The sequence below is a fragment of the Pseudoalteromonas fuliginea genome (genome assembly GCF_000690055.1).
Taxonomy (GTDB): domain Bacteria; phylum Pseudomonadota; class Gammaproteobacteria; order Enterobacterales; family Alteromonadaceae; genus Pseudoalteromonas; species Pseudoalteromonas fuliginea.
The window spans coordinates 1-57,671 of the sequence record NZ_JJNZ01000001.1 but is presented as its reverse complement, the minus strand read 5'-3'; the positions used below and the strand labels follow the sequence as shown (position 1 = coordinate 57,671).

At 38.6% G+C, this 57,671-nt stretch carries 48 protein-coding genes and 1 pseudogene (1 of these 49 running past the window's edge); 15 read left to right on the top strand and 34 right to left on the bottom strand.

Going from position 1 to position 57,671, the window contains the following annotated elements; genetic code table 11:
- The 11 genes from DC53_RS20005 to DC53_RS20045 all read right to left on the bottom strand — a co-directional run.
- On the bottom strand, nt 1–358 hold the 5' portion of the coding sequence (locus DC53_RS20005; RefSeq protein ID WP_033028257.1) for an AbgT family transporter. Its footprint begins 1,196 nt before the window's first position; 358 of the gene's 1,554 nt are visible here — the first part of the coding sequence; its start codon is at nt 356–358; its stop codon lies beyond the left edge, outside the window.
- A 141-nt stretch (nt 359–499) separates the two neighbouring features.
- Nucleotides 500–775 (bottom strand): YfcL family protein, encoded by a 276-nt coding sequence (locus DC53_RS20010; protein WP_008138544.1) that lies wholly within the window; start codon nt 773–775, stop codon nt 500–502.
- An 11-nt stretch (nt 776–786) separates the two neighbouring features.
- Entirely contained in the window at nt 787–1,935 is a 1,149-nt protein-coding gene (locus DC53_RS0120245; RefSeq protein ID WP_033028256.1) for an ATP-NAD kinase family protein, read from the bottom strand.
- Nucleotides 1,925–2,479 (bottom strand): elongation factor P hydroxylase, encoded by a 555-nt coding sequence (locus DC53_RS20015; protein WP_033028255.1) that lies wholly within the window; start codon nt 2,477–2,479, stop codon nt 1,925–1,927. The genes DC53_RS0120245 and DC53_RS20015 overlap by 11 nt, the downstream gene beginning before the upstream one ends.
- Nucleotides 2,480–2,597: 118 nt before the next feature.
- Nucleotides 2,598–3,059: a zinc-ribbon domain containing protein gene (locus DC53_RS0120240; protein ID WP_033028254.1), complete on the bottom strand. Its 462-nt coding sequence runs from the start codon at nt 3,057–3,059 to the stop codon at nt 2,598–2,600.
- A 62-nt stretch (nt 3,060–3,121) separates the two neighbouring features.
- Nucleotides 3,122–3,769, bottom strand: coding sequence for a glutathione S-transferase family protein (locus DC53_RS20020; RefSeq protein WP_033028253.1), 648 nt, complete (start codon nt 3,767–3,769; stop codon nt 3,122–3,124).
- Between the two features lie 500 nt (nt 3,770–4,269).
- Nucleotides 4,270–5,400 (bottom strand): ABC transporter permease, encoded by a 1,131-nt coding sequence (locus DC53_RS20025; protein WP_033028252.1) that lies wholly within the window; start codon nt 5,398–5,400, stop codon nt 4,270–4,272.
- Entirely contained in the window at nt 5,390–6,340 is a 951-nt protein-coding gene (locus DC53_RS20030) for an ABC transporter ATP-binding protein (RefSeq protein WP_045984431.1), read from the bottom strand. Before DC53_RS20030 ends, DC53_RS20025 begins: the two co-directional genes overlap by 11 nt.
- Nucleotides 6,337–7,281 (bottom strand): HlyD family secretion protein, encoded by a 945-nt coding sequence (locus DC53_RS20035; protein WP_045984430.1) that lies wholly within the window; start codon nt 7,279–7,281, stop codon nt 6,337–6,339. Before DC53_RS20035 ends, DC53_RS20030 begins: the two co-directional genes overlap by 4 nt.
- Nucleotides 7,278–7,955: a TetR/AcrR family transcriptional regulator gene (locus tag DC53_RS20040; RefSeq protein ID WP_033028251.1), complete on the bottom strand. Its 678-nt coding sequence runs from the start codon at nt 7,953–7,955 to the stop codon at nt 7,278–7,280. Before DC53_RS20040 ends, DC53_RS20035 begins: the two co-directional genes overlap by 4 nt.
- A gap of 365 nt (nt 7,956–8,320) precedes the next feature.
- Complete coding sequence (locus tag DC53_RS20045) at nt 8,321–8,692, bottom strand: DUF4112 domain-containing protein (RefSeq protein WP_033028250.1); 372 nt, start codon at nt 8,690–8,692, stop codon at nt 8,321–8,323.
- A gap of 328 nt (nt 8,693–9,020) precedes the next feature.
- Here DC53_RS20045 and DC53_RS20050 point away from each other — a divergent pair, with 328 nt between their 5' ends.
- Both DC53_RS20050 and DC53_RS20055 read left to right on the top strand, forming a co-directional pair.
- Entirely contained in the window at nt 9,021–9,665 is a 645-nt protein-coding gene (locus DC53_RS20050; protein ID WP_033028249.1) for a DUF6795 domain-containing protein, read from the top strand.
- The gene (locus tag DC53_RS20055) at nt 9,662–10,807 is read left to right on the top strand and encodes a lipase family protein (protein ID WP_033028248.1); all 1,146 of its coding nucleotides are present in this window, start codon (nt 9,662–9,664) and stop codon (nt 10,805–10,807) included. Before DC53_RS20050 ends, DC53_RS20055 begins: the two co-directional genes overlap by 4 nt.
- 53 nt (nt 10,808–10,860) lie before the next feature.
- On the opposite strand, the gene aroC is transcribed toward DC53_RS20055, so the two are convergent.
- Together aroC and prmB are read right to left on the bottom strand one after the other, a co-directional pair.
- Nucleotides 10,861–11,958, bottom strand: a complete 1,098-nt coding sequence (gene aroC, locus DC53_RS20060) for a chorismate synthase (protein ID WP_008138551.1) — start codon at nt 11,956–11,958, stop codon at nt 10,861–10,863.
- A 65-nt stretch (nt 11,959–12,023) separates the two neighbouring features.
- A complete protein-coding gene (gene prmB, locus DC53_RS20065) occupies nt 12,024–12,959 on the bottom strand; it encodes a 50S ribosomal protein L3 N(5)-glutamine methyltransferase (RefSeq protein ID WP_033028247.1) in 936 nt (311 codons plus the stop codon).
- Between the two features lie 153 nt (nt 12,960–13,112).
- Between prmB and smrB the strand changes: the two genes are divergently transcribed.
- Together smrB and DC53_RS20075 are read left to right on the top strand one after the other, a co-directional pair.
- The gene (gene smrB, locus DC53_RS20070) at nt 13,113–13,670 is read left to right on the top strand and encodes an endonuclease SmrB (RefSeq protein ID WP_024598396.1); all 558 of its coding nucleotides are present in this window, start codon (nt 13,113–13,115) and stop codon (nt 13,668–13,670) included.
- A gap of 27 nt (nt 13,671–13,697) precedes the next feature.
- Nucleotides 13,698–14,627 carry an AEC family transporter gene (locus DC53_RS20075; protein WP_033028246.1) on the top strand — a complete coding sequence of 310 codons (930 nt, stop codon included), beginning with the start codon at nt 13,698–13,700 and terminating at the stop codon, nt 14,625–14,627.
- A 1-nt stretch (nt 14,628) separates the two neighbouring features.
- Here the strand turns inward: DC53_RS20075 and DC53_RS20080 are convergent, their stop codons facing one another.
- From DC53_RS20080 to sixA, 3 genes are read right to left on the bottom strand one after another with little or no spacing between them, the layout of a single operon-like run.
- Nucleotides 14,629–15,366: an SDR family oxidoreductase gene (locus DC53_RS20080; RefSeq protein ID WP_033028245.1), complete on the bottom strand. Its 738-nt coding sequence runs from the start codon at nt 15,364–15,366 to the stop codon at nt 14,629–14,631.
- Nucleotides 15,367–15,374: 8 nt separating this feature from the next.
- On the bottom strand, nt 15,375–15,728 hold the full coding sequence (locus tag DC53_RS20085) for a RidA family protein (RefSeq protein ID WP_024591642.1): 354 nt from the start codon (nt 15,726–15,728) through the stop codon (nt 15,375–15,377).
- Between the two features lie 26 nt (nt 15,729–15,754).
- On the bottom strand, nt 15,755–16,225 hold the full coding sequence (gene sixA / locus DC53_RS20090) for a phosphohistidine phosphatase SixA (RefSeq protein WP_007377738.1): 471 nt from the start codon (nt 16,223–16,225) through the stop codon (nt 15,755–15,757).
- A 192-nt stretch (nt 16,226–16,417) separates the two neighbouring features.
- Between sixA and DC53_RS20095 the strand changes: the two genes are divergently transcribed.
- Both DC53_RS20095 and DC53_RS20100 read left to right on the top strand, forming a co-directional pair.
- Nucleotides 16,418–19,141 (top strand): insulinase family protein, encoded by a 2,724-nt coding sequence (locus DC53_RS20095; RefSeq protein WP_033028244.1) that lies wholly within the window; start codon nt 16,418–16,420, stop codon nt 19,139–19,141.
- Between the two features lie 54 nt (nt 19,142–19,195).
- Nucleotides 19,196–21,457, top strand: coding sequence for a sensor domain-containing protein (locus tag DC53_RS20100; RefSeq protein ID WP_007377736.1), 2,262 nt, complete (start codon nt 19,196–19,198; stop codon nt 21,455–21,457).
- A gap of 87 nt (nt 21,458–21,544) precedes the next feature.
- Here DC53_RS20100 and DC53_RS22500 read toward each other — a convergent pair whose 3' ends face one another.
- The 12 genes from DC53_RS22500 to DC53_RS20160 all read right to left on the bottom strand — a co-directional run bounded on the left by DC53_RS22500 (nt 21,545) and on the right by DC53_RS20160 (nt 41,274).
- On the bottom strand, nt 21,545–21,739 hold the full coding sequence (locus DC53_RS22500; protein WP_033016303.1) for a hypothetical protein: 195 nt from the start codon (nt 21,737–21,739) through the stop codon (nt 21,545–21,547).
- 321 nt (nt 21,740–22,060) lie between these two features.
- A complete protein-coding gene (gene efpL, locus DC53_RS20110) occupies nt 22,061–22,633 on the bottom strand; it encodes an elongation factor P-like protein EfpL (protein WP_007377734.1) in 573 nt (190 codons plus the stop codon).
- A 147-nt stretch (nt 22,634–22,780) separates the two neighbouring features.
- The gene (locus DC53_RS20115; protein WP_033028243.1) at nt 22,781–33,988 is read right to left on the bottom strand and encodes a tandem-95 repeat protein; all 11,208 of its coding nucleotides are present in this window, start codon (nt 33,986–33,988) and stop codon (nt 22,781–22,783) included.
- 5 nt (nt 33,989–33,993) lie between these two features.
- The gene (locus DC53_RS20120; protein ID WP_081824529.1) at nt 33,994–35,142 is read right to left on the bottom strand and encodes a TIGR03032 family protein; all 1,149 of its coding nucleotides are present in this window, start codon (nt 35,140–35,142) and stop codon (nt 33,994–33,996) included.
- A 44-nt stretch (nt 35,143–35,186) separates the two neighbouring features.
- A complete protein-coding gene (locus DC53_RS20125) occupies nt 35,187–36,329 on the bottom strand; it encodes a S8 family peptidase (RefSeq protein WP_240474578.1) in 1,143 nt (380 codons plus the stop codon).
- 173 nt (nt 36,330–36,502) lie between these two features.
- Nucleotides 36,503–37,039 (bottom strand): phage tail protein, encoded by a 537-nt coding sequence (locus DC53_RS20130; RefSeq protein WP_007377730.1) that lies wholly within the window; start codon nt 37,037–37,039, stop codon nt 36,503–36,505.
- A gap of 13 nt (nt 37,040–37,052) precedes the next feature.
- Complete coding sequence (locus DC53_RS20135) at nt 37,053–37,583, bottom strand: phage tail protein (protein ID WP_008136337.1); 531 nt, start codon at nt 37,581–37,583, stop codon at nt 37,053–37,055.
- Between the two features lie 12 nt (nt 37,584–37,595).
- Nucleotides 37,596–38,144 (bottom strand): phage tail protein, encoded by a 549-nt coding sequence (locus tag DC53_RS20140; protein WP_007377728.1) that lies wholly within the window; start codon nt 38,142–38,144, stop codon nt 37,596–37,598.
- A 64-nt stretch (nt 38,145–38,208) separates the two neighbouring features.
- Nucleotides 38,209–38,490: a DUF6916 family protein gene (locus tag DC53_RS20145; RefSeq protein WP_007377727.1), complete on the bottom strand. Its 282-nt coding sequence runs from the start codon at nt 38,488–38,490 to the stop codon at nt 38,209–38,211.
- A 29-nt stretch (nt 38,491–38,519) separates the two neighbouring features.
- The gene (locus tag DC53_RS20150; RefSeq protein ID WP_007377726.1) at nt 38,520–39,032 is read right to left on the bottom strand and encodes a GNAT family N-acetyltransferase; all 513 of its coding nucleotides are present in this window, start codon (nt 39,030–39,032) and stop codon (nt 38,520–38,522) included.
- A complete protein-coding gene (locus tag DC53_RS20155) occupies nt 39,029–39,709 on the bottom strand; it encodes an aspartyl/asparaginyl beta-hydroxylase domain-containing protein (RefSeq protein ID WP_007377725.1) in 681 nt (226 codons plus the stop codon). Before DC53_RS20155 ends, DC53_RS20150 begins: the two co-directional genes overlap by 4 nt.
- Nucleotides 39,710–40,206: 497 nt before the next feature.
- Nucleotides 40,207–41,274, bottom strand: coding sequence for a phytanoyl-CoA dioxygenase family protein (locus tag DC53_RS20160; RefSeq protein WP_007377724.1), 1,068 nt, complete (start codon nt 41,272–41,274; stop codon nt 40,207–40,209).
- A 137-nt stretch (nt 41,275–41,411) separates the two neighbouring features.
- Between DC53_RS20160 and DC53_RS20165 the strand changes: the two genes are divergently transcribed.
- From DC53_RS20165 to DC53_RS20180, 4 genes are all read left to right on the top strand, one after another.
- A complete protein-coding gene (locus tag DC53_RS20165) occupies nt 41,412–42,683 on the top strand; it encodes an SAM-dependent methyltransferase (protein WP_007377723.1) in 1,272 nt (423 codons plus the stop codon).
- The gene (locus DC53_RS20170) at nt 42,680–43,216 is read left to right on the top strand and encodes a hypothetical protein (protein ID WP_007377722.1); all 537 of its coding nucleotides are present in this window, start codon (nt 42,680–42,682) and stop codon (nt 43,214–43,216) included. Before DC53_RS20165 ends, DC53_RS20170 begins: the two co-directional genes overlap by 4 nt.
- A gap of 27 nt (nt 43,217–43,243) precedes the next feature.
- The gene (locus DC53_RS20175) at nt 43,244–44,041 is read left to right on the top strand and encodes a hypothetical protein (RefSeq protein WP_081824528.1); all 798 of its coding nucleotides are present in this window, start codon (nt 43,244–43,246) and stop codon (nt 44,039–44,041) included.
- 326 nt (nt 44,042–44,367) lie between these two features.
- Nucleotides 44,368–44,754: an MmcQ/YjbR family DNA-binding protein gene (locus tag DC53_RS20180; RefSeq protein ID WP_033028242.1), complete on the top strand. Its 387-nt coding sequence runs from the start codon at nt 44,368–44,370 to the stop codon at nt 44,752–44,754.
- 188 nt (nt 44,755–44,942) lie between these two features.
- Here DC53_RS20180 and DC53_RS20185 read toward each other — a convergent pair whose 3' ends face one another.
- Both DC53_RS20185 and fabB read right to left on the bottom strand, forming a co-directional pair.
- Nucleotides 44,943–45,452, bottom strand: a complete 510-nt coding sequence (locus DC53_RS20185) for a GNAT family N-acetyltransferase (RefSeq protein WP_033028241.1) — start codon at nt 45,450–45,452, stop codon at nt 44,943–44,945.
- Nucleotides 45,453–45,582: 130 nt separating this feature from the next.
- Complete coding sequence (gene fabB, locus DC53_RS20190) at nt 45,583–46,794, bottom strand: beta-ketoacyl-ACP synthase I (protein WP_033028240.1); 1,212 nt, start codon at nt 46,792–46,794, stop codon at nt 45,583–45,585.
- A gap of 179 nt (nt 46,795–46,973) precedes the next feature.
- On the opposite strand from fabB, the gene mnmC reads away from it, so the two are divergent.
- Both mnmC and DC53_RS20200 read left to right on the top strand, forming a co-directional pair.
- On the top strand, nt 46,974–48,983 hold the full coding sequence (gene mnmC / locus DC53_RS20195; protein WP_033028239.1) for a bifunctional tRNA (5-methylaminomethyl-2-thiouridine)(34)-methyltransferase MnmC2/FAD-dependent 5-carboxymethylaminomethyl-2-thiouridine(34) oxidoreductase MnmC1: 2,010 nt from the start codon (nt 46,974–46,976) through the stop codon (nt 48,981–48,983).
- Nucleotides 48,984–49,517: 534 nt separating this feature from the next.
- Nucleotides 49,518–50,153: an SDR family oxidoreductase gene (locus DC53_RS20200; protein ID WP_033028238.1), complete on the top strand. Its 636-nt coding sequence runs from the start codon at nt 49,518–49,520 to the stop codon at nt 50,151–50,153.
- Between the two features lie 205 nt (nt 50,154–50,358).
- Here the strand turns inward: DC53_RS20200 and DC53_RS20205 are convergent, their stop codons facing one another.
- Nucleotides 50,359–51,120 carry a sulfite exporter TauE/SafE family protein gene (locus tag DC53_RS20205; RefSeq protein ID WP_033028237.1) on the bottom strand — a complete coding sequence of 254 codons (762 nt, stop codon included), beginning with the start codon at nt 51,118–51,120 and terminating at the stop codon, nt 50,359–50,361.
- A gap of 218 nt (nt 51,121–51,338) precedes the next feature.
- On the opposite strand from DC53_RS20205, the gene DC53_RS20210 reads away from it, so the two are divergent.
- Together DC53_RS20210 and DC53_RS20215 are read left to right on the top strand one after the other, a co-directional pair.
- Nucleotides 51,339–52,304, top strand: coding sequence for a YHYH protein (locus DC53_RS20210; protein ID WP_033028289.1), 966 nt, complete (start codon nt 51,339–51,341; stop codon nt 52,302–52,304).
- Nucleotides 52,305–52,317: 13 nt separating this feature from the next.
- The gene (locus DC53_RS20215; protein WP_033028236.1) at nt 52,318–52,632 is read left to right on the top strand and encodes a hypothetical protein; all 315 of its coding nucleotides are present in this window, start codon (nt 52,318–52,320) and stop codon (nt 52,630–52,632) included.
- A gap of 11 nt (nt 52,633–52,643) precedes the next feature.
- On the opposite strand, the gene DC53_RS20220 is transcribed toward DC53_RS20215, so the two are convergent.
- The 3 genes and pseudogenes from DC53_RS20220 to DC53_RS21550 all read right to left on the bottom strand — a co-directional run.
- Nucleotides 52,644–54,182, bottom strand: a complete 1,539-nt coding sequence (locus tag DC53_RS20220) for a T6SS phospholipase effector Tle1-like catalytic domain-containing protein (protein ID WP_033028235.1) — start codon at nt 54,180–54,182, stop codon at nt 52,644–52,646.
- A gap of 688 nt (nt 54,183–54,870) precedes the next feature.
- Nucleotides 54,871–55,911: a hypothetical protein gene (locus DC53_RS20225; RefSeq protein WP_033028234.1), complete on the bottom strand. Its 1,041-nt coding sequence runs from the start codon at nt 55,909–55,911 to the stop codon at nt 54,871–54,873.
- Between the two features lie 228 nt (nt 55,912–56,139).
- A pseudogene (locus DC53_RS21550) lies at nt 56,140–56,343 on the bottom strand (tyrosine-type recombinase/integrase); the annotation flags it as partial.
- A gap of 356 nt (nt 56,344–56,699) precedes the next feature.
- On the opposite strand from DC53_RS21550, the gene DC53_RS20235 reads away from it, so the two are divergent.
- Nucleotides 56,700–57,671, top strand: a 972-nt coding sequence (locus DC53_RS20235; protein WP_033028232.1) for a nucleoid-associated protein, incomplete at its 3' end; no start/stop codon positions are given.

Below are 57,671 nucleotides of genomic sequence, written 5' to 3'. Positions count from 1 at the left end.
TAAGCATTAACTTAAGACCAGTATTAATAAAGCCCGAATGCTCTGCAACACCGACACCTAACATAGCTACTAAAACAACACCTAAGGGAGCGAAGCCAGTAAAGGTTTTTACCATAGAGGATAAAAAGGTAGCAAGCGAATCACTTGCCAGCATATTATTAATAATAATCGCTTCACCGGTACGTGGGTCTATTGCATCAAAACTCACGCTTGAAAACCACCACGACAAAAACCAAATTAATAACATTGCAAATAGAAATATTACTGCTGGATCTGGAAGCTTATTTCCTACTCGCTCAACAAAATTTAAAAAACGCGCTACAACCCCTGAAGGTAAAGCATCTTGATTATTATTCATTCTTATTGTTCCTAAAATTTATTTCAGTAACAATACCCCACAAAAATGAAACAGTAAATTAACATTGAAATTTACTTTAAAAGTTTTGGGCACAAAAAAACACGATAGTGATAAACAAATCGTGTTTTTTGCCACTTAGGGTTAAGCGAGGGCCTTAACTTCTTCCCACAAGCGTGCAACTAATGTTTTGTCTTCTTCGTTAAGCTCGCCGTTGCGATATGCTTTTACTAAGCTTTGCTCTACTGTTTCGTTTAGCTCATCGATACTAATTGTTAGCTTTTCTACTTCGGCATAGCCTACTGCAAGATCATAGTGGCCTCGTAAATAGCCGCCTGCAAATAACTCATCGTCAGTTGCTTTTATTACTAAATCATCGAAGTACTGCTGGGCTGCATCGATATAGTTCACTAAACTCATTTATTAATCTCCTAGTTTTGCAAAGCACCTGTATTTTCAATGTTGTGGTGCCCTACTGCATACATAATATGGTCGTTAAATCCGGTGGTTACTTTAATATAACCCGTTAATTCATCATCTAATTCGCCATCGCCTGTATCACAAATAAGGGGGCGGCCATTAAGCGCTTGTAGTTTTGTTTTTGTTGCTACTACAATAATATTTTCTTTGCCAATTGCGCGTATAAGCACAGGACTCAATTGCTGGTTACCACGGCCAAATATATGCCCTTGCCCGCCAATGAGCGTAATGACTAACTTAGTACTTTGATCATGTGTAAGCTCAAGCAATTGCTTAGCCGTTAAATCTTGGGCAACTAAGGTTTGATCTTTTATTAAATCAACGCCAAGTAACGTATTTTCAAGACCCATTTCTTCCATTATGGCTTCAACCGTTGAGCCGCTACCCATAATATAAAATGTGTCTTCATCCATTTGCGATACAACATGCGCTGCAATGTCGGCAAGTACGAGTTCGTCGGTTTCTTTACCGCCATTTTTAACCGCTTGCATATAGCGTACTTCGCTAGGTGTTTGCATTTCGCCGTAGCGTTTGGCTTTTACTGTGCCTTGCCTGAAAGCATCTTCATCTATATCCATTACATCTGCATCGGCTAAGGTAACTAACTCACCCTTAACCAACATTTCGACTACGCGCCCTGCAGCCTTTGGCGTAATAGCGTAAACACCAGAATGAATTTTACAACCTGCGGGGATACCAAGTACAGGAATGGTATCCTCTATTGCATGGCAAATGTTACGTGCTGTACCGTCGCCTCCGGCAAATAAGACTAAATCAACACCAGAGTTTTTAAGTATTTTTGCTGCTTGTTCTGTGTCATTTGCGGTTGTTATTGCTGCAGTGTTATATACAACCTCTACATTAAAGCCCAAAGCTTTTGCTGTTTGCTCACCCATGTCACCGTTAACAGTGTAAATAGTTAAGCGTTCTTTATAAGGTAATAGCACCTCAAGCGCTGCTTTTGTACGGCTATTTGCTTTTGGCTCTGCACCTAATTCAATTGCTTTAGCGGCTGTGTGCGCGCCATCACTGCCTTTTAAGGCAACTGTGCCGCCTAAACCTGCTACAGGGTTTACAATTAAGCCTAATTTAAACGCCATTACAAAGCTCCTTTGGATGTTGCCAATTAAATTGCTGCGCTGTTAAGGGCCACGTTGTATTGTAAAAATCACACAGTGCTTTTAAAAGTGACTCTGTACGAGAGTTAAAGCCATTTTCGATTAGCGATAATACCCGTGCATGTACTCGCTGCTGAAAATCAAACCGACATGTTTGCTCGCCGTTTAAGTTATCCACCGACACATTAAAATTAAACCCTGCTGCGGTGCTTAATAACCACTCTATAGCTTGGGGCTTTATTTCTACCTTTTCAAACTCAGCTTGTTTTTGTTTGTCGCGCCCGTCTGGGCAGTACCAGTAGCCGTAATCTTCTAATAACCGACGTGCATCACCGGCCACCAGCCAGTGTGCTATTTCATGTAATGCACTGGCATAAAAACCATGCGCAAATACAACTTGGTGATATGGCACCTGCTCTGTTGCTGGTAAATACACAGGCTCACAATCGCCTTTTATCAGTCGTGTATTGTGACTTTGATAAAAAGTGCGCTCAAAAATTGAAATTAGATCAGCTATTTGATGCATAAAAATTGATTAATTCGTCTCGGTTACAGCGCCATATTAGCGCACTAAAAACGAGACGAATTGTACGGGCTTTTACAACTAAAGTAAAAATAAGGCGTGATAGTAAAATATAAGCGGATTAATCTTTCACTTTATTGATATTTTTAATAATACCAAAACAGTAAAGCGTATTGGCAAGTTCTTTACGCTGTGCTTTTTCGCTTGAGGTTTTATTGGCTAAGCTAGTTAACATATCGTACCGTTTACGTAAAGTTAGTATATATCTGGCATGCTTACGGCATTCAAAACAACGTGTACAGTGTGAATCGACCCAAAAATCAAGTACCTCAAACCAATATTGCTGCTCTTGAGCAAAAAAAATAAATGCCTTAGAGCAACTTTCGCACTTCTCTTCAATATCAACATAAAGTGCCCGAGGGTCAATGGCATAGTTTTGCTTTTTTATATCAGCCAATATTACCGTATTAGGGAAGTATTTAAGCCTCGAGTAACGCCAGTGCGCATTCTCTATCGCCTCTATTGTCACTGAGGTATTGGTAGATATCGGTTTATTGCCATACCTTAGGTGATTTAGATACATGAGCTGCCTAGTTTAAAACTTATGATTTTAAGGCATAGAACATGCCATATGAAAAATAATAATTATACAGGCGTTCCTGCTTCATCACACTCTACAATATCGGTTTCGGTTAATGCCTGAGTGATCCATACTTGCAATACTGGGCAGCGCATAACAAAGTCACAATATTGTTGCGCCTCTGGCGATAACGTAATTTGATAGGTTTTTAAGCGCAGTACAACAGGCACATACATGGCATCAGCAATACTAAAGTCACCAAAAAACCACTCATTTGGAAACACATCTTGTTGCTGTGCAAATATCTCGTCTATACGGGCTATGTCTTTTAGTGCTTCGCTCGATAGGTCTACTTTACGGGTAGCTCTTATATTCATTGGCATTTCGCTGCGCAACGCCATAAAGCCTGAATGCATTTCAGCGCTTAGCGCACGCGCTTTAGCTCTTTGGGTAATATATTTTGGCCATGCAGCGCCAGATAAGTAAGCATCGTTAATATATTCACAAATTGCTAGTGAATCCCAAACCTGTAAATCACCATCGATTAACGCTGGAACTTTTTGCAAAGCAAAGGTCTTTTTTAGTTCATTGTAAAAGTCGGGGGTGTCGAGTACCAGCTGGGTTTCTTCAAACGGTATATTAAATTTACTCATCAAATACCAAGCTCGGAGCGACCAACTAGAGTAATTTTTGTTTCCAATAAATAAATGCATTTAAATTTCTCACTAAGTAATACATATTTGGGAAAATGAATAACCTGAACACTGGAAAGATCTATCTCAAGCAACTATTTTCGACTAACTGCATTGAATTTACTTGCAATGAACTAGCTATTTACGCATAAATCTGACTAGTTACTATTAAAAGTGCATAGCTAGAGAAAAGTAAATTAAAATATCATAATGTACTGGCTATTGATTTAGCAAAGATGTTTTTCAAGTATGTAAAGCACCTTTTCCTGACAACATAATAGTTAACCTGAACTCTGGGTAATAAATCTATCTCGAGCAGCTATTTTCAGCACTAACTACGTTTACTAACAAAACGGTCAGGAGAGCTTACGCACTAATAAAAAATAATTATGACTACAAAACAGCTGGACCAGGGACATAAAAAGCAATTAGAGCTATACATAAGTGCTCATCTAAACTCTATTGTGTAGAACGAATTGATTAATTATGTGAATCCATATAATTGTACTGGAGAAACTTCCCTATTCTAATGTTTTATTAAAGCGCAATGAAGCAATAATTAACCCAACGAAGACAAATACCCCTAACCAAATAGCATCATATTCTAATATTAAAATACTTGCATCTCTCAATACAATAGCACGGATAATTCGCATGAAGTGAGTTGCAGGAAGCGCCTCAGCAATCCATTGTGCAACAATAGGCATCGCCTCATAAGGAAACATAAACCCTGATAGCAGAATAGAGGGTAGTAAAATAAATATAGTCATTTGCATAGCTTGCAATTGCGTTTTTGCTATCGTTGAAATCATTAACCCTAATGTTAAACTTGCTGCAATAAATAAAATAGATCCTACTAGCAAAGAAAGTATCCCTCCATGAATTGGGACAGAAAAAACCCAAAAACCAACGCTTAAAATAATAACAACTTGTATCAACCCAACGAACACATAAGGAGTTATTTTACCAACCATTAACTCAATCGGCCGCACCGGAGTAGTTATTAAAAACTCCATATTTCCCTGTTCTTGTTCACGAACGATTGCCGATGAAGTAAACAAAATCATTGTCATTGTCAAAATAACAGCCACTAAACCTGGAACAATATTAACTACTGTTCTTTGCTCTGGATTAAAATACTGAACCACAGCAAAACTGGGAGCCTTTTGAATAATAGGCCGATTACTTATCTCATCCAACGGCATATTACGTAGCCCTCTAATTGCAGATGAAATAACCGTATCAGAACCATCCACTATCCATTGCCCAATAGGTCTAGTCATTGACGAATTAATTTGTTGATGATTATAAAGAGAATGATCAAATAGCCGCCGAGTCAAATCACTTGGTAAATATAATACCGCTTTAATTTTGCCTTGTATAATTGCTTGCTCAGCTTCTTCGATTGAATTATATCGTGCAACAAAGTTAACCGATTGAGTAGCCGTAATTGCTTGTTCAATGGCTCTGCTTTGTGATGTTTGGCTAAAATCCACGAGCGCAACCGGGATATGCCTTGCATCAGTATTAATTGCATAACCAAATAGCATTAGTTGTACTAATGGGATCATCAAAATCATAGCAAAAGTCATTCGGTCTCTAGATAGTTGTTTTAATTCTTTAATAAAAATCGCATAAATTCTAGTCCACATTTCTACCTCCAGTACAGGCGACAAAAACATCCTCAAGACTTGGGCGAACGATTAGTGCTTTTCGATTGTTGCTAAATTTTGCTATAAACGTTAATGGGTCTTGTACACAATGTTTTACTAATACTCTAAGGTGTGCACCAATTTGAGCCGCTGACAAGACGTTAGAGTTTATAATGAGTGTATGCTTTAACTCTCTTAATTTGTCTCCACTTACTTCGACAACATGCGCTGGCATTGCATCCATTAATGTTTGAGGGGAACCATCAGCGCGCTTTTTACCTTGTTCTAAGATAGCCAGTGCATGACAACGTTCGGCCTCATCCATGTAATGCGTAGATACCAAAATAGTGGTTCCTACATCACACAAATCAAATAACCGCTCCCAGAACTCACGTCGATTTTGAGGATCGACAGCAGAAGTTGGTTCATCAAGAAATAAGAGTTCAGGGGAATGTAAAGTTGCACAAGCAAGTGCTAAACGTTGCTTCTGTCCGCCACTCATAGAGCCTGCAAATTGATTTTTCTGTTGTTCTAAGCCATATAAGTGGAGTAACTCTTGAACCCGAACTTTCTTACGCTGTCTTGAAAAGCTGTAAATTGAACCAACGAAATTTAAGTTTTCTTCTACTGTTAAAGTGTCATATAAGGAAAATTTTTGCGTCATATAACCTATACGCTTTTTAAACAACTCTTCATTACCTAATAATGGCTTTCCTAGAATAGTAACGTCTCCCTCTGTCGGCGTTAATAAACCGGTTAATAGACGAATACTGGTCGACTTACCACACCCATTAGGTCCTAAAAAACCATATATACTTCCTTTTGGAATATTTAAATCGAGCTTATTCACAGCTAGTTTATCACCAAAACGTTTACTTAAACCTTTAGCTTGTATTGCATGCTCAACTGTTTCAGACACAATATTTCCATAGTTACTCATGGTATATGCACCTCAACAGCAAGCCCTGTGGGTAAGCTTTCTGCTTGCAAAAGATCAATATCAGTCAAGTACATTAATCGCGCTCTATCGCGTTCATTTAAAGCATAAAATGGAGTGTAGGCAGGTTGTGAACGAATATTGCGTACTCGTCCTTTAATAGGTGTATTAATTCCATCAGCAAATACATCAATTGGATCACCTACCTTAACCTTCATCAATGCTGATGCAGGTAAGTAAACTCTGGCATAAGGCTTAGCAATAGCTAAAACACTCATTAGTTCCGTCCCTGTAATTACACGGTCACCTTTATACCAAGGTAGGCTGTCAATAATGCCATCGACAGGTGCTTTAATAGTTAGGTCTTCTGCTGTTTTTTGTTGCCATAATAAAGCCGATTTTGCAGCGTCCACTCGAGCCTGAGCTTGTGACAAATCTTGCTGACGCGCGCCATTTTTTAACTCTAACCACTGCGCATGAGCAAGATTTTGTTTAGCTTTGGTACTATTTCTCTTTGCTTTTGCTACATCCATATCAGCAGTACCAACAGCATGGTTTTTATAAAGTTTAATAATACGTTGATACTGATCCAGAGCTTCTTTACTGTCTGAACGTGTAGCATCTAGGGCTGCTTTTGCCGCATTTAATTGCTCAACACGAGTACCAGCATTTAGTAAACTCAATGCCGCACTTACTTGTGCTAGTTCGGCATTTCGTTGAGAAACCAGTGCATTCGCACGCACTGTATCAAGCTGTAATAAAATATCTCCTTGATGAACAACAAGCCCTTCGTGTACCTTTATATCAACAATCTGCTCTGACGCAGGGGATGAAAGCTTAATTCTGTCGCGCTCTACAGTTCCCATTGCATAATCAATATCTTGCGTATCGCAACCAGATAGAAAAAGTTGACCTATAAATAACAATAACAAGCACATTTTCATAATGATCCGCCCTCCTCATTGTCATCACTTTGGTTATTTGGAAAGTTAAACAACCCCTGTTCTAAAAGAGTCTGATTATGTTCCGCCAGTCCCATTAACCAGCGTTCTCTTATCTCAACACCTAGTTGCTTTTGTACATATTCAGGAGCTAGTAACGGAAACACCATTAAACTCATAAAGCTTAAACGTATAAAATCTGTATTAAGGTTTGGATTAAGGTGACCCTGCTGCTCAAATGCTTTTATCCAGCTTTCGGAACACCGTAAAATGTTATCAAAAACACTAGTTAAAATAGCGAAAGTTTGCGGATTATCCTTTTGCCCTAGTACATGTAAAATCAGTTTTGGTAGCATCGGAGTTGCTGCTATCATCCGGTAATAGGTCTGCATTAGTCGTAATGGGTTGAGCTGTGCATCTGGAGTCAAATCTTGCTGAAATTGCGCTATCACGGGCGCTAATGTATCTTGCATTACGGCTTCAAACAAACCTGCTTTTGAACCAAAATAATAGCGAATCATTGCAGCGTCTACATTCGCTTCTTTAGCTATCTTTCGCGTTGAAACGCTATCAAACCCTTTTTCTGAAAAACAAATTTTGGCGGCGTCAATCAGGCTTTGTCTGGCTGATTCTTGGTTAGGGTCATCTTGTTTGGGTCTGCCTGCTTTGGCTGTCATAATGCTCTCTGCTTATTAATTCATCTATTGATGAATATAAACCACTTTAGCATTGCTTGATATGAAGATAATTCCTCAAAATAACCCTTGTTGAAGAGTTTAATAAATCAATTGCGAAAAAATAAACTCATTAATGAGAAAAACTTCTAAACATTGACGATTTATTCTATAAGTTGTGTATATTTTTTTGTAAAAAACTAATCGTTTATGATTACGTCTTAGGAATAGCCGCTACATTTTGCTGCCAATATGTTACAGGCAAGTGAATGGACAATACGTAAGAAAAGTTATCAATTTTATTTAAATTTTTAATATAAACAGCTTCAACGCGAAGCTCATATTCTGAATACTATATTAAGTTAATTTCATATTTTTTTGATATGATTTTTTAACAAGCAGGTGTTACGCGTATTTGCTTTAAAAAACGCATCAAATATATCGCCAAAAAATGGCACTAAGCCGCCCACAAAATCAATGAGCATATTAATGATCATCTTAGTCTTTATACGTTTACTCACACCTAAACGCTGCGCTTCTATAAGCACATAGCTTGATAAAATTAGCCCTGCGGCATCACCTATAACAGGGACTAAGCCAATCACAGCCTCCAAACCTATATTAAATTTAGTAAAAGGAATGCCAATGCTGCTATCTGTAAAATGACTAAACCTTTCCAAACGTTTCAGTGTTGATTCATATTCAGCGGATGTGAGCGTAGGTTGAATATTTTTACTCATAATAGCTACTTTTTATTTAATGTTGTTATATATAAACACTAGGGAGTGTTAATACTAAATGAATTACAAAACTAATAAATTGGTACTTAAAGTTGGCTTTAAGATCAAAATCGTTAGCAAGCCCGCATGATAAGTACATGAAAATCGATCCAACAAATAAAACAACCTCGAGATCAATAATCAATACAAACTATGCATATAAATGGAAACTTTGAGAGAGATTACTTATTTGCAATAGCTATCAAAGCACTTTATAAAAACAAGTCCCCCTCGCTTTACATACATTTTTTTCTTAGTTAAAATCTAGGAAATTATGCAAGGATTGCCTATGAATAAATCTATTTATTTACCTCGATTCGCCATCTTGTTAATTCTTATTTGTGCTATTGTTTTTCCAGCCCTTAGTCAAGGAGAAGATATGTTTAGCTGGTTCAGAAAAAAGAAAGAAGTATTTTTAAGTCCTGATGTCAACGGCATCGTTACAGAAAATGGCATGCCAATTGCTGACTTAGAAATAATACGCTCATTAACATACATTGATGGCGTTGAACGACTTGATTCCGTAATAACAAGTGATGACGGGCGCTTTCATTTACCACGAAAAACTATACTTTCTTCTATCCCTAATAAATTAATTTCCGAAGATCGCGTCCACCAGAAGATTTTTATTAGGAAAGGTAACAACTTAATTATTGGTTTGTGGGGGGCTACACAACCAGGCATTTCAGAGCTACCTGAATTCACCGAAAAGCTTAAGTTTTTAAAGTGTGAAATAACTAATCAATTAGTCAGATTTGAATTTAAAAATAATACCAACAAATTTCTCAATAGAACCGCGACAAGTATTTGCAGATGGGATGAAGATTACAACCCAACGTGGGTTATGGAAAACGGTGAAGAAAAGTACGAAGTCCATAATGGCGATTTGAATGATTTAACAGAACGTTTCACAGGGAAGAAGGTTGAGCTATGAATAAAACAATATCACCAAGTACGGCAGCTTCTGTCGCAAATAGAGTTTATGACATAAGAAAAAGCTATGACTTCAGCGGGGAGTTTCATAATGACTTTGTCAGAAACTTTAAAGTGACTAACAATCAAATTCAGGGCGTTAGTGGTGGGTTAATAAACCAACTTATAAACCGTACGACAGGCTTCGCTCTGACTGCTGAAGGTGCTTCACCACAATTCAAAAATCACCATATTATTGCTATTCGTGGTACTGTTTTCTCATCTTGTGCAGATTGGCTAACCAACTTAAATGTTGCAACAACCCTTGGCCCTAAAAACTTGGAGGTACATTCAGGTTTTGAGAAAGCTTTCATTAGTATGGAGCCTATGTTTAATTCTTATATAAAAAAACATAAACCAGAATTTTTGCATATTGTGGGGCACAGTTTAGGTGGTGCTATTGCTCAGCTTACGGCTATCTGGGCTAGTAAAAAAGGTATACCTACGAATTTGTATACTTTTGGTGCGCCTAGAGTAGTATTAAATAATTCAATACACTCAGCAGCAACTAATATCGGTCAATATCGAGTTACTCATGGCGCCGATCCTGTACCTTGTGTACCAGCCTGGCCATTCAGCCATACCTCTAATGAATATCAAACAGCTATGAATGAAGGATCCTTTTTCAGTCTTGCCGCACACTCTATGGAAAAAAGTCAACCTGGTTACGTTAATACAGTTGCTGCATACAGTGATTATGCAAGTATGGAAAATTCTTTGAAGACCCTACATCATAATCATACTGTTTTAAAGTATTCATCTCGTTACAACGTAACCTTTTCACTCAAATGGCAACGAATAATTACAGACGGCCTAATAACTTTTTTAAAGAAAACAGGACAGTACGCTTTTATTTCAGTCCAAGCAGGATTAGGTCTCGGACTAACTTTCTATGACACCCTTGCCCGATGTTTATTTGATTCTGTAGTCAAATTTGTAGAATTAACTGAAGAATTAAAAGGCTTAATTGGTCATATGCTTGCGTTTGTGGGGAAAAAAACTTACGAAGTTAAGGAGCTAAGTAAGCAATTCATCAGATGGGTGCTCGGTTTGATGATCAAAAAGCTTTACATGGTTGCAAAACAAGCTATTGATCTTATTTAAATTAAAAGGAGCGCGGCCGCCTCATAAGGTTTAACCGCGCTCATAATAAACACTTACACTGAGCCGTTAATTGGCCCGTGTTCGTGGTTTACATGTGGATTTTGTCCGCGTTGACGCAGTAAATGGTCCATTAATGTAATAGCCATCATTGCCTCAGCAATCGGGATTGCACGAATGCCAACACACGGATCGTGACGACCTTTAGTGATCATCTCAACCGCTTCATTGCTTGTATTAATGCTGTTACCTGGGATGGTAATGCTCGAGGTTGGCTTTAGCGCAATAGAAGCAATAATGTCTTGCCCTGTCGAAATACCCGCAAGTACGCCACCTGCATGATTTGATGTAAAACCTTCAGGGGTTAGTTCATCACGATGCTCAGAGCCTTTTTGCTCAACTACGTCAAAGCCATCACCAATCTCAACGCCTTTAACAGCGTTAATACTCATTAATGAATGTGCAAGTTCGGCGTCAAGACGGTCAAATACTGGCTCTCCAAGACCAACAGGTACATTGCTTGCCACTACTTTTACTTTAGCGCCAACTGAGTCACCTTGCTTTTTAAGGTCACGCATATATTCGTCAAGCGCTTCAAGCTTACTTGCATCAGGGAAGAAGAATAAGTTATTTTCCACTTCATCCCAGTCAAACGTTTCCGCCTTAATAGGGCCAAGCTGACTTAAACATGCTTTAACTTCAATACCATGAAATTGCTTTAAGTATTTTTTAGCAATAGCACCTGCCGCTACACGTATCGCGGTTTCGCGTGCAGATGAACGACCGCCACCGCGATAATCGCGCAAGCCGTACTTATGCCAATACGTGTAATCGCCATGACCTGGGCGAAATACATCTTTAATTTTGCCGTAATCTTGCGAGCGTTGATCGGTATTTTCAATCAATAAACCAATGCTGGTACCTGTGGTTTTACCTTCAAAAACGCCTGCTAATATTTTTATTTGATCGCTTTCACGGCGCTGCGTTGTGTAACGGCTTTGGCCTGGTTTTCGGCGATCTAAATCAATTTGTAAGTCGGCCTCTGTGATTTCAAGACCTGCGGGAGTACCATCAACAACGCCGCCTAATGCAACGCCGTGGCTCTCACCAAAGGTGGACACTTTAAATAACTGCCCAATGCTATTACCTGCCATTAACTTTCCTCATTCCTAATGACTACCAATAGCCAAGCACAGGGCTTGGCTATTCATTTTTTTACTTATTTTGCAAAATACTCATCTAGCTGCTTTTTGCTAATTACAAATACACCTAAGCCGCCTTGTTCAAATTCAATCCATTCAAACGGCGCGCCCGGATACAGTGCATCCATATGTACCATAGAGTTACCAACTTCTACAAATAACAAACCGTTATCTGTTAGATGATCACTCGCTTCGCTTAATATAGTACGGGTTACATCTAAACCATCGTGGCCTGATGCAAGCCCAAGCTCTGGTTCATGATGAAACTCACGTGGCAGGTCAGCCATATCTTCTGCATCAACATACGGTGGGTTTGCTACTATTAGGTCGTATTTTTGACCTGGTACACCGCTAAATACATCAGATTGAATCGGTAACACGCGCTCAGTTAACATGTAATCGTTAATGTTTATGTCTGTCACTTCAAGCGCTTCATACGATATATCTACCGCATCAACTTGTGCCTGCTCAAAAGCTTGCGCAAGTGCGATTGCGATACAACCCGAACCCGTACATAAATCTAATATACGGTTAACCGATTGTGGCTCTTCAAGCCAGGGTGTAAAACGGTTACTGATAAGCTCAGCAAATGGTGAGCGAGGTATAAGTACCCGTTCATCAACATAAAATGGCATACCCGCAAACCATGCAATGTTTGTTAAGTAAGGTACTGGCGTGCAGTCGTTAATACGTTCTGCAATAAGACCCGCAAGTCGGTTTTTTTCTGTGCTTGTTAAACGCGCGTGCATTAATTCTTTTGGCGCATCAACAGGCAAGCTAAGCGCAGGCAGTAATAAGCTTACAGCTTCATCCCATGCGTTATCTGTACCGTGTCCAAAAAATATACTACTACTTGCAAATTGGCTTGTAGTCCAACGTAACCAGTCATGTAAAGTTGACAGTTCTGCAACGGCTTCTTCGAGTGTTGCTTCTTCTATTTGTAAATCGCTCATATATTTTTACCTGTATTAGCTTACTGACTGTTTTGAGTCTTTAAGACGATTGCATTGCCTATCTGCGCTGGGCAAATTACAATTGCCCCCTCATTTAAGTATTGTACCGCCTTTTGCGCTGCGTTTTTACGTTTTTTTGTTTAGGTAATAGTTATGAAAAAAGACACTCCATCACATTCGTCCCTAAGCAATGACGACATAAGCTTATTTCGTCAAACGATCACAGGCGCTAAAGTATTTAAACAAGATACTCATCGTTTTGATACAAAACCTAAGGTGTCACAAGCTAAGCAATTTGCCCAGCAAAAAAAGCAGGCTCAGTCTGAATTTTTTTTCTCAGACGTTTATATTCCCGATATAGACACCCACGGTACGGTTAAATATGTAAAACCTGGCCAAGATAGCTTCCTAGCTAAACAGCTTCGCCGTGGTGACTTTGCACCCGATTTGACGCTAGATTTACATGGCTTAAATAAAGAACTTGCTAAAGATGAACTCGCTGGACTCATTCACGAGTGTAAAAAGCAGCATTATTATTGCGCATGTGTAGTGCACGGTATTGGCGGCGGTGTACTAAAGCACAAAGTACCGCAGTACTTAGTACAGCATCCTGACGTAATAGCGATGCACCAAGCCCCTCTCGAATATGGTGGAAGAGGCGCTGTACTTATTTTAATTAATTTACCGCAAAGTGATGAATTTAGACGCTAACTTTAGCCATTACTAGGATGTAACTACGTGCATATTTTTTCAATTATTTTTCCGCTCATTTTTATTGTTGCGTTTGGTTATAGCTGTTGCCGATTAAAATTTTTCGACAAGCAGCATATCGCAGGCCTGAGTAAGTTTACCTTTTATATTAGTTTGCCTGCTTTTTTATTATTAAATATGTCGCAAATTAACTTACAGCAAAGCATTAGCCTTTTTGCATTTTTGAGCTTTTACATACCTGTTCTGAGTGTATTTGGGGTGGGTATTTTAATTGACCGCTTTTATTTAAGTAAAAAACATTTAAAAAATTACCAACAACACGGTGTCTTTGGACTTGCTTCTAGCTATTCAAATATGGTGTTAGTGGGTATCCCTATTGTTATTGCATCGCTTGGCAAAGAGATGATAGCCATTGCGTTTATGATCATTACTTTTCATAGCACATTGTTATTTGCACTTACTTTTTTAATAGGCGCTAAAGGCAGTAGCGATAAATTTTCGTGGTCGCACTTTGGAAAAAATATGGTGTTAAACCCAATAGTACTGAGTATTGGGTGCGGGCTTATATTAAACATATTAGGAGTTACACTGTTTACCGACTTAGTAAATAGTTTAGAGCTATTAGCTAAACCAGCAATTGCCTGTGCACTATTTGTACTTGGTGCAAATTTAGCTTTTTATAAAATAGCTGCAAATTGGCAACCGGCGTTAATAGCATCAATTTTAAAAATATTTTTATTGCCTGCGTTAGTTTTATTGGTAGGCACTTATGTATTTGAGCTAGACACGCAAATACTTAATGTATTGGTACTTTTAAGTGCGTCCCCTGTTGGCGTAAATGCTTATCTTATTGCAAGTCAAATAAAGCAGCATGAAGCTACCCTTGCTGGGGCTGTCGTACTTTCTACTATCTTAAGTGTTATTAGCTTTACGTTTTGGCTAGCTTTATTACTTTAGCTTACAAACCGCCAGCTACATCAACAAAGCTACCCGTTGTAAAAGAAGCCTGCTCCGAAGCTAAAAAGTAAATTGCTGCAGCAACTTCCTCGGGTGTACCGCCTCTGCCAAGGGGTAATTTACTTTTAAGACGATCAACTCGGTTTTTTTCACCACCATCGCTATGCATATCAGTGTAAATAAGCCCTGGTCTAACCGAGTTAACACGAATACCTTTACTTGCCACCTCTTTTGCCAAGCCAATAGTAAATGTGTCCATTGCACCTTTGGATGCTGCATAATCAATGTACTCATTAGGAGAGCCCGTTTTAGCAGCCCTCGATGATACATTAACAATACTGCCGCCATTTCCCATTCGCTTTATAGCCTCACGGCTACATAAAAAAGCACTGGTAATATTTGTAGTCAAAACTACGTTTATGCGCTCAGCACTCATTTCTAACAAAGGCATTTGTGGTTTTAAAATACCAGCGTTATTTATTAGTACATCAAGCCGACCAAAGACTTTATCTATATGCATAAATAAAGCTAAAACGTCAGCCTCTAGTGATACATCACCTTGAATTACTTCAGCCTCAACGCCTAATCGCTTTACTTTTTCTGCCACCAACATTGCACTAGCTAAATCAGCTTTATAATTAATGCAAACATTATAACCGTGCTTTGCAAAATATAGTGCGGTAGCTGCGCCAATACCTCGGCTAGAGCCTGTAATAAGTACAACGGGGGAGCGATTCATTAAAGCTACTATTCTTTTAAAGCTGCAACTACTGAAATTTCAACAAGCAGTGCATCACGTGCCATTTTAGCTTCAACGCAGGCACGTGCTGGTGCATAACCCTCGGTTACCCATGCATCCCATACTGCATTCATATCAGCAAAGTATTCCATGCTCTTTACATAAATAGTCGCGCTAAGCATATGTTCTTTTGAACTTCCCGCTTCATCAAGCAGCGCCTCTACTTTATCAAGCATAGTTTGAGTTTGTTCTTTGATATCTTTTTGCGCGTCGGCGCATACCTGCCCACATAAATACACAGTGCCGTTATGTTTTACAATACGGCTCATGCGCGCACCGGTTTGAAGGCGTTCAATAGTCATTTCTTCACTCATATTATTAATTAAATTTATACATTATCGGGAGCATTGATACTCATATACTGGCTGCGTTGAGTTCTTTCATCGTAACTTATTACAGCAATGGCACCCGTATTAAAAATAGGCATGTTACCAGGGCATAATTGATCAACTAAATAACTCACAATTGGCATATGTGCTACCACAAGCCAAGTGTTGCATTGGGGGTGTGCTGCTATAAGCGTTTCGAGATAATCCGCTGCTATTTGCGGTTTTCCTTCAGGCACAATATCACTGCATGTTTCGCTAAATTTAAACTCTGCATTTTTAGCAACGTTTTCTGCAGTTTGCTGAGCACGAATGTAAGGGCTAACTAACAAGGCATCAGGTGGGTAGTGTTTAGCAAGCCATAGGCCCATTTTCTCGGCTTCAGTATGACCCGTTTGAGTCAAATTTCTAGCAGCATCATCAGCCTGCATCGGTGTTGCTTCGCCGTGGCGCATTATTAGGATTGTTTTCATAAAAAATCAACCGATTAAAGAGTATAAAACAGTAGCCAATTTGCCCATTTGTCCGCTATATTAAAAACATAAACCTATTTTTTTCTAAAATAGTTCTTTCGTGATATTCAGGTAAACCTTTTAGTCGTATTCCACTTTCCTGAAGTTATCATCTGTTGTTAACAAGTAAACGTTTAATTTCAGGAGCATCATTTGAATATCAGTCGCAATGATAACAGAGCATATAAAGCTCTTACACTGGACAATGGTCTAAAAGTACTACTTGTGCAAGATAAAGATTCAACAAAAGCGGCTGCATCTATGGCAGTAAATGCTGGTCATTTTGACGATCCTCTTGATAGACAAGGCCTCGCACACTTTTTAGAACATATGCTTTTTTTAGGTACTGACCAATTTCCAGACTCTGGTAGTTTTAATAATTATGTATCTCAAGCCGGTGGAAACACTAATGCGTGGACTGGCACAGAGCATACCTGCTATTTTTTTGATATTAATAATCAAGAATTTAAAAATGCATTAGAGCAATTTAGCCGCTTTTTTATTGCGCCACTTTTAAACTCAGCCGAAACCGAAAAAGAACGCAACGCAATTGAAGCCGAATTTAAACTAAAAATTAAAGACGATGGCCGCCGTATTTATCAAGCACATAAAGAAACGGTAAATCCAGCCCACCCTTTTGCCAAGTTTTCAGTTGGTAATCTACAAACGTTGGCAGACAGGGAGCGCTGTATAAGTGACGAACTTCGGGATTTTTTTAATGCTTTTTATCAAGCCCAGTGGATGACGTTAGTTATTTGCGCCAATGAAGAGCTCGACACCTTACAAAGCTGGACTAATACATATTTTAACGAAATTAACGGTAATAAAAACCTTAAAAAACCAGAGATCAGTGAGCCACTTTACCGTAAACAAGATATAGGGAAAGTGCTGCATATTGAGCCGCACAAACATATGCAAAAACTGATTGTCAGTTTTGCGATGCCAAATATTGATGATTTTTATCGCCATAAAACGGTGAGTTTTATTGCTCATTTATTAGGTTATGAAGGTGCAGGTTCTCTTTACTCTATTTTAAAAGAACAAGGTTGGATAAATGCGCTCTCAGCTGGCGGCGGTATTAACGGCAGTAACTTTAAAGATTTTAATATAAGCATGGCGCTCACTGACGAAGGTATTGAATATTTTGAAGACATTATTGAAATGGTGTTTGAATATATTTGCTTAATTAATGCCAATACAGAGAAGTTACCTCGTCTTTATCAAGATAAAAAAAACCTATTACAAATTGCTTTCGATAATCAAGAAAAGTCACGTCTAATCGATTGGGTCAGTAATTTAAGTATAAATATGCAACATTACGATGAAGTCAATTATGTACAAGGCGACTACTTGATGGAGGGCTTTAAAAAAGCCACCCACGAAATCGCAATGCAATGGTTAACGCCGCATAATATGCGTATTGTTCTTATCCACCCTGATGTAGAACCAGAACACAAAACTGCATGGTATAACACCCCTTATAAAGTTGAAAAAATATCACCCAGCTGGCTCGATGCTTTAAGTGATATAAATAAACCACTGAAAGATATGCTACTGCCAACGGCAAACCCTTACTTAACAAAAAATGTAGTGCTATATGATGTAGAAAAACCACAAATAAAACCTGAACTTTTAGTAAAAGAGCCCGGTTTTGACTTTTGGTTTAAGCAAGACAATACTTTTAGAGTAGCAAAAGGCCATTTTTATTTAGCCTTGGACTCTGACTTTGCAGTAAAAGACGTAAAACACATGGCACTGACTCGCTTATTTACTGATTTATTTATGGATAGCGTAGGTGAACAATTTTACCCAGCGGAGCTGGCAGGGCTAAGTTACCATTTAACATCTCACCAAGGCGGTTTAACACTGCATACAGCCGGATTATCGTCTAGCCAATTAGAATTAGTTGATGAGCTTCTTGACGCCCTCTTTAATGTCGACATTTGTGCAAAACGTTTTGCTGAATACAAAAAACAACTTGTCAGGCACTGGCGAAATAGCAACCAAAACAAACCAGTTAGTGAACTGTTTAGTATTTTAGGTGCTAAAGTAATGCCTTGGAATCCACAACCAGACCAACTTGCATCAGCATTAAAAAACACAAGTTTTCAGCAATTTAATGAATTCAGACAAGACTTTTTTAAAGCACTACATGTTGAATCATTTTTACATGGTAACTGGCAGCAAAGTGATGCAATAGCCTTTCAAAAAAAGGTCGCCGAACACTTAAAAAACGCAGCCATAATTGATGATTTAAGACGCCCGCTATTTGAAATTGAAAAAGTAACACGCTACGAACTAGAGCTGCCTTGCAGTGACCATGCAATGGTTGTGTATTATCAAGCAAAAACTGATTGTGTAATCGAAAAAGTTAAATTAATGGCACTTAATCACTTAATGAACCAAGACTACTTTAACGAGTTACGAACCACACAACAGCTAGGTTATTTAGTTGGGGCTGGTTATGCTCCTTTTAACACTCGTGCGGGTATTGCTTTTTATATACAATCGCCAAAGTTTATCGCAAAAACATTAATGCATAGACATAACAGCTTTGTTAATAAATATTTAACCAACATCGATGAGCTTAATGAAGAAAATTGGCAGCAACAGAAACATGGCTTAACGACCCATATTGCTGAAAAAGATAAAAACCTACGGTTACGCTCGCAACGTTTTTGGCTTGCAATAGGCAACAGAGATCATGAATTTAATATGCAGCAAAAGTTACTTAATGCATTAAACGCATTAACACTCAAAGATATAAAAGAGTATGCCGTCATCCTATTTGATGAAAATCGACCAAGATATGAGCTTTTAAGCTCAGCTAAAGACAATAAACCTCAAAATATGCCTGTTTATTCGCATTCTCTTTGACTCTTGGTTTAGCTTGTTTTAGATTATCATTTGTAAATTTGAAGTAATAAAAAAATGATAATCAAAATAATAACAAAATTAAGCTTGTCAGTTGTATTACTTGCTTACTCATTTAAGCTTTATGCTTTTGAGTCATCATTTAATTACAATTCAGATACCATCCTTATTTTAGCAAGCGCCATTATAGCGCTTGCTTTGCCTTATCTGTTGTTTGTAATCCACAAACTTAAGCGCTCACGTCGACAACTTCGTTTATCCGAAAGGCGCCTTAAAAGTACTGTTGAAGGCAGTGGTGATACTTTATGGGATTGGAACATAAAAACGGGGGAAGTTATTCGAATAAACGACAAATATATGATGAACTCAACTACGTTAATAGGTTTCCCTCCAAATAAAAGTCTCATTCACCCACTCGATATTACAAACGTTGAACACTTACTTAAAAAACACTTTGCAGAAAAAACCGTTTTTTTCGAAGCGACTTATCGTATTAAAGATACCTTTGGCCGTTGGCATTGGGTCCTTGATCGCGGCAAAATTATAGAAAAAGATACCAACCTATCACCACTAAGAATGACGGGTACTGTACGAGATATATCACAGTTAAAATCAACCGAAGAGCGTTTGAATCTCTTTGCAAAATGTGTTGAGTCGCTAACTGATGCGCTGGCTATTTACGACAAAAACTTTAAGTTAGTTGATATAAACCCTAGTTTTTTAACCCTCTTTGGCGGTGTGCGAGAACAATACCTTAAAAAAGACTTTACCTTACCGGGTTATGAACAAGGCTTCATTGATACAATTATCGAAATTGTACGTGAGAATGAACATATCCAACGAGAGGTAAAGCTACGTAATAGCGAACGCGTTTTACTACCATTTGAAATTTCAATTGATGAAATTAAAAATGATCAAAACCAAATTACAAATTACGTGATTGTTTACTCTGACTTAACTGAACGTAAAAAAGCAGAATCACAACTGCATAATTTATCAAATCGCGACCGTACAACAAGCCTGCCTAACCGAAATTTATTTTTTACCGATTTACATAAGTTAGTTAAACAAAATTCACACCATGCGCTGCTTGTATTCGATTTAGATAACTTTAAAAAGATAAACGACTCATTAGGACACCAGTTAGGCGATAGCCTGCTTGCAAAGCTCGCTATGCGCTTAAATAAACTAACCCGAGAGAACGATGTATTTTACCGTTTAGGGGGCGATGAGTTTGCTCTAGTAATGTCTGATACCAATGATATTCATGTGATCACCCGCACGGCTAAACAGTTTTTAGCCGCTATTGCTACACCTTTTAAAATGGCTGGTCATGAGCTCGCGATTACTTCAAGCGTTGGCATTGTACTCTTTCCTGAAGATGGTAATACACCAGAACTACTTTTGAAAAATGCAGATACGGCCATGTATCACGCTAAAAAGAAAGGTAATAGTTATCTGTTTTTTAACGACACGATGAACCGCCAAGCAGTTAAACGCCTGCAAATAGAAAACCTTATGCGTTTTGGCCTAAAAGAAGATCATTTTGAGGTTTACTATCAACCAAAAATGAATATTCGCACCGGAAAGTTAACAGGGATGGAGGCGTTGGTTCGCTTTATAACCCCTAAAAAAGGCATTATTAGCCCTGGTGTATTTATACCTATAGCTGAAGAAACAGGTCAAATAATTGAAATTGGTGAAGTGGTATTAAACAAAGCTTGCAGAGATGTTAAACAATGGCTTGATAGCGGTCTATTTAGTGGTCGAGTCGCCGTTAATTTATCAGCTAAACAATTCAGCCTACCCGATTTAACATCTCGCATTGACGTTATTTTACAAAAAAATGAACTACCTTCATATTTCTTAGAGCTTGAAATTACCGAAGGTACTGTAATGGATGATCCCAAAGAAGCCATTGCGATTATGCGCTCATTAAGTGCCCGAGGGATTCACTTAGCAATGGATGACTTTGGCACCGGTTACTCTTCCTTGGCGTACTTAAAACAATTTCCGCTTAACACGTTAAAAGTAGACAAGGCATTTATAGATGATATGAAAAATGAACGTGGTCGTAATATGGTCGACTCAATTGTGACGATTGCACATAACCTTGATTTACATGTCGTTGCCGAAGGGGTTGAACAGGCTGAACAAATTGAAATACTAAAAAAATTGAATTGTGAAACAGTACAAGGTTACTTTTATTCTAAGCCACTCTCTAAAGACGAGTTTACTGATTTTTTGAAACAACAACAAACTAAAGCTGCGCCTAGTCTAATTAGAACGGATACTGAAAATATGGCATCAATAAGCTAACCAGACTTCCAGTTAATACCAATCTGCTTAGGTATGGGGTGATTTAATTCGTTAAATTGTCCCAACACTTATTCAGAACGGTATAAATTAAGGGCGCCATATACATGCTTTGATCCCTACATTTCGTACCAATGCGCGGCGATAATGTAAGTTAAACAAGCACCATGCTACCGGCCCAAGTAAACCAGCCAAAATAAGCCATCGCTTAATTGGCATGCCTTTTTTAATCGTTTCCAAATACATCACGGCTATAAACACACAACTTAGTAAAACAATAAACAAATCTACACCCTATACCAATTCGCTTAATTAAGTGATCTATTTTGAAGTAAGAAAATCGTGTCGATAACAAGGCAAAAATTTCGTTATTTAACTCCTGCATTACCCCGCATCCATGCAGTCATGTATCAGAATTTTTAACGCTGTTAACGTCAGATTTAATCACTCAAATTGATTAAGTATTATTACGGATTGGTATTAAATAGCCTAAAAATAAGGCGTGTATTCTAGCGTTATTTTGGTTGAATTTACAGCAATAAACCTCTTACATACAAAAAAGCCGAGCCATCTAAATTAAGGCTCGGCTTTTTTAAAGTTTATAACTTACTTTTCAGCACGGCCCATGAATTTATGTTCAACAGTATTTATACGAATACGGTCACCTGTTGAAATATGCTCAGGCACAGAAATATTTAAGCCTGTAGACATACGTGCAGGTTTTGAACGAGCGCTTGCAGAAGCCCCTTTAATTGAAGGGTCGGTTTCTTCAACAACAAGCTCAACACTTGATGGTAAATCAAGGCCTACTGGTGCACCGTCAATGACAATAACATGCACACCTTGGGTTTCTTCATTTACAAATTGAATCTCTTCGCTAATAGCATCTTTATTTAAGTTATATGGCGTGTAATCTTCGTTATCCATGAAAACATACTCGTCGCCATCAATATACGACAACATTGCTTCGCGACGTGTTAAATCAGCAAGCGTTAGCATATCGCTGTCTTTAAATGTTTCATCCACTTTGCTGCCAGTTACTACATCGTATAAACGCATTCGATATAAACTGCCACCAGCACGGCCTTGCGGCACAGAGCGCACAATATCTTTTACAACTAGCACTCGGCCATTAAAATCAATAGCAGTACCTTTTTTAACATCACTCGCCTTTGGCATGTGTGAATTCCTATTATTTTTTTGATTGCGAGAAACATACCACGAACTCAGGATTCTTCAATAGAAACAAAACAACTTAGTGATACTTTTTGAATAATACTTAAAATCAGCGCCCCTTAATGGCGCGCTGATTTATTAAGAGTGACTTTAAAAGCGGACTTTAACGCCAGCAGATAGCTCACTTACATCGTTTTTTGACACTTTATAGTAGCTATACTTGAGTAGTAATTCGGTATTTTTATAAATCGAATACCCAACTGAACCACCCGCATAAAGCTTGGTCGTATGCTTTTTAGACTCTAGCGTTGCACCATTGGTTATATCACTTTGTATTTTATATTGATGGCGATAAGCCCCCAAAAACAACTTAGTACTAAATGATTCAGCAGGCATAAATAAATAACCGACTTCCGTGGCAACACCTTTTGGTAAGATTGGAGCATAACGCGCGTAGTCATTATGAAGGTCATTTGGTGTTGTTGTATCCGCTGTTAATTCAACACGTCCTTGCCCTAAATCAATATACCGTATTGCAACTTCCCAATTAGGAGCTAGCTCATAGTAAGCGCCCACTGACCAACTAGTATCTTTATCATCAACTGAAATGGTCTTAACATCACTGTCCGTTATTGCCAAAGAATGCTTAGCTTTAGCTTGACCTACAGTTCCCTCAAAAGACCATGCATCAGCGAGTGCACTGCCACTTATTAAGCAACTTGTAGTAATTATCGCAAAACTTGGAAACAATGACTTTCGACGGCTAAATACCAACATTGAAATCAGCAACAACCCAACGCCTCCCATACTTCCTCCCGATGACTTATTACTAATAGAAACTGATTTTACTGCACTAACGGTAATTTCAACTTGTGCCGAAGATTTAGCTCCTTTACTGTCTTTAATTGTATAGTCGACAGTATCAACACCTTCAAAACCTACCTTTGGCATGTATTGTAAAGTGCCATTAATATTAATTGATACAGTGCCATAAGTTGCCGCTGCACTAATAATAAATAATTCATCCATATCAATATCAGTATCATTACCAAGTACATCAATTTCTATTGATACGCGATCGGTGGTGCTAGCTGTATCAAATATTGCTGTTGGTGCATTATTTGCCACCAAGTTAACCTTAGCATTATTGTTAGATGTTCCTCCTTGTCCATCAGTAATGCTGTATTCAATGGTCGCAATACCGATAAATGATGTAGGCGGAGTATAAAGTATCTGATTATCAATAATACTCACTTGCCCAAAATCAACCGTCGCACCCGTCAGTGTTAATGCATCTCCATCTATGTCTGTGTCATTTTCTAGCACATCAATAGTAATAGATTCACCTGCACCTATCGTTACTTCATCTTGATTTGCTTGTGGTAACTGATTCGTTGTACGCACAACAGCAACACCGCCAGGATCTACAATAGAGCCATTTGCTTTTCCATCATCATCATTTGGACCACCGTCAACAATTTGTAGTTGCACACACCATGCGCCTTCCGCTAGGCCTTGCGTCCATTCACTACTTCTTGGTGGTGGGCAATAACCTGGTTCACCCGCAGCAGATAATATTTGGTCCTGTGCTGTAGATACAAAATCAACCCATTGGCCTTCTTTAAACTTCCTATAAGTGGAATTTTGTGAGATTGGCTTTCTTTGTGGAAATACAATACTGTAGGTATCTCCAGGGTTTGGAAGCCCTGTCGCAATAAAGTCAAATACTCCACCAATATTTAATGCGTTAGCGTCGGCTGGTAATTCACTCTCTAATAATTGAACCCCTCCTGTCACATTTTGTACAACAGTCACGCCCTTTCTAACACAGACACCTGGCTCGCCTTCAACTAAAAACTTGTCACTGTCTTTGACTTGACCTTGTACCACATTACATTGACTAATAGCATCTAGGTAATCTGGTATGCCGTCATTATCAGTATCGGTAAAGCCTTCTTGGTCATCCGGTATTAGATCGCCATCAGAATCACCCGAATCGAGGGCATCAAGAGACTGTACTACTTCAACATAGATTTCTTTTGTTGTCGATAAGTTTGGTTCACCGTCATCTTCAGCCGTCACTGACACTTTATAAATACCCGGAGCAAGTGATTGTGTTGAAAAAACAAATTCCCCCTCATTTGTACTGGTATTAGTTAACTGATCATCTTGTGATAACCAATTTAGTGTTACGTTATCACTTGGGTTTACGTCCTCAGCGACCCCAGTAATAGTGACTAACTCCTCGCCTATCGCGACAAGCGATCTAGCTTCCTCATTTTGCTTAATCGATGTAGAGATTGTAGGTGCTACATTATCTTCAACAATCGTAATATTAACCGTTGATCTCGCACCCAGATTTAACGTATTCGCTAATGAAACAATAATTGTTTCGTTGCCTTCAATTTCTGAGTCAGCAAAAACAGTAAAGCTTACTTGCCCCTGGACGCCACTTTCAATAACTAATTCACTTGATGTTAAATCGTGGTCAGCACTGTTGGCCGTACCTGAAACAGTATAAGGAATTGTTACTGGATAGGTCGGTGACTCGCCATTTAAAAATACATTAAAGCGATATGTTTGATCCTCTGCTACTTGGCTATCTTTACTTAAAGAAATAAGCGGATTAACATTAATGCTCTGTGTAGCAATTGCTTCAAGCCCATTACTGTCAAAAGCCTGCCAATAGACCAAATGACTTCCAGGAGTAAACAGTGACGTTGAATCAACGAGTGATACTGCCAATCGGTTACCTTGATTGTCAGTAGCAAGCGGTACACCTAAATCCACCTTAGTGAACAATCCTTTAGCATTAATATCCAAATCAACCGGTGTTTCAATCGTTGGCACATCATCTGTTTGTTTATTCAACGTTAATTTAGCAGTCGTTCTACTTCTTGCTTTATCTGGATCTTCAATCAGGTAACTAATCTGAATAATCCCTTGTGTACTCGCTTGCGATTTATATGCAATCACACCATTTTCAATTGTTACACTCCCCACGCTCGCGCTTGCACCGATAATACTCAATGGTTGTTCATCAGCATCGGTATCATTGGCTAATACATCCAATAAATACGTGTTTTCCTCATTTATATCTAATGAGAATACATCAGGATTTGCAACAGGTCTGTCATTCACTGAAATAACATTCAAGCTTACCGTAGCGATTGCAGATTGTTCTGTACCATCGCTTACAATGTACGTAAAACTGTCAATACCAAAGTAATTCGCATTTGGTGAGTACGTAAACACATTGCCTTGCTTACTTAAAGTACCAAATTGAGGCTGCGATATGGCTGTTAGCGTAAGTATATCGTCATCAAGATCTGAGACATCTGGAGCAAAAGTAATAGAAGCGTCTTCAAGAACATCTAACATCATACTTTGCGACACTGGGGCTTTATTTGTGTTATTTACTGTTACTGTAAATGCAGGTAAGCGTGCTTCAAGTTGTCCGTCAGTTACTGCAATAACAATATTAGTAAATTGACCTGCATTTTCTCTTACTGGTGTGCCACTAAGTTGCCCTGTTGCGCTATTAAAGCTAGCCCAACTTGGCTTATTACTGATACTGAAGGTTAATGCATCCCCATCCATATCTTGTGCACTTGGTGTAAAGCTGTACGACTCTTCTTCATTAACCTGTGCTGTCGGCGTACCCGTGATTGTTGGTGCGTCATTAGTATTAATAACCGTAATATTAAATGGCGCTAAACTTTGAGTCACTGTTGCATCATTAACACTTATAACGATGTTACTGTAGCTACCTACCTGCGCATTGAGTGGCGTACCACTTAATTTTCCGGTTTCGCTATTAAAGCTCGCCCAACTAGGTTTATTACTAATACTAAATGTCAGCGTATCATTATCCGTATCGCTTGCTATCGGGATAAATAAATACTCACTGTCTTCGTTCACTGATGCCGCAGGTATCCCACTTATCAACGGTGCATCATTAACACTGTCGACCGTAATCGAAATACGTGCAAACTCTGAATCAAGCTCACCATCATTAGCCACAATGCTCACAGAGTCACTGCCATTAAAGTTACTGTTTGGTGTATAAATAAGTATGTTACCGGTTAAGGTCGTACTGCCATTAGCAGACTCAGTTACCACTCGATAGCTTAGAGACTGCTCTTCAATATCATTACCCGATAGAGTAACCGTTAGCGCTGTATCTTCATTTGTTGAAAGTACTTGCCCAGCGACCGTAGGTGCATCATTAATTGCATTGATAATTAACGATACAGTGACTTCATCAGAATCAATTTCACCATCGTTGGCCACAAACGTAAAGCTGTCTGTACCATTAATGTTTTCATTCGTCGTATAAAGCCAACTATCGTTACTTTGCTGTACCAAAGTTCCTTTGCTTGGCGCATTGACTATCCGGTAACTTAACGTGTCTTGATCTATATCTGTTGCAACTAACGTCAGTAGTATTGAGCCATCTTCATCCAGTGATTGCGATTGCGCAACGGCAATCGGTTTATCATTCACGGGAGCGACACTCATAGTCACTGTCGCTATATTTGATACAGCTGCGTTGCTATCTTCAACCGTATAGGTAAAGCTATCATCGCCAAAAAAGTTCGCTTGAGGCGTGTAAACAATTGCACCAGTTGCTGATACGCTCACGGATCCATTTGCAGGGTTAGTAACAATCGTTACAGAGCTCGCGTTAAGGCTATCACCAATATCAACATCACTATCATTACCCAGAACATTGACCTCAAACTGCCCTTCTTCTTGTAACTGTGCAGTGTTATCAACGGCAACTGGGGCATCATTTATCGCCGTAATACTCAGTGTAACTGTGGCTGGTACCGAAGTAAGTCCTTCACTGTCAGTAACGGTGTAAGTAAAACTGTGAACCCCATTTATATTTGCTTTAGGGGTAATTGCTAAACTACCATCAAGGTTCACGCTTACGCTGGCAAAATCATATTCACCTGCACCATCGCCTTTATTTTCTAACAGCACATTTGCGCCATTAAAACCTTGGTCTTCTACATCTGAATCATTCGCTAAAATAGCCACACTGGTTGCAGTATCTTCATCGGTCGTCACTGCATCATTAACGACAACCGGACGGTCATTCACCGCACCTATAGTTACAGTCACAGAGGCTGTATTTGATGCCAAACCATTGCTGTCGGCTATCGTATAAGTAAATGTATCGCTTCCGTTTTCATTGCCTGTAGGTGTATAAATTAAAGTACCGTCATTTTGATCAACACTCACTGACCCTTTGGATGGTTGTGCTACAACACTAATATCACCCGTTGGAATAGTATCTTCTATATCGGTAGCGTTGCTTCTAATTGAAAGTGCAGAAGTTGGTGTATCTTCATCGACCATCTCATTAAAGTTAATAGCAATCGGCGCATCATTCACTGGGGTTATAGTAATCGATACAGTCGCTTTTTCAGATATTAAACCCGTGCTGTCTTTTACTGTATATGTAAATGAATCTGTACCAGATACATTACTCAATGGTGTATAAGTTACGATTCCATTTGCAATACTAGCTTGCCCTTTAGTCGGTGCGTCCACTATCGCAGCAGAAGATACAACCATATTATCTTCAGCGTCACTGTCATTACTAACAACACTAAAAGTAACAGGAGTATCTTCATCAGTTGTTATAGAGTCGGCAACCACAATAGGGGCATCTTCTACTGGCGTAACGGTAAAGCTTACCGTCTGAACTGCTGACTTGTCTCCTGCGGCATCTTCTACCTGGTAGGTGAAACTATCAGACGTGCTTTCACTGCCATCATGTTGATAACTAAAGCTACCGTCGCTATTAAGCGTAACCGTACCCGATGACGGGTTTGTCACTTTCACTGCAGTGAATGTATCACCGCTATCAAGGTCATCATCAGTGGCATTGCTTAATACACCATTAACAGGGATGGCTGCAAATAATGCCCCTTCATCTAAACTAAATACAAAGTTTTGACCTACAGGCGCATCATTGGTATTTTTTACTTCAATATCAAATATCATCGCTGCGCTATCTTCAGTACCATCGGATACCTTTATACTGACATTCGCTGAGGTACCTACATCTTGATCGGTGGGTGTTCCTGACAGTAAACCTGTGGCCGTATCAAATGTTGCCCAACTTGGCTTATTAGTAATACTAAACGTATGTATGTCGCTTGTATCCGGATCAGTGAGCGTTGCGGTAAAGCTGTATTGAGAATCTTCATCTATTGTCGCCAATGGCGTACCTGATAGTACCGGTTTAATGTTGTAGCTTTTAACAATTGTTGCCGTTACATCGCTGGCTTCATTCCCAGCGGTATCTGATACTGTCACCGAAAGTGTAAGTGTACCTTCATTTAAAGTGGTTACATTAACACCCGTAACCTGAGCTGAAGCTCCCGTTATTGCTCTAGAATTACCTATAATTTCATTAGAGCCATCAGTCACTTTGTAAGTAAATGAACCGCTGCTTTCAAGCCCATTTAGAGTAAAACCTAACGCGGCTTCATTATCTCGAGTAATCGTATCTTGAGTTATTAAAACGCTGTGCCCTGTCGGTGCAATATTATCAGTCACCGTTACTGTGAATGATTTTTTAAACGATGACGAAGCATCATCCGCTTGCACACATACTATATAGGTGCCTGCTGAAATGGCGGCTTGAGTTTCTAGCACGCTCCCATTAATTTGAAAGCTACTGTTACCACTATTTGATGAACACGAACCACTGGCTGATGAACTAGGAGCTACCAATGTGTAAGTATGCGTACTATCATCAAGATCCGTTGTACTTAAAGTCCCAACATCAGCGCCCAAAGACACTAAAGATTGATTAATGTTTGTTGCCGATAAAGTAATGTCTGTTGGATCATCATTTACACCCACTACTTTAACCGTAGAAGAACCAAAACTACCTGTAGATCTATCAACACCACCATTAGATGTACCACCGCTATCTTTTATAGACGTTAGCGTTACAACTCTATCTCCTTCTGTCGGTGATTCACTCGTATTTTTATAAGCTAAGAAAGGAACATAGTTCTGCCATACGGCCGCAGTGTCTGAGGCGACAATCGTTACCGTTGCCTTTGAACCGCTAAGAGTGACAACATAACTAAAATTAACTGACCCCGAATATGTACCGGATGCATTATTTTCTAGCCTAATAACATCAGTGCCAAATTGAAGGAACTCATTGCCAATATCTTTTACATTACTTACCGTCAGTAATATTTGCTCAATATTTTGTCCGCTTTCAATAGCATTAATAGAGGCTGAAGAGAAAATACCAACTTGTGAGCCATTTTCTGTAAATGTTGGATTAGCCCCGACTGCTGATACAGTAGGCGCATCGTTAACCGAGGTAATTGTAACTGATGCCTGATTAGTACCTGTACTATCTACGACACCATCATTAAAGGTATAGTCAAGCACAGTTGCATTTAGAGGAATATCTGAGTTATTGGCGTAGGTAATTGCTTGCGCAACAGAGTCTACAATTGCAGAAGTAGCATTGCTATTAAATGTTAGCGTTAAAGTACCTGCCGAGTTTGTGGTAACAGTCCCTACATTATTACCGTTATAACTAAATGTATTACCTTCAGTTAACGTCCCTAATAGCCCCGAATGACCAAATCGATCTTCGGCACTCGCACCGCCACGTCGGCGAATAGTTAAGCTAGCATTGTTGTAATCCCCTGCGTTGCTGTTAAGTGCATCAAGTTCAGCATCTGCAATTGTCATATCGCTATCAATGCTCACAGCACTTAAACCTTCGATAAACGTAGCACCGCCATTAAGCGAGCTAAATGTAGGCGCAGAATTTGCTGAAACAAATGTAATAACGGAATCTGATCCGCTATCAGCAACCGTAAAAGCTAAATCATTGCCTGGCGCATTAGTAAGAGAAAGAGTAAGTTCAGAAATATTAAAATCAGTGGCGTTGGTATCTACTTCTAATGTACTTGTGCCATTAAAACGCACGTTACTGGCTGAAAGCCCTGTGATACCAGTAATTGTAATGCGATCACCTACGGCTAAATCGGTAATTGTGTCCCCTGATAATTGTGATGAGCTACCTACAAAATTATCATTACCTGCATTGCCTGTTAGCGTATCTATACCAGCACCTGGGCGCAAAGTATCGGCGCCAGAGCCACCTTTAAGTACATCATCACCATTAAAATCTGATGAGGTCATGGTTAAAATGTCGGCGCTAAATGCACTTGCATCCAGGGTCACTGCGGCTGTAATTGCACTGCCACTAACATTAGAAAAAGACACAACGCCAGCATCAGTATTAAAATTATCGGTTAAGGTGATAGTCGTGTTGTTATTAGTGCCGATTGCCAGGTTTTCAATACCCGATACCGTGGTGCTGGAAAAATTAAAAATACCACCATCCATCAGTTTTAGTGTATCAGCGCCAGCAGAGCCTGTAATTGCAGTATTAAAATCATTAATATTATTAACATCAATTGCTACTGTTGCTGCAGAGGCTAAGCTTAATGTACCAATATTAAAGAATGAGCCAGAAGTCACGTCAGCACCGTCAGTAACACTCACCTTATCTGCAGCATTTAGCTCTGAGGTTAATGAGCCACTAAACCCAGCGCCACCAAGTGCAAAGGTCATTGCTGTATTACTAGATCTATCTATTATACTTTGAGTCGCTGAGACTATCGTAATTGTTCTACTGTTTGAAGAATCATCAAATACGTTGTAAGTTTCAACATCACTGAAAGTAGAAAAATCACCATCGCCATAAACATCAATTGTTTCAGAACCTATTGCAGATATAGTGCCTGTAAAACCGGCGTGTTGCGAACGCGTCATTGAAACCCGTGCACCACTGCTAAGTGTTAGGTTTTCAATATTGGAAACTGTTGCTCCAGTAATATCCCCCGTATTACTGATAGATAGCGTATCATTAACGCTTGCTTCACCTGTTATTGTTCCAGTAAACGTTAATCCACTGACATCAAACGTATTTGCATCGGTTGTTGATGCGCTTGTCACATTGACAGACGAAGAACCTAACGTAATTGTTCGTGTATTTGTTGAATCATCACCAACGTTAAACGTTTCAATATTGCTAAGTGTTGTAAAGTTACCATCACCCGAAACCGTAATCGTCTCAGCGCCAGACGCTGTAATAGTGCCTGTAAATGTACTCACTTGCGCTGCAGATAAAGCCACCGATGAGTTTGTTGCAAGGGTTAAGTTTTCAAAACTAGACACTGTAGCACTTGTGGTGTCGGCACCTGTTGCCATGCTTAATGTATCGGTACCACCATTTGCATTGAGTGTACCTGTAACCGTTAAACCTGCAATATTTACCGTATCATTGCCCGTGCTGCCTGTTATATTTTGTGAGCCATTTGATAAGGTAATTGTGTTTGCACTACCGAGCACATACGTTTCAATATCATTCGCAGCAATTAAACCATTAGTTGCGTCTGAAATGGTAATTTGATCTGTACCTGCGCCTGAAATTGTAGAAAACGCATCATGCTGCGCTTCTTTCATCGTGACAGATACGCCGCCGCTCAAATTAAGTGTTTCAAAGTTCGAAATCGTTGCCGCCGCTAAACTCGCGCCATTAGCTAGCGTAAGTGTATCTGTGCCATCCCCACCATCGAGAGTTCCTCGGTACGAAAAGTTGGAAATATCGACTGAATCAGCTAAATTACTGCCTGTAACAGACTGGTCTCTGTCTACAAGCGTTAATGAAACTGGTGTATTTAAAACGTATGTTGCGATGGTGCTATTTGCCGTTAAATTTGCATCGCCCCCACTGCCTGCTGTAATCGTAAAGACAGGAGCCCCGCTCCCCGAAATCGTTGTAAATTGCTCATGCTGCGCTTCACTTAACGTTAAAGTGACGCTGCTAGGCACTGATAATGTTTCAAAGCCTGTTAATGTAGTAAAAGCCGTTAAATCGGATCCAGTCGGAACGTGAATGGTATCTGTACCAGTACCACCGTCAGCCACTGAACCTGTAATATGTGATGGATTACTTATCGTTAATGTTTCGTTATCACTACTAAACGTAATTGCCGGATTTAAATTTGTACCATCTAAGGTACTAAAACCCGCCGCTGTAGAACTAGCCGCTGTAAGGTTAGCCACTGAAGTTGTCGCTGTACGGCTAATACTGTTTTCAGTGCCATCATTGATAACAACTGACACTGTACGCGAAGTTGTGTTGGGTGTTGCACTGGTATTATTATACGTTATTGCTTGTAAAAAGGTCGTCACTTCAGCAACGGTTGCAGATGCACCCGTTATCGAAATTGTATCTTGCAAAGTAATGTCTGAGGCACCTGATATACCACCAAGTGCATTTTGCGCAGCCGCTGAAGCATTAAGCCCTTCTGAGGTGCCATCTTGATCGTTTGTTAATGCAACGGTTATTGTTGTTATTGTATCGCCATCACTATCAGCGGCACTAGCATCGGGCGCAATATTTACAGCACCACTGCCTTCAGAAAACGCCGAAAAACTCCCTGTACCTGGAGTCATTGTGCCATTTAAATCAACAACAGGCGCTGAGTTTGTAGAAGTACCTGTGGCACTCAAAGACACATTATACATACTCTCATTTGCATCAGTGTTGCTAATTCTTAAATTACCTGATATCCCACCAACCGTTGTCGTTTGTACAGTAACAAGTATCGTACATTGCATACCTGAGCTTAATGTTTGACCATTCGTAGCACATGTACCGCCTGTAATTGAAAAGTCGCTACTACCACTTGTTATAGAAACAGCCGTAGTCGTTAAATTACCAGTGCCTTCATTTTTTACCGTAAAGGTTTTTGTTGTAGTTGCTACTCCATCTGCTGCTACACTGCCAAAATCTTCACTTACAGTTGTCGCTCCACTTTCTTCAACATCTATTTCTGGAGATGACCCACAAGCACCAACACTGCCACCTCTCAAGGTACAGCTAGAAGAACTTACAGTGGTACATGCTCCGCCAGGTAGTGTACAGTTTGCACTTGCAAACACCTTTCTTATTAGTAAGTCACTTTTTACCTGTGTATTATCGCCCGTAACAATACTTACTTTTTGTTCATTAGTTTCGAGTAACCCCTGCTCTTTTAAAAAGTTTAATGTATTATTTATATCTGAGTTTACTAAGTGTGATTGTGCTTTTTCCCCTCGACTAAATGCCGAAAAGGGATTTTTTGACTCTACATCAACAACTATTTCACCCTCTGTTTCTAATGCTGATTTTTTTGAAAATTGTTTTAAATCTACAGCTTCAGTTACTGTTTCTGCATAAGCTCCGCTAGCAATTACGGCAGAGATTGCAACGCCTAAAAAAGTTTTATTTAAGCTCAAATGTTTCATAATACTTACCCTCGACAAAATTCAAAAATATGGCTAGACAACGCGTCTGAGCTTTGAAATAGCTCTGGCTTTATGCTATTCGGTACAACCGCAATATCGTAAATTTGCTTTACTTCACCCGAAAAAGTTAAATTACCAATCACCTCACCTGTATTTACATTCACTAACCATATTGCGCACACACTTTTCCCATCCAATAATCTTGGGTTTGCTTTAAAGCGAATATGCTCTTCTGACTTACGTAATGTACTCGTACCGACAAGCATCAAGTCACCAAAAAACGTCATCCCTCTTGTAAAGCCTTGCAACTCACATAAAACTCGACTAGTACCTAATTTTGGATCGTAGACATGAATATCGCCATCTCCAGATGCACAATAATACACTTTACCTGCGTGGCACCTTGGCGAATGCGGCATTGAGATACCTGATTTGATGACCTTATTTTCAACGACATCAATAAGTACCCCTTTCTCTCCTAGTTCTTCACGCCAGCCCTCCGCTGTATCGGATTCACTAAAGGCCGTAGCATAACGAGGCACACCATCTAACAACGCCATACCATTTAAATGGCATCTATTTTCTGGTTTCAGATCTGAAATAAACGACGGCACCCAAGCAGCGATAAAACTATGGTCAGGGCTTAACTTACTTAAACAAGAGAACATCGAGTTAACTACCCACAAGCCATCATTACCCCAACAAATATCATGGATGTTAATCATACCGGTTGATAACGTCGCTCTTTCAATAAACAAACTGTCGGCTGCCTTTACACTTTGGACTTGTTCATCCCACTCTTCACGAAATTTGGCTATATCTCGCAGTTCATTATCTTGTAATTTTTTTGGTAACTCTTCATAACTATCAAGGTCGCCATTAATGACATCTGCATAACCATTTGGTGTTCTTTGAAAGTCGATTACTTGATTTAGTGTTCCAAGCGTGATCCTATTTTCGTCAGCATAAAGCCCCATAGGTCTTGGAAATGCTTTTAATTTTGTTTCTAGATTGCCATTATTAGAGCGCACTAAAATGACACGTTGTGATTGATAACTTGTCACAATCAACGATATCCCCAACTGAGCCAATATTTTGGGGAAATTGTCACTATGCGTGCTGCTAAAATCTAACTGTTCCGTTTCAGAACTCATTAATCTCACTACCTTCTAATCTAGCCAAAATTACACTCTTTATATTATTTTTTCTTAATTTTATGAGCTGCATAAATATTTTCAACCATTGTTAATTTTGTTAACGGGTGTTCAACTCCGCATGCTTTTAGCTGTGCCACGATACCTGAAACAATAGCGGCAGATGACGAGGTCCCGCCGAAATTTGCATACCCGTTCCGTGACGTTGATGCAACTGAAGAAGGAGCATAATAATCAACACATTGTCCATAATTAGAAAACGGTGCAATCCCTCCATTTTTATTTATTGACCCTACCACAACCACTGAACCTAATGCAGACAACTGATTAATTTCACAGGCTTCTTTACCAGAATTTCCCGCAGAAACAACAATAATAGGTACATTTGATGCTGAAGCTACATCCTCAATAACCAGTGACGTAATACTAGATAAAAACGGTAAAACCCAACTACAATTGATAACATCCGCTTTCATCAACTTAGCGACCTGAAATGCCAATATTAAAGAAGATGACCATGTCGAAACCTGCCTTATAGCAATTATTTCACTGGTCGGTGCAAAGCCGTCAACCCCTACATTATCTTGCTTTGCCGCGATAACTCCAACAACGCGTGTACCATGGTAATCAATTGGATTTTTAGCACTGGCTGCTAATGTTTGTTTATCAGGGTCATATTCGAACAATACTGTTAAATCATCAAACTCTGGGTGAGTAAAGTCAAAGCCATCATCAATAATTGCAACCCGAACGGTATTCTTTGGTTTATCGCACAAAGGGGCATTTTGTGGTGTAAGTGTATTGCTAGTCGGTACTCTTGTACCTGAAGTGATTAACTTTGTAACAGGTGCGATATCAGGTTCGATTTCTAACACATCTTGATGTTTGCTTAACGCTAAATAAACATCAAAAAAATATTCGGTTCTAGGTGTTACCCAATAAACCAATCTATTTCCTATACTAGCGATTACTTGAACTTGTTTTATTTCATCATGTAGCTGTGAAATTTCATCTACTGATAGCAAAGAGAGTATTATTATTTTTTTGTTAAATGCGTACTTTATACCTCTATCATCAATCAAAAAATCACTGTCATACTTGGCAAATACAACACTACCTTTAGAGCTTTTAAATTGCAGCTTGTCTAAATTCGCCTGAGCAGATACATCTTTTGCAAATAAGCACACAGCTATAATTAAACAACTGAAAACAATATGCCAATTAAGGTATTTCAACATAAGTAAATTACAACCAACAGAGCTCTTTCAAACAACATATAACTTATTCCCTGCACAAACATAATCGTTTTTTCATCATATGTAGAATACAGATTGCAAACTAAAACCTGTATTCTCATACATCAATTTCTTGGTGGATAAATCCCGTCCAGCGCAATACAAAAGTTTAGCGCTAAGCTAGGTTGCATATTCTCATGTGGCTGCCCAGCACCAGCGGTAGCAAAACTTGAGTCATCCATTAAGCCTATATCACTATCAAGGGGTGCGGTATATCTCAGTGTGCCGCCTGTTGCCCCAGTGTCAATTGACAGCTTATTGTTAGTTGGCTCTGCGGTGTCACCTGACTGACGTACTCCTGAAATACTGTGTGTGTGCTCAGGTAGCTGAGATGCGACCAATGTCTCTTGAGTTGACCCGCCAAAATAAGAGAATGGACGCAAAGATAGGCCAGGGGCTTGCCCTGCATGCATAGGTGCACGGCCTGCTAAATCGGGAAGGCCAAATGTTGCTCTACCATCACCTCCAAAATTAGTCCCTAATAAACTAAAGACTGCTGACATCTGTCCAATGCTTACAATTTGGCCATTACAAATTGACCAATATCGAGGACTGAACGTTGTGCCAAAAATACGAATTTCTCCAATAAATGAGTCTGCCATCTCTTATTCTCCTCTAGTTTCTTGATGGAAAAATGCCTTGGAGGCAAATAACAAAGTGAATGGCCAGATAAGGCATCATATTATTATGCGACGCATTACCTCCGGCAGTTCTAACAGCTGACTCGCTCATTTTTTGTACTTCACCTGTTACTGCTCCATTTAAGTACGCCAATTCACCTTGAGGGCTTTTTGCAAGCACATTACTAATCGCAGTAGATGCGTTTGCACTGTTCTTGCTTGCCTGTAAGCTATGAGTATGCGAAGGGATTTGACTCGTTTGTAAGGTAACGTCCTCTACACCCACTTTAGCTGTGAGTGGATAGTTTTGTAAGCCCGGCCCTTGACCAAAATGAACGGGGATACGCCCTCTCATATCAGGTAGCGCAAACGATGAGCGTCCATCTCCCCCGTATTGCGCACCTATAAGCGCAAACAAAGGCTGGTTTTGATTTACCGCCATAATGGTGCCATTACACATTGCCCATTTCCGCGGTGCAAAGGTCGTGGCCATCATTTTTATTTCACCAATAAATGATTCAGACATGCTTTCTCCTTATTAATTTCTTGCTGGGAAAATACCGTCAAGCGCAATACAAAAATTCAGTGCTAACAAAGGCTGAATATTAGTGTGCGACTGACCACCACCCGCGCTAGAAACAACGTCTTGCGCCAGCCCAGTCAGATTTACCGCTGAGTTATACGTAAATGGTTCAGTAGCAGTACCTTTGAGATCTTTAGAACTTGCAAACACTCTATCTGTAAAAGCTGGGATACTTACTGCCTCGGTACTGGTCGCTTGCACACTGTGAGAATGGCCAGCCATTTCAGCGACACTGATCGTGACATTTTCCACGCCATACTGATCACCTGCCGTGAATAGTCTACTTGGCTCACTTTTCATAATTCCTTGCCCGATTGGCGTTCGCCCTCGTAGGTCCGGTAATTTAAAATTACTCACCCCATTACCACCAAACTGGGTGCCTAGTAATGCAAATAAAGCGGCATTTTGGGTAGCCTGTATCTCTTGCCCATTGCAAAATGCCCAATTTTCAGGCGCAAAATTAAACGCAAAAGGCCGTATTTCTGACGTAAACGGATCAGCCATATAAATCTCCTTACTCACTTTTTTAAACGGATAATTTACTTAATTAATTGACTTAACACGCCAACTATCTCTTTTGAGCAATGTGTATCTCATACTCAGTTTCACTATTTGGCGATAAAAACAATTCAGCTTCACCAAAGGCCTCATTCTCGAGCTTATAGGTACCTTGGCTTAGAGGCTCATTGGCCTTGCCGTTTAACAACACACTAAATGCATTCCATTCGTCACCATCAAGTTTTGATTTTGTAACCGATGAAACTTCTAACTCTACTTCACCATTTTGGCCTACAACTTTGACAACTGACCCTTGTGCACTTTCAACATTTTCAAACGTAAATTTTTCCATATTAAACCCCTATGCTTACTTTTACTTAGTTACACACCGCTCATTAATTTCACTGGGTGCGGGTACCACGCCATAAACTCATATGGCGGGCTAATTGATTCAACTTGAAACCCTAAACGCGCATACAACTGCTTAGCAGCAAAATTACGCTGCTCAACGGTCAATGTTAAAGGTGCACCAGATTGTAGTGCAGCACTTTGAAACGATTGGATTATCGCTGAGCCAAAACCATGCCCTCTCGCACTTGGTAAAAAGCCAATATCGACGATTCGAATTTCATTTGGGCCAAAATCAATTGTTGCTTTACCTATCGCCTCATGATGCTTTTCTATAATGAAGTACATTGCATTGGGGAACTTATCTCCATACCCTTGGGTTTGTGCTTTAAACTGCATTTCTACAATTGACTCTACAAAATCTTTCTCACCGTCAATTAACTGTAAATCTTGTCGCATTGAACTATGCAGTTTTTCTAAAAATGGTTTATCTGCTGCATTTGACGGTCTTATGTTTAGGCCTTTTGGGATATTAAGCTTCATCATCTATTTATCTCCTTAGCTTGATTTGTACAGCAATATTCTTTGTTTTTAGATTCTATGATTAAACTCAATAGCCACTCATTGACATTGCAATCTATTACAAGGTTGATTCTTGGTGTATCGCCGTTATTTACTACAGAATGTTCTGCATCGGCATTTATATACCAACAGCTGTTCTGACTCATTGGAACTTCTAAACAATCTACTAAAAACTCAACATGTTCGGATGCCTCTAGAGAAATGTGAATACGTGCTTGAGCAGATAGGTCAATACTCAATCCAAGGTCTCGATGGGGTTTAATCAAAGAGTTAGGGGAAAGACGCATAAGCCGTGCAGATAAAATATCACATTTAAATTGTGACAATAATTCACGAACATAAGGTAAATATTGAAGGTGGTCGCCATCGATAAAATCTGAGCTAGGTTCAATTGCGAAAGATTGCAGAATCACATGTTTATCAGCGTGCTCTACAGGGACTCTTAAAGGCAATACATCCCAACTGCCCTGATAACATTGAGTGTTAACATGTTCAACCCATTCCAATTTTTTTGCTACAACTAAATCGTCTGCCATATTTTTTATATTATAAAATATATCAAGCTGGGCAAACAAAATGACTGGAGAGGTTATATTTTCATCGGCATTAACAACTTCAGAAATAAATATGTCATCATTCATTATTTATTTCTTCCCAAACAAAGAGAATGAACAAGTATTTAATCTTAAAAAAAGTGTGTACAGGGTGGGTATGAAATCGATTTCTGTATTTATATTGTTGCCGTATGTTGATCTATTTTCACTTGCTATAACGGCTCTAGCACATGACTCTAATTGCATTTTAAATAAAGGCTTTAAATGATTGATTTTTGGTTTTGTACGCCGTGAGCACGGCGTAAGCTGTAGACTATGTTTTTTCATACTTAAACATTCCTTTGAGCTTTTATTACAATATAAAATTATGTCATTAATTAACACTAGATTCAGACAACATAATAGTCCATAAGGTATAGAACGCAACTTTTATGGCTATATTTCTTTAAAAATCAATGCCTTGCGGTAAAAACCTAAAGCCAATCAATTTATTTTTAACAAACTACCTATAAGTTTGGCACAAGTTAAAGATAAAAAATATTACACTCTATTACACTGCATTATTTATTACTCATAGCGAGTCTTTAGCTACTTATTTTTAATGGCGTCATGTTTATATATTGTACAATACGAGGCCTACTTCCCTTATTTGGACAGCTACCGTGAGGTAATGTATTTCGCCAAACAATTAAGCTACCTGCTTTTGCCGCTAATGGAGTGCTGTTGCATTTATCGAAATTAAAAGAGTGTGGATTAGTATTTTTAGGTAGGTTAGCTAGCCAGTCATCTATTTTTTTATGAAAGCCAGGTACACAACTAAACGCACCTTGCTCAGCGGCAACGTCAGTAAGGTACAGTAACCCTTGCGTTGCAAAGGTGAGTGGTTTATTAAAGTCTATATCCCAGTGAAGATTTGGCCCAGGAAACTGCCAACTTTCTGTCTGCGGTGGATTAAAACTAACCCTATCAGTGCTTACTATTAAGTTTTTTCTCCCCCAAAGTTGCTCAAAAACATCTCGAACTTGAGGAAGAGAACGTATAACTTGCATGGTTATATCATTAAATATTTGTACCATAACCCCCTGTTTAAGCGCATGACAGCTATACCATGAAGCGGGGTTGTTTTTATCCATTTTCAAACGTTCATAAAGCATATTACAAACGTCTTCACATAATTTTTTTGACACCAACTCTGGAATAATAACATAACCATTATCATCCCAGCTTTGCCAATGCACTGGCGTTAAAATATAGTGACGAGGCGTCTCTACTAATACTGTTTCATTTTTTATGTCTGTTTTCTCAAAAAATGAAACAATGTTTTTATTAAGCTGATTTATTTTTGCGTTTGAAATAGCTCTACCATGCGTTTTTTTTACCCAACTTTCAAATTCGAAAAAACTATCACTCGCAAAAATAGACTCTATAGTCGGTGTGAGCCCTAAGCCTAAAGTGTCCATAATCATGACATCAAGCGACCATTCATCTTCTATTATTTTTTTATCCGCACAGCCTTTTTTTTGTAACTGTACTTTGTGCCACATTCGCTTTAATTGAAATAGACCTAAGCGCCCAGTTTCTTTATAACAAGGAAGTGTACTCTGCGTTATTGTGTGCGGAGGTGGCACTTTTACTATCAACTCATTTTGCATAATAACTCCTTTTCCTTACCTGATTTTAGGCAAGTAAAACTCCTTAAATTGATTTATTAACACAATCTAAACTTTATTAGAATAGAGTGCTATATTATTGCGAGCAACGATTTTTTTAGCTAAATACAGGGAGCGATATGGATACTGAGTTACTGAACAGATACCGTAATGCGGTTACACATTTGCTAAATGAGCCAGCCGATGCGGGGTTGATGAAGCCTTTTATCAACGATTTAAAAAATTACTTAGGGAATATTACGTCTATTTCAACTGACTTAGATATGAATGACTGGAATGATGAAAATACGTCCCAAGGCGTTGCAATTTCTCCTGTACAAGCAGCTAAATGCACTGAAGAGACTCTTCGCACACAAATATTTATGCAAGGTATTAAGCTCGCCATTGAAGAACGTTTAAAGGCAAAGACTGATGATATTCATATTCTTTATGCTGGTACGGGGCCTTATGGCACGTTACTTATTCCTTACTTAAGTCTTGCCACAAACTCACGTATAAAAGTCACACTCATTGACATTCACCCAGAAAACATCAGTGCAATTAAAAAGCTAGTAAAGCACTTTTCAATCACCCAAAACATTGTTGCAATTACATGTGATGACGCAACTTGTTGGCAAGCGCCCCCCTCTCAGCAATTTGACATCATTATTTCAGAAACTATGACAGCGCTATTAAAGCGAGAGCCTCAAGTGTTCATTTTCTCTCATTTATGCCAATACTTGCATAATACTGGCACCTTAATCCCACAAAATGTTTCTTTAAAGGCATGGCTAACACCTTTTAAATCTTTAATGTCTATAGAAGGGAGTATTACCACTAACATACTCCTAAAAGAGTTTTATTGCTTAAACATCGACGAAGCAAGGCGTTTAAATGCAGGGGATACATCCACCTTTAAAGGCAGTATGCTGATCCCAAATGGCGTTGATACTAATTACAGACTCAAGCTAACAACCGACATTCAAGTATACAAACACCATAAACTAACGGAAAATCAATGTAGTTTAAATATACCGCTTATTTTTTTACCTCATGATGCGCAGCTTCGTGGTGGTGAAGCTATTCATTATGAATACATAACACCTAACAGTGCAGACTTTATATTTACATTCCCAATAAAAAGTATCATTAAGACGGTAACTGAATTGGCAAGATTTACAGATCTCAATAACTTGGGATTGCCTGGTGTAAAGCGTATGTTTGAGCGTGCACAAGCAACTAAATCCGGTCACTCATTTAGTATTACCGACGATGAATGGGCATTATGGACAGAGCTATTAGATTCATTAACGCTGCCATACCATGAAACAACTGCAGCACTTTATCAAAGCCAAAGTATTGAAGAATTTGAACATTGGCTAGTCACTAACAGTAATCTCAAATCATTATGACTATTAGCACTGAACACAATACAGATAAGCAGTTAACTGAGGTTGAAAATATTTTAGCCTTTCTTACTGATATAGGTATAAACCACCGGTATGAAACGTTACACGAAAAGACTTTTTTACCCGGCCTTAAAATAGAACAAGGCACTTTATTACTTGATTTAGAAAAACTGTTATACCCAGGTGATATTCTTCATGAAGCAGGTCATATTGCAGTTACTTCAGAAGCGACAAGAACTTGTTTAACAGGGGATATGAAAAACCATGATCATCAAGCGGCCGAAGAAATGACTGCAATAGCTTGGTCGTGGGCAGCAGCTTGCTATTTAAATATCGCCCCGGATATTTTATTTCATGAACAGGGTTATAAAGGGGCATCTGATAACTTAATCGAGGCCTTTACCAACAGCACTGGTTTTGGTTACCCTCTTTTATATTCATGGTTTATGTGTGAACAGCCCAATCACCCAAACGGTTATCCAAACATGTTAAGGTGGCTAAGAAATGACGCTTATACACAAGCTCAGCTAAAATAGTCGCAGTAGATTTTATAAGGAATATGAGTGCTTAATAACAGCCTTACGCCAAAGCAGCTAACTATGTTGTGCAACGATTTAGCACAACTTAGATTAATTGCCGATTTAACACTTGCGCCTAAAATGCCTTATTTTGCCAATAAACCCTACCCAATAGGGCGTTGTAGAGAAATTCGCGATGAAGTGTTTTCATTATTGCAAACACAACTACCACAAACAGATAAACCGGGTCTGTGCTTATTAAAAAAGCGTATTAACCAAGGTACCGATTTAAAAAAAGCATGGGGGTCATTACGAGATGAATACTTTCAAAACGCACTCATATTCGGGCCATGGTATATCGATGTTGCCAATGACACCGTTAATGCAAATAAGCCAAGAGTCGAAATTTTACCTTTGGCAACATCCAAATTTACAACAATTGAAAGTTTTACTCAGTTTATAAAAATAGCCCGTCCATACTGGCAAGTCGAAATATACAAAAATGATGTGTGCCCAGCTCTAGCACCTTATATGCCATTGCTTTGCGTAGGTAATAATGGATCTAGTTGGTTGGCGGCTGCTAACGATGACATGCTGAATGTAGCAATTAATAGTAATTTTGAAGAATCGAAACTCATTTTAAATTCTTTACCAAGCGCCCCCGATTCAATTACAAAGCGTTGGAAAGAAGTTCTATTACAATTCACTCATGAATATTACTTAACAGCCAAAGGGGATCCCACAGAGTTTTGCCTTCTTTATGGTAACAATACAACTAAACCAGATCTCGCTCAACGTGATGCCGCTGTCATTGCCTATTCGTCTTTACCTAAGTCAGTTTAGCCTATTAAGTGGTTTACTTTAGGTAAGCAAGCCTTGTTGGTAACAAGGCAAAGATTCATTATTTAGTTGCTCTTTGTCAGAAGTTTTTAACGCCGTTAACGCCAGATTTAATACCACACATTGATTAAGTATTATTGCGGGTTGGTATAATATCTCATAGGCTGATTTTTGTATTTAGAAGGTTTATCTCTGTATCAGTATAAATAACTTCCAATACTTCAGTGTATTAATGCTAAAAAAAATGAAGACAATCGATATTTCGTATCACAAAACTAATAAAATAATGCTATGGTATGTGTACCGAGTATGACTTCAAGGAATGGATCATGGACCAAATAAGAGTGCATGAGTATTTAATTAAAAAGCCACTTGTTCAAGTTACAAAACCGTTTGCTCAAGAGGTTGATGTTTATAAAGTGAATCATAAAATGTTTGCTACTCTTGCCGTTGGCAATGATGGTGAAACAAATGACGATGGAGAAATTATTTGGTGGCTTAATTTAAAGTGCGATCCCGATGAAGCACTTTCGTTACGCGATATTTTCCCAGCAGTGATCCCAGGCTATCATATGAATAAACGGTTATGGAATACTGTTATTTTAGATGGTTCGATTCCACAAGGCGAAATAGAACGAATGATCGATAATTCATTTAATTTAGTCGTGGAAAACATGCAAGAAAAAGATCGCAAAACAATAGAGCAGCATTTGTAAACGTCTACTTCTATTAGGGGCTAGCTTTCTAGCCCAATAAACCCACCTAGCGTTGTTAACCTTTCAAGATTAGAATCTTCCAGTCTTGGGCTGTTTAATAGCCTTGATAAATTTGTAACTTAGAATGTTTAACGCTGTTAGCGCCAGGTTTAACCCTCAAATTGATTATGTATTATTGCGCATTGGTATTAGACTTTGAGTGTGTAAATTAAATCATCATAACGCGTACCAGCAATAATATGTGATTGAGGTATAGTATCTGTCTGTGTTAATCCGCATTTGCTCAATACATTTTCTGAGCTTGTATTACCCCGTGTCACCACAGCTTTAAACTGTTTGATACCACATTCTTGCCACGCCCATTCGATTACGGTTCTTAACGACTCAGTTGCGTACCCTTTAGAGAAGTGTTTTGGTAAAAATAAATACCCTAGTTCGGCAGTTATTCCATCATAAGTAAAACCTGTAACACCTATAACCTCCTGTGTTTCATTGTTTATAACAGCAAAGCATAATGGATGGCGAGAATCTGGATCCCAAATAGGTAAGCGCTGCTCAAACCGCTGTCTCACAAATACTTCTTTTGGCATGTCAAAACAATATTCAAGCACGTCGGGTTCACGATGGAGCTGCAAAAAAACAGACCAGTCAGCATCACTCAATTGCCGCATTTTTAATCGTTCTGTAAATAACTGCATAGGCCCTCTACAAATGATTATTAATAAAAAGCACGAAAAACAATCGCAATAACTTATAAATTCTTAAGTAAAAAACCGCTCACTTATAAAGTGAGCGGCTATAAATTATATAAAAACTAAGTAGAACCAATTAGCCTTTATATTTACTCATTACTAAAGTCGCGTTTGTGCCACCAAAGCCAAAGCTATTTGACATAACCGTATTGAGTTCAACATCACGACGTTCAGTAATAATATCTAAACCAGCCGCTTGCTCATCTAGGTCATCAATATTAATTGAAGGCGCTACAAAGCTGTGCTCTAGCATTAATAATGAAAAGATTGCTTCGTGAACACCCGCAGCACCTAGAGCATGGCCTGTCATAGCTTTAGTTGCACTGATCATTGGTGACTTACCGCCAAACACTTCTTGAATTGCACCAAGCTCTTTAACGTCGCCTACAGGTGTAGATGTACCGTGAGTATTTAAGTAATCAATACTGTCTACATCTTGCATAGCTTGGCGCATACAACGTGCTGCACCTTCGCCAGATGGAGCAACCATGTCGTAGCCATCTGATGTTGCACCGTAGCCAACAATTTCAGCGTAAATGTGCGCGCCACGTGCAAGTGCATGTTCAAGTTCTTCAACGACAACAATACCGCCACCGCCAGAAATAACAAAACCATCGCGATTTGCATCATATGTACGAGATGCTTTTTCAGGTGTTTCATTGTATTTAGTAGAAAGTGCGCCCATAGCGTCAAATTCCATTGCCAATGTCCAGTGTAGCTCTTCACCACCACCAGCAAACACAACGTCTTGCTTGCCAAGCTGAATTTGCTCTACCGCGTTACCAATACAATGCGCAGATGTTGCACATGCAGAGCTAATTGAATAGTTAACACCTTTAATTTTAAATGGTGTTGCTAAACAAGCAGATGTAGTGCTCGCCATAGTGCGTGGCACCATATAAGGCCCTACACGTTTTACGCCTTTTTCACGTAAAATATCAGCAGCTTCTACTTGCCATTTAGACGAACCACCGCCAGAGCCAACAATAATACCCGTGCGCTCATTTGATACTTGGTCGTCAGACAAACCTGAGTCTTCAATTGCTTGCGTCATTGAAATATAAGAGTAAGCAGCAGCATCTCCCATAAAGCGCATTGCTTTGCGGTCAACGTGTGCTTTAACGTCAATATCAATTTTACCCGATACGTTACTACGTAACTTATAATCGGCAAATTCTTGATTAAAAGCGATGCCGCTTTTGCCCGTTTTTAACGATTCTAATACTTCTTCTTTGTTGTTACCTATACTTGATACAACACCGATACCTGTAATTACAGCTCTTCTCATGGGTAATTCCCTTAGCTTAATACTTAATTGCATTCTATTTTACGCGAATTTAATCACCTAAGTGGTCAGCTTTCTAGCGTACACTTGTACTCTGAACTGCTAGCTTATAAATAACGCCAGACTATTTCAAAGAAAACCCGTAAAATAATTAAAAAATATATCTATAAAATTAAAAAATCATGATCAAAAATGCACATATACACTTTAATAATTTAGGTACACCTTTCGCTAATGACTTCGGTGATATTTATTTTTCTAATGACGATGGCTTAGCTGAATCGCATTATGTGTATTATGAGCAAAATAATATAGATGCACGATTACAAAATCATGACCAGCCACATTTTGTTATTGCCGAAACCGGCTTTGGTACAGGTTTAAACTTTTTAAATACATGGCAACGCTTTACTGACCACCTTGCACGTCAACAAGTTCAAAATCAATTAGATAATGGTGTTAAACGCTTACACTTTATTTCATTTGAAAAATATCCACTGCACATAGACGATTTAAACAAAGCACTACAGGCATGGCCATCATTAAGCGCCTTTAGTAACAAATTATCTAAACAATACCCAATTAATTTAGAAGGATGCCACAGACTCGAATTTGACAATGGACTTGTTGTTCTCGATTTATACTTTGGTGATGCACTTGAATCAATACAAGCAATGAGCTATCCGCAAACAGGAATTGTTGACGCTTGGTATTTAGATGGTTTTGCGCCAAGTAAAAACCCCGAAATGTGGCAGCAAAGTTTATTTAATTCTATGGTCAATATATCAAGGGCAAGTGCAACCTTATCAACATTTACTTCAGCAGGTTTTGTTCGCCGTGGATTAATTGATGCAGGCTTTAATACTAAAAAAGCCAAAGGCTTTGGCCAAAAAAGAGATATGCTTGTTGGCCAACTAGAGTGCGTAAATGATGCTCAATCAGCTCCTGCATATTTTCATCAAGATAGCAGCGCTTTAAAAAATGTAGCGGTCATTGGCGGCGGTATAGCCAGTAGCTGCATTTTATACAGCTTAGCTAAGCGTGGTATTGCAAGCCAATTATTCTGCCAAGATGAAAAACCAGCTATGGGGGCATCGCACAATGTGCAAGGTGCTATCTACCCTCACCTACAAGCTAAAAATTCACCGCACAGTGAATTGTTCGCACATAGCTTTTTATACGCAAAGCGCCTATATAACAACTTACTTAGCAGTGGTTTTAATTTTGATTACGATTGGTGCGGCGTATTACAACACGCAGTAAAAAAGCCTCTCGCCGATAAACATGAAAACTTAGCACAAAAACAACTGTGGCCAACCCAGCTAATGCACAACGTAACCGCAGAGCAAGGCGACGAAATAGCCGGCGTAGAAACAGGTTATTCGGGCGTGTTTTTTGAGCAAGGCGGCTGGGTTAACCCTCCGCAATTAGTAAACGCCATGTTAAGCGCTGCAAATAGCATAAACCCATTTAAAAGCGTATTTAACTGCAATATAAAACAGCTTAAAAAAACTGACAGCGGTTGGTTTTTATTAACGAATGATGAGCAGTTAGGTCCTTTTAGTGATGTAATTATGTGTGCAGGCGAGCACAGTGATGCATTTGAGCAAACAAAAGCGCTACCAATAGTAGGCGTACGCGGGCAAGTTTCACATATTGAGGCAAGTGAGCAATCACGCAAACTTAAAACAGTGCTATGCCATAAAGGGTATTTTACCCCAGCCTATTTAGATCATCACTGTATGGGTGCAACGTTTGAAAAAAATACTAAAAGCCGTCAAGTTACCGCGCTCGACAACCAATTAAACCAAGAGCAACTACTTAGCTTTTATCAGCAAAGTGAATTTGCCTCAACCCTTGGCAATATTACCTCGGCAAAAGCAGCTGTACGATGCACATTTATAGATCACCTACCAATGGCAGGGCAATGGTGCGAACAAAGTGATTACACTATGGCTTTTGCTAACCTACGTTTAGGTAAACGCTATCAATATGAGCAACTTAATAAGCCACAACAAGGCCTACATATTTTTACCGGCTTTGGCGCCCGCGCTTTATGTAGTGCCCCACTCAGTGCAGAGCACCTTATTAGCTGTTTAAACAATGAGCCTCGCCCGTTAAGCGAGCGTGTTAGCCAAGCTATTCATCCTGCCCGCTTTATAGTTCGTGATTTAATACGTAATAAAATATAAAGGCATTTATGAAAGTATTATCACTGAGGATATTATTTTTAATTTTTGCAATATTTAGCAGCCCTAGCCAAAGCGCCATTACATAATAAAGGAAACAATACCCATCGAACCCTTTTCTATAACTACCAAAAACACAGTGTAAGAATAAGTTTGTACCAACGTGATTATGTGACCAGAAATCAGTATTATTATTGAAAAATAAACGTAAAATAGTCATTTTTATCATGCTCTGTTAAGTATCCAATTTAAACCACGTTATTTTATTTAATATTACTAATTAATCTCAAATTTACCCTTTAAAAATAAACGCCTACCCCAAGGTCTGTTTACACAGCACATTACTTTTCAATTTATTTATACCAACAGCATTAAATTAGTGATTTATTATAACGATGAAAAATAGCTTAATAACAAAGTAAAAATTATGACATAGAGTGATCTGTATAAATAATTTTAACAACGTTAGTAAGTTACTATCTTCGCCAGAATATTCACTTTTTAATAAAATTGGTACTAGTTAAGAAGGAATTAATTATGAGCAAGACCTTAATTATTGGCGCAAGCGGTAAAATTGGTAAAATGACCACTGAGTTATTATTAAAAAATGAACAAAATGTGGTTGCCCTAGTGCGTGATAAAAACAAGCTAAGTGATTTAAAAAGCCCTTTTTTAAGTATTGTAGAGCAAGATCTCGAAGGCGACTTTAGCAACGCGCTAAAAGGCTGCGATCAAGTTATATTTGCTGCAGGTTCGGGCGGTAGTACTGGCGACGACAAAACCGTTTTAATTGATTTATGGGCAGCAACTAAAGCTGCAAACTACGCCCGTGAACATTCAACAAAACACTTCATCATGGTTAGCTCTATTGGTGCAGACGATCCCGACTCAATAGATGGCGACTTAAAACCATACCTTGTAGCTAAGCATATGGCTGATGAGCATTTAATTAACAGTGGCTTAAATTACACAATTATTCGCCCTGCTACATTAACCGACGAAAAAGCATCGTTAGCAGTAACAACCGAACGCCCTAAAGATAGTGACAAAGCTAAAATCAGCCGAGAAAATGTTGCTAATGCATTACTTCATATTGCAACTAACAGCCCAAATAGCAACCGTATTTTTGAACTGTTCGATGGTGACAAACCTATCAAATCCGCTGTTAAATAAACGCCAACAAAACCACAAAATTAGTACAATGTAATACCAATCCCTTAACCAGAACTCTGGTTAAGGGATTTACTAACATATTGAACCATAATAATATTTAAATTTATTTATCTCTAACCAGAGCTTTCAGTGAGAACAAAGTAAATTCAACGCAGTTAGCGCTTAAAATAACTACTTGAGATAGATTTATTGCCCAGAGTTCAAGTTAATTAAATATTACCTCAAGGCCCTGCCAAGCTAGCTGTAATGCCAGTAATGTTAATATGCATTTAAAAATACACTTAAATTTTTCTGTCGGTATACGATGCAGTAATCGAACACCCAACCATGTACCTAATGCACCACTTAAAATCATTGCTCCAACCAAAGGCAGCCATTGCCAAAAGCTAAAACCAACCGCTGCATATACACCCGCTTTAAATAAATGTTGAACCGACATAATGCCAGAAAACGTCGCCGTAAATCGCAGCTTGCTGTAATTGCTCATGTGCAAGCAACTTCCAACGAGTGGCCCACTTGCCCCAACAAACATAGAAATAAACGTGGTAACAAAGCCGGAAAAAAAACGCCACACGACCGAACTGCTTTGTAACGCAGTGGGGATTTTTCCCCACAATAAATAAATTACAAAAAGCCCCGCTATTAATTTCATAGCATCAAGTTGAATATCGACAATAACAAAACTCGATAATATAGCCCCTGCACTCCCTCCAAGCGTAAAATAAATAAACATTTTTTTGTCTATATGCTTAAAAGTGAGTAATAACCGATTTGTGTTCGAACCTAATTGCACAAGCCCATGTACAGGCACAACCAACGTCATTGGCATAAATGATGCCATTACAACAAGCAACATCAACCCGCCGCCAGCACCGAATGCTGCTGAAAAAAATGAAGTGAAGCCCGCTAACACAATAAAAACGCTCGCCAACAGAGGCGAAATAAGATCGGTGGTAAATAAATCCATCTGTAAACCATGCTTTTAATAGAGCCATAATAATGGCGATTAAATATACCAAGGTCTACTGCTATTTTTCATCAGCCTGAACAGCCATTTTACCTGCGTGTAATGTTACTTAATTTTTGCGCTTTATTTGCACATTTAACAAATACCCTATACCCCACTTCATTATTTGGATTAATCACGTGATAAAACTAAAATCAGAGTTTTTAAAGCTTGTTTTCATGAGTGTAACAGCCATTGGGTTATCAGCATGTGGTAGCAATAACGACAAAGACACAACTGAAACAGAAGCGATTATTATTGATAATACTTCACCCAATACAACAACGACTACAGTAATAGAAGTAGACCCTTTTAATTTCGAAGGTGGTGCATTGGTATCAGCTATAACAACTCAATTGTGTACATTAAGTAATGGCGATGAAACGTCATGCTATAAAATTGAGATTGCAGGTGCACCTGCAAATCATGAAATAGGTATTTTTTGCCCAAACACGATTACCTCAAATGCTGATGAAGCGGGTATTTGGTTTGATGGTAATGGCAAGGTATATGACATTACCGGTGATTTTATTTTAAATTTACCCGCATTATATAATGATAGCCACTGGAAACTTTATGACGAAAGCACAGGACAAGTAAATATCACAAATACGTATGCATCATGCGATGGTGCAGCAAGGCCCAATGTAGAAGAACAATACCAAAACCACTGCGTAGAATGTTCAATAGAGTATGTAAATGGTGGTATCTCGCAATCATTTTTAATACCTATAACCCCCGTAACCGCAAACCAAGCAAATAGTGTTGGTAGATCAAATATAGGCATCGCGCTTAATGGAGTTGTGTTAGCTGCTCCAGCCCCTGTAGATGCCATTTTAAGTGCCTATACCATAGCCGCATTTGATGATTGTGCAGGCCACATAAACCTTAATGAAGGCTACCACTATCATGGCGAAGCAGGTTGTAGCCAAACGCAAGCTCAATCAGACGGACATGCTGCAATGGTAGGTTATGCATTTGATGGTTTTGGGATCTTTGCCATGCTAGGGAGCAATAATACAGAACCAACTGATTTAGATGAATGCAGAGGACATTACGACGACACACGCGGCTATCATTACCATGCAGCAAGCGTCTCAGAAAATATGTTTATTGGTTGTTACAAAGGCGAAACCGCACAATAAAAAGGACAACAAAATGAAAATGTTAACTATATCAAAAATGGTTATTGTGACTTTTACATTAGGCAACTCATTTTATGCGTTTAGCCACGCAGGCCATGGTAATACCGCACCTTGGCATGCATGTGAAAACAAAAACCTTAACCAAACGTGCACCGATACAACACATAATCAAAAAGCAACCGGTACTTGCCAAGCAATGAATAATGTACTTGTGTGTGTACGTACTCAACCTCTCGAAAACATAATAGAAAAAGCCACTAAAAGGACGAAAAATGAAGTGACTCCTCAAAGCTCTGCTTATAAGTTAAGTAAACAGGCTACACATTAATATTTTAGCCACTATGACTTTCGAGTTACCCTGAGTTGAATGCAGCCTTGATTATTATGGTACAAAGACCACACATCATTTGGGAAAGCATAAAAATAGCCCGAGGAGCTAATCTGTAACGTCTTCGAGTTTTTTTGATAATGTGAGAGAGCTTCATATTGATGAGGGTGCGGACTACCATCGTTTGTAACCGCCTGCGCTTTACCAGAATCGTTTGCGATACACCCAACAGCAATGAACCATCGCATATGCTCTACCCGTTTAGTTCCCCAAAAATCGGTAGAGCGATTCTGCGTTGCTTGTTTAAATTTACGTTCAGTCATTCCCAAAATAGATGATGCAAATCGAATAATGTCGCCCGCCGTTAATTTTCCATCCTCTGTACCAAGCCAATCACATTCATCTTTACTATCTTGCCACTCGCCTTCAGAGTCAAAAATATACCGCTCACCCTTATTCATGTAAATATATGTTGGAGTCCAATGTTGCTTAGCAAATACATTAACAACCGTCGATTCCCCAACCTCTAATTTTATTGTTGGCCAATATTCAGGATGTTCAATAGGCGATATTTCTTGACGCTTAAATACACTCTCGTGGAAATTTTCATTATTTGCTGTAATCACACAATCCACATTGCGCGGACGAGATCTAAACTTAGCAAATATTCCTTTAAATGAATTATGAAGTACGCCACAAGGATTTGGATTAAGCTGATTTAAAATGTTATCCCGAAAAAACAAACCGCTCTCCTGCGCTTCCTTGATCATCCACTCAAGTGCAATATCTGATAAATCTGTATCATAATACCCGCCACCGACATCGGAATGTACGCCCGGAAACCACATTTCTTTAACGTCTCGATCAACTAAATTTTCACTCCAGCGAGTAACACAAAAACTACTTCGCTTCTCATCCATTGCCATTGCGTGCCTAGCAATACTTATATGTTTTCCCAAACTAGTATCGTGAAAACGCCATGACGCAGGGTTATCCAACAAGTTAAATAGCTCCATGTCATTTGGTATACCCAATGCCCCCACCGTTTCCCATACGCCTATAAAATGAATAGGTAAGCTTTTTTTATTGTTAATATATAAACTCTTAGGGATCCTCTCTAGTTTTGACTTATAGTTTTCAAAATGTCCATGAGTCTTTTCCCACCGCGCTTTGTTATTTTCAAGCTTATTAAAATCAAGTAGCCCAAGCCCTAACAACCCACCTAAACTCCTCGCCGTAAATGCTCCTCGGCTAAACCCAAAAATAAATACTTTGTCGCCTTCGTTGTAGTTACTCGCTAACCAATGATAAGCACTACAAATATGCCTTTTTATACTTTTACCTAAAGCTCCGTCAATTATAGAATCTTTTAGCCCCGTTTCTTCGCCCCCAAGACCTGGGTGGTAGTACAACTTTTGTGTGACCTCTGAATTATCTTTTTTCGCTAGCGCGTGGTAGAGCTTGACGACATTGGTTGGTGCAGGAGCACCATTGTCTTCTTGTTGAGGATTATTCCATGTGCCGTCACAGCAAATTACTAAGTTAGCCATAATTAACTTCCTTGCATCAATTAATGTTTATTATATCAATTCGCTTAATTAAGAGATTATTTTGAGCTAAGAAAATCGTATCGATAATAAGGCAAAAATTTCGTTATTTAGTTGTTATCACTCATTGCTCTGCATCCAGCATCGAGATGTAGTCGTATATCAGAAATTTTTACGCAGTTAACGCCAGATTTAATCGCTCAAATTGATTAAGTATTATTGCGGATTGGTATTACTTATTGTTACTTGAGTTCAAGTATTAAGTGACAAACGTTAATTAGTCAAAAATAAAATCCTAAAAACGAAAATCTGTAGTTCAAAAACACATTGTTAATGATGCTCTAAAATTGGCAGGTATTTTGAAATATTACAGACAATAAAAAGCAGCTGATTTTTATAATTTGCGGGTTGATAGTATCTGTTTTGATATGATAAAACCAAATTGATAGCGTAGGAAGTTTACCCTCGCCCGAAAGCCTCACCAACCACACATCCACAATAAAAACAATAGCTTAGCTTGAAGGTGGAATGTTATTTACTCTTAGTAGCTTATACAGTCTTGTCTAATTTATTGGATTTGGGCATCATATGGACATTTATTTAATTTTAAAATAATGGCTGATTGAGCTATTATCTACTCTCATGTTAAGAGAAACCAACACAGTGAGCATTTTTTATTAACCGGCTTTTGTTACTTGGCTCGCCAAAAAGAAATAAGCTCCCAAAAGCCCATAGCTTTAACATTTATTTGCTCTGCTTCAGCTCCTGCTTTCCTTGCATCTAACGCCTTATTCTTATTTTTTTCTTTTAGATAAATTAACTGACCCTCAAGCTCCCTTACTTTAGTTTGAAGTGCTTCCTTATCTTTCTTTGTCAATTCTAATTTTGAGTTATGTCTATTTACAAGGCAACCATTCTCCTCTCTTAATTCATCATAAGAGGTTTTTAGCTTCTTACAATCATCATTTAGTTTTTTGTAATTTAACCTCAAGTTACTCATTAAACTTTTATGATGCCCTATAGAAATAGGATCTGACAGAATTGATGCAAATACTTCACTACTAAGCCTTTTATGAAGATAGTCATAGTAACTTTTCAAATCTTTTGACGTATAAGTCAACTTTCTACTTCTACTTTGCCCCTTTCCCTCTCTGTAGAAACGCATACTATCCCGCACTTTAACTTCAAGGATAGCTATATTATGGTCTTTAAATTCAACAAGTTTTACTTTTTCACATTGATGGGTTACGGTGACTTCGATAGCTACTTTACCTCCCCATTTTTCGTGATAAGGGTTATCATCACGAGCTTTAAAACGTCCAACAAGGTCTGGATAATAATAGCGACCCTCTCCAAATTGAACCTTTAAATTATTCGATGAAATTTCTTCAAATTCAAATGGATATATTTTATTGCCAATTTTAAAATTTACGACTCCTAACTCTTCAAGAACCTGAATAAACATCTCATGTGAAACAAGTTCACTATCTTTATTGGTTACACCAGCAGAAGTTGCTTTGGACTTGTAAGCAAATGAACCTGGCAACCTAGCAGTCATTTCAACCTTAGAATCAAATATGCTCACGTAAGTTAGATTTTCTTTTTTAAACTCAAGAGGAAAATTGTCACGCTTGTCTAAGACGTCCCATACATAGTGAACCTCAGGCCTACCTGTATGGCTATTTAATATCAAATTCCCTTCTGAACATTTAGCATGAGCTTTAATTTTCATATGTCACCACTGTATTTATTAACAGTATCAGTTTGCCGTAGCATAGAAGTTTATGCAAGTGTACGATTTCGTGTGAATAAGCTTTACACCCTCCCGAAAAATGAGCTAAACAGCATATAAGACCGCCACTATTTACCACGGGAATTACAAATAGACGGCCTAAAATAGACCTCACTTTTGAATAACAAGCTACATTTGAAATTAGAATTTACTTACTGATAAATGTTTTTAGAAGCCAATTTTCGGCCCTAGCCTAATTGCATCTTCCAAATGACTTAGTGCAAAGTGCGCGTAAACCATTGTTTGCTCAATCTTTGCATAACCAAATATTTGTTGTAACAGTAAAATATTCCCTCCGTTCATCATAAAATGACTCGTGAAAGTATGCCTTAAAGCATGGCTACATTGCCCCTTTGGCAAGTTAATATTGGTTTTACTTACTGCGCTGTACAAAGCTGAAATAGCAGCTAAGGCTTAGTTATTACAAACGTTGAACAATCATTAATAATTAAATTATAAGCATAAAAAAACCCGCAAATTTGGATTAACCAATTTGCGGGTTTCTTATGGTTTTCGAATAACGAGTTCAAAAACCTTTATTGGGCTGGGGGGGGGTTGAACCCCCGTCCGAAAAGCCTCAATTATTGCAAGCAACCAACAAAAACAAACACTTGCATTTAAATCAATATATTAAGCTCTTATTCAGTCTTTAAGTATCTTGTGTAATCTTTTATATTTGGGCACAATGTGGACAAATATGAGAGATGTTAGTTTTAGAAGGATCTTACATGATTTCGAAAATGCACAATGTAATAATTTCCTCGATTAAAAGAGATGAAAATAATGGCAATGCTGTTGCCGTGACAAAAGATGAAACAAACATACGAGATATTTCAGACTCAGTTATAGAGAAGCTAACATCTATTTTCAAAGGCTCAGGCATCCTTATAGGCGATTTTTTAACTGACGAAAAGAATGGAAATGAGCCTTTTAGTTTTGAAAAAAGTTTAAATAAATACATCGATGTCAATGATAACTTTTTCATTGAGAAACCTGAATCTTTTGCCCTAAGAGTTTCTAAGCTACTAGCTAAGAAACTTAATTCTGGACAAGGTAAAATAGCAAAAGACGGTTTTCTTGTTACTTATTTGTATTCTGAAATAGATGAAGATGATTTAGATGAAGATGATTTAGATGATTTAGATGATTTAGATGATTTAGATGATTTAGATAAAAAGTTTTATTTATGTTTAATTTTCTTGAATCGAATTTCTGGTACGGATATAGATGAAGATGAATTAACCTTTGAAGATATAGAGAGAGTCAATTTAGACTCTTTAAATTTAGGTGCTAAAATCTCCCTAGATGATTGGCATGAAGGTTTAGATAGAGTCTTATCATTTAAGTTAGGAAAAGGCACTGGTGTTGTTAGAGAGTATTTCAAAGATTTCTTAGGTTGCTCTGAGACTCAAAATCACGTCGTAGAAACAAATGCGCTTAAAGAAGCTATTGAAGCCATATGCAAAGAGCAAAAAATTACTAAAGAGAAAACGGCTGAAATGCTTGAACAAGTCCGTACCTATTGTCTTGATAGAGTTAATAATCATTCAGACCAAAAGGTTAGTCTGCACTCGATATCTAAAATGCTCTTTCCAAATGATAAGAATGAAGATGTTGCAGAGCGTTTTATGGAATTAGCTCTTAAGGATTTTAAATTAGGTGACGAAATAACCATCGACTGTAGTGGTCAACTAATTTTG

Excerpts from the sequence above, each read along its gene's own strand:
- DC53_RS20160 (WP_007377724.1), bottom strand. The coding sequence starts at position 41,274 with ATGCAAAATGAGTTGATAGTAAAAGTGCCACCTCCGCACACAATAACG.
- DC53_RS20010 (WP_008138544.1), bottom strand. The coding sequence starts at position 775 with ATGAGTTTAGTGAACTATATCGATGCAGCCCAGCAGTACTTCGATGAT.
- DC53_RS20225 (WP_033028234.1), bottom strand. The coding sequence starts at position 55,911 with ATGAAAATTAAAGCTCATGCTAAATGTTCAGAAGGGAATTTGATATTA.
- fabB (WP_033028240.1), bottom strand. The coding sequence starts at position 46,794 with ATGAGAAGAGCTGTAATTACAGGTATCGGTGTTGTATCAAGTATAGGT.
- DC53_RS20025 (WP_033028252.1), bottom strand. The coding sequence starts at position 5,400 with ATGTGGACTAGAATTTATGCGATTTTTATTAAAGAATTAAAACAACTA.
- DC53_RS20210 (WP_033028289.1), top strand. The coding sequence starts at position 51,339 with ATGAGTGTAACAGCCATTGGGTTATCAGCATGTGGTAGCAATAACGAC.
- DC53_RS20030 (WP_045984431.1), bottom strand. The coding sequence starts at position 6,340 with ATGAGTAACTATGGAAATATTGTGTCTGAAACAGTTGAGCATGCAATA.
- efpL (WP_007377734.1), bottom strand. The coding sequence starts at position 22,633 with ATGCCAAAGGCGAGTGATGTTAAAAAAGGTACTGCTATTGATTTTAAT.
- smrB (WP_024598396.1), top strand. The coding sequence starts at position 13,113 with ATGAAAAAAGACACTCCATCACATTCGTCCCTAAGCAATGACGACATA.
- DC53_RS20145 (WP_007377727.1), bottom strand. The coding sequence starts at position 38,490 with ATGGAAAAATTTACGTTTGAAAATGTTGAAAGTGCACAAGGGTCAGTT.
- mnmC (WP_033028239.1), top strand. The coding sequence starts at position 46,974 with ATGATCAAAAATGCACATATACACTTTAATAATTTAGGTACACCTTTC.
- DC53_RS20020 (WP_033028253.1), bottom strand. The coding sequence starts at position 3,769 with ATGCATTTATTTATTGGAAACAAAAATTACTCTAGTTGGTCGCTCCGA.
- DC53_RS0120240 (WP_033028254.1), bottom strand. The coding sequence starts at position 3,059 with ATGTATCTAAATCACCTAAGGTATGGCAATAAACCGATATCTACCAAT.
- DC53_RS20220 (WP_033028235.1), bottom strand. The coding sequence starts at position 54,182 with ATGGCTAACTTAGTAATTTGCTGTGACGGCACATGGAATAATCCTCAA.
- DC53_RS20170 (WP_007377722.1), top strand. The coding sequence starts at position 42,680 with ATGACTATTAGCACTGAACACAATACAGATAAGCAGTTAACTGAGGTT.
- DC53_RS20130 (WP_007377730.1), bottom strand. The coding sequence starts at position 37,039 with ATGGCAGACTCATTTATTGGAGAAATTCGTATTTTTGGCACAACGTTC.
- DC53_RS20050 (WP_033028249.1), top strand. The coding sequence starts at position 9,021 with ATGAATAAATCTATTTATTTACCTCGATTCGCCATCTTGTTAATTCTT.
- DC53_RS20150 (WP_007377726.1), bottom strand. The coding sequence starts at position 39,032 with ATGATGAAGCTTAATATCCCAAAAGGCCTAAACATAAGACCGTCAAAT.
- DC53_RS20165 (WP_007377723.1), top strand. The coding sequence starts at position 41,412 with ATGGATACTGAGTTACTGAACAGATACCGTAATGCGGTTACACATTTG.
- DC53_RS20200 (WP_033028238.1), top strand. The coding sequence starts at position 49,518 with ATGAGCAAGACCTTAATTATTGGCGCAAGCGGTAAAATTGGTAAAATG.
- DC53_RS20120 (WP_081824529.1), bottom strand. The coding sequence starts at position 35,142 with ATGAGTTCTGAAACGGAACAGTTAGATTTTAGCAGCACGCATAGTGAC.
- DC53_RS20035 (WP_045984430.1), bottom strand. The coding sequence starts at position 7,281 with ATGAAAATGTGCTTGTTATTGTTATTTATAGGTCAACTTTTTCTATCT.
- DC53_RS20045 (WP_033028250.1), bottom strand. The coding sequence starts at position 8,692 with ATGAGTAAAAATATTCAACCTACGCTCACATCCGCTGAATATGAATCA.
- DC53_RS20015 (WP_033028255.1), bottom strand. The coding sequence starts at position 2,479 with ATGCATCAAATAGCTGATCTAATTTCAATTTTTGAGCGCACTTTTTAT.
- DC53_RS20135 (WP_008136337.1), bottom strand. The coding sequence starts at position 37,583 with ATGTCTGAATCATTTATTGGTGAAATAAAAATGATGGCCACGACCTTT.
- DC53_RS20055 (WP_033028248.1), top strand. The coding sequence starts at position 9,662 with ATGAATAAAACAATATCACCAAGTACGGCAGCTTCTGTCGCAAATAGA.
- DC53_RS20100 (WP_007377736.1), top strand. The coding sequence starts at position 19,196 with ATGATAATCAAAATAATAACAAAATTAAGCTTGTCAGTTGTATTACTT.
- DC53_RS20155 (WP_007377725.1), bottom strand. The coding sequence starts at position 39,709 with ATGAATGATGACATATTTATTTCTGAAGTTGTTAATGCCGATGAAAAT.
- DC53_RS20115 (WP_033028243.1), bottom strand. The coding sequence starts at position 33,988 with ATGAAACATTTGAGCTTAAATAAAACTTTTTTAGGCGTTGCAATCTCT.
- prmB (WP_033028247.1), bottom strand. The coding sequence starts at position 12,959 with ATGAGCGATTTACAAATAGAAGAAGCAACACTCGAAGAAGCCGTTGCA.
- DC53_RS20180 (WP_033028242.1), top strand. The coding sequence starts at position 44,368 with ATGGACCAAATAAGAGTGCATGAGTATTTAATTAAAAAGCCACTTGTT.
- DC53_RS20080 (WP_033028245.1), bottom strand. The coding sequence starts at position 15,366 with ATGAATCGCTCCCCCGTTGTACTTATTACAGGCTCTAGCCGAGGTATT.
- DC53_RS20185 (WP_033028241.1), bottom strand. The coding sequence starts at position 45,452 with ATGCAGTTATTTACAGAACGATTAAAAATGCGGCAATTGAGTGATGCT.
- DC53_RS0120245 (WP_033028256.1), bottom strand. The coding sequence starts at position 1,935 with ATGGCGTTTAAATTAGGCTTAATTGTAAACCCTGTAGCAGGTTTAGGC.
- DC53_RS20215 (WP_033028236.1), top strand. The coding sequence starts at position 52,318 with ATGAAAATGTTAACTATATCAAAAATGGTTATTGTGACTTTTACATTA.
- DC53_RS20085 (WP_024591642.1), bottom strand. The coding sequence starts at position 15,728 with ATGACTATTGAACGCCTTCAAACCGGTGCGCGCATGAGCCGTATTGTA.
- DC53_RS20040 (WP_033028251.1), bottom strand. The coding sequence starts at position 7,955 with ATGACAGCCAAAGCAGGCAGACCCAAACAAGATGACCCTAACCAAGAA.
- sixA (WP_007377738.1), bottom strand. The coding sequence starts at position 16,225 with ATGAAAACAATCCTAATAATGCGCCACGGCGAAGCAACACCGATGCAG.
- DC53_RS20140 (WP_007377728.1), bottom strand. The coding sequence starts at position 38,144 with ATGGCTGATCCGTTTACGTCAGAAATACGGCCTTTTGCGTTTAATTTT.
- aroC (WP_008138551.1), bottom strand. The coding sequence starts at position 11,958 with ATGGCAGGTAATAGCATTGGGCAGTTATTTAAAGTGTCCACCTTTGGT.
- DC53_RS20205 (WP_033028237.1), bottom strand. The coding sequence starts at position 51,120 with ATGGATTTATTTACCACCGATCTTATTTCGCCTCTGTTGGCGAGCGTT.